Here is a 53,917-nt window from a genome sequence, read left to right as displayed (position 1 = left end):
CGCGAACACGTCGTTGGTGGAAATGTCGGCGGCGTTGATGAGGAACGCGACGAAAAACAGTACTGCGGCTGCTATACCCAGCATGGGAGTTACTCCTTCGAGTCGTGCCGTCCGTGTGCCCGGCATCGGGAAAGGTAAGCCTCGATGCGGAACAGCCCCGAGTGCCGGAGTCAGTCAACGAGGCCTGTGAACCGACCTGGTGCAGGTTGCCCGGCTTCCCTGAAATCGGGCCGGAAAACAACCGATTCCGTGGGCGTATGCCGGATGGTCCGGGGCACGAGACCGACTCAACGGTTACTGGGGAAAAGGGTGGATCGCCAGGACGGGAGCGAGAGAGCGAACCAGTCACGACGCCGCCCTGAATACGTTCATTCCTTATCCATACGAACGAAGGAATTTTCCATGAGCGAGAACCTGTGGGGCTACCAGCCGAATGTCGGCCACACCGCCGGTACCGATCTGATCGGCTACAAGGTCGAGGCGACGGACGGCGCCATCGGCAAGGTCGACAAGCACTCCGACGATGTCACGTCCTCGTATCTGGTGGTCGACACCGGCGTATGGATTTTCGGCAAGCACGTTCTGCTCCCGGCGGGCACGGTGAGCCGGATCGACAGCGACGAGAAGAAGGTCTACCTCGACCTCACCAAGGACCAGGTCAAGGACTCTCCGGAATTCGACAAGGACAAGCACGTAGGCGACACGGAATTCCACCGCACGACCGGCGAGTACTACGGCCGCCACCGCCGCGTCTGACACGCCGGTCAGCGAAACAGCGGGGGGGGGGGGGGGGGGGGGGGGGGCCGCCCCCCCCCCCCGGGGGGGGGGGGGGGGGGGGCCCACCCCCCCCCCCCCCCCCGGCCCCCCCCCCCCCCCCCCCCCGCCCCCCCCCCCCCCCCCCCCCCCCCCGGGGGGGGGGGGCGCCCCCCCCCCCCCCCCCCCCCCCCCCCGCTGTTTCGCCGGTACGCCACCGCACGGAAGTCCTCCGTGCGGTGCCCTGTGGGTTCGGGGCCCGGCCCTTCCCGGGCGCGCTTGCCCGCACCCACCGCGTCCGGACTCTTGACCGGGGCGGTGCGCCGGGGCTCGTATGTGGTCCATGGCAGAGCGGGCTACCCACCGGGACCGGCTCCGCGCCCTGGAGTTCGAGGCCTTCGTGGCGGGCGCGGGCGGACGTCTGCTGCACACGGCGACGCTGCTCACCGGCGAACCGTCGCAGCCGCCGGGCGCGTATGTGCGGGCCGAGCGACTGCTGCACGCGGCACTCGCCCGTACGTACGCCGGCTGGGACGGGCTGCGCGGCGGTGACCCCTACGACCTGGCCCGCCGGGAGCTGGCCCTCCGGTTCGCCCGGGAGGCCCGGCGCCACCAGCGGCCGCGCGGCGGTCCGCTGGACCGGCTGACCCCGATCGAGCGGCTCGTCCTCGTCCTGCGGCTGTACGAGGAGGTCGGCGAGGAGCAGACGGCGGCGCTGCTCGGGCTGCCGGGCGACCGGGTCCGCGCGGTGTGCGCCCGGGCGGTGGCGGCGCTGCGCGCGCCGAGGCGTGGCGCGGGTCCGGGGCCGGCGCCCGCGCACCGTGCGGCCGGACCGCGGCCGGACCCGGGCTCCCGGGCGACACCGTGAGCGGCGACCGCCGGGACCCGCGCGAGGAGCAGGTCCGCCGGATGCTGGACGGCCCGCACCCGGTCCTGCCGCCGGACCTGGCCATGCGGGCGGTCCGGCACGGCGGGCGGCGGCTGCGGTGGCGCCGGGCGGTGCGGCGGACGGTGGGCTGGGCACTGGCCGTGGCGCTCGTGGCGTTCCTCGTCTGGGCCGGGGTCGAGCAGCCGTGGGCGACCGAGCCCGCACAGGTCACTCCCCCGTTGGAGGGCTGGTGAGCCGTTGGGGTCCGGGGGCGACGCGCCTACGCTGGAGGGGTCGAGCGAGCCGAGGAGGCCGTGATGACCAGGAAGGTCGCGGACTGCCGCAACTATCCGAGCGAGACGAACTGCACCCTCGCCATCACCGGTGAGGAGGACGAGGTCGTCCGGGCCGCGAGCGAGCACGCCGCGTCGGTCCATGGGCACGAGGACGGCCCCGCACTCCGCGAGCAGGTCAGGGGCATGCTGGAGGACGAGAAGGCGGGCGTCTGACACCTGACGTCCGACATGTGAGGGGCGCCCGCCGGTTCCGGTGGGCGCCCCTCGTCGTTTCCGGCGGGTCAGCCCAGCGCCTGGGTGAGGTCGGCGATCAGGTCGTCGCCGTTCTCGATGCCGACGGAGAGCCGCACCAGGTCGGCCGGCACCTCCAGCGGGGAGCCGGCGGCGGAGGCGTGCGTCATCCGGCCGGGGTGCTCCAGGAGGGACTCCACACCGCCGAGGGACTCGCCGAGTGTGAAGAGCTTCGCCCGGTTGCAGACCTCGACCGCCGCCTCCTCGCCGCCCGCGACGCGGAAGGAGACCATGCCGCCGAAGGCCTTCATCTGCTTGGCGGCGACCTCGTGGCCGGGGTGTTCGGGCAGGCCCGGGTAGAGGACCTGGGAGACCTTGGGGTGCCGGGTCAGCAGGTCGGCGACCTTGGTGGCGTTCTCGGTGTGCCGGTCCATCCGGACGGCGAGGGTCTTGATGCCGCGCAGCACGAGCCAGGCGTCGAAGGGTCCGGCGACCGCGCCCATGGCGTTCTGGTGGTAGGCCAGTTCCTCGGCGAGTTCCGGGTCGCTGACGACGAGCGCGCCGCCTACGACGTCGGAGTGGCCGCCCATGTACTTCGTGGTGGAGTGCACGACGACGTCCGCGCCGAGCGCGAGGGGCTGCTGGAGGTAGGGCGAGGCGAAGGTGTTGTCGACGACGAGGCGGGCCCCGGCCTGCCGGGCGACCTGGGCCACGGCGGCGATGTCGGTGATGCCGAGCAGCGGGTTGGACGGGGTCTCCACCCAGATCGCCTTGGTCCGCGGGGTGAGCGCGGCCCGTACGGCGGCCACGTCCGAGGTGTCGGCCACCGAGAACTCCACGCCCCACCGCGAGGCGACCTTCGCGAACAGCCGGAACGTGCCGCCGTAGGCGTCGTTCGGGATGACCACGTGGTCGCCGGGGGTCAGCAGCGTACGCAGGAGGCAGTCCTCGGCGGCGAGGCCGGAGGCGAAGGCGAGGCCGCGGCGGCCGCCTTCGAGGGCCGCGAGGTTCTCCTCCAGCGCGGTGCGGGTCGGGTTGGCGCTGCGGCTGTACTCGTAGCCGCCGCGCAGTCCGCCGACGCCGTCCTGCTTGTACGTGGAGACCTGGTAGATCGGCGGAACCACCGCGCCGGTGAGGGGGTCGGCGGTGTTCCCCGCGTGGATGGCGAGGGTTTCGAAGCTGTGCTGGTCGCTCATGAGGCCCGAGCGTAGTTCGTGCGGAGGGCCCTTACCGGCCACTCGCCGCTCCGGGGACAATGGGGTCATGGAGATTCTGTTGTTCCTGCTCGCGATGTGCTTGTTCGCGGCGGTCATCGGCCCCTGGGTCATGCGCCGCCGGGGCGGTATCCGCCAGGTCGCCCCCGGTTCGCCGGACGCCGCCGACCCGGACACGTACGGCTTCGCCCGCCAGGAGGAGCTGGACGTCCGGATGCCGGGCCCCGACCAGGACCTCCTGGACGTGCTCGACGTCGTCCAGGGCACCCAGGACTGGCGGGCGGCCGCCCAGCTGCTCGCCGGTACGCCGAAGGAGGGCGAGGTGCGCTGGCAGCGGATCCAGGCCTTCGCGGGCGCGGCCTCGCTGGAGCTGGCGCAGCGGCCCGGGGCGGGCGGCGCGTGGCTGCGCAACTGGCGCGCGGAGTCCCCGAAGGACGCGGGCGGTGCGGCGGTGCACGCGGAGTTCCTGGTGCAGCAGGCGTGGCGGTCCTCGGCGGCGGGGAGCGACGACTTCCGGATCATCCTGGAGGAGGCCCGTACGGTCTGCGGCGAGGCGGCCCTCCTCGCGCCGGGCGACCCCGTTCCGTACATCGTGGAGCTGGCGGTGGCCCGGGGGCTCGGCTACACCCCCGAGCAGTTCGACCAGCTCTGGGCGAAGATCATCGACCGGGCTCCGGCCCACATGGGCGCGCACATCGCCGCGCTGCACTTCCACTCCGAGAGGTGGCACGGCTCGCGCAAGGACGCCGAGGCCTTCGCCACGGCCGCCGCCGCCCGCGCCCCGCAGGGTTCGCTGCTCGCCGCGCTGCCGCTGTTCGCGGTGTACGAGCACCTGCCGGAGGTCAACCTCGTCCAGGGCTTCTACCGGGGCCAGGTGGTCACCAGGGCGGTCGAGGGCGCGATGTTCGCGGTGCACGCGGCGCGGTCGGACGATCCGATGCTGGCCCATGTCCGCCACCTCCTGGTGCTGTTCCTGGTCCACATGGAGCGCTGGTCGGAGGCGATGCACCAGTTGATCCGGATCGACGGCCACGTGGGCGCGCTGCCGTGGACGGCGGACGCGGACCCGGCCGCGCAGTACACGGTCTACCGGGCGCTGGCGGTCGCCGGGTACGAGGCGAACGGCGGCAGTCCGGCGACGCTGCCGCACTGACCGCTTCCGTACGGCTGCACTGACCGCTTCCGCACGGCCGCGCTGACCGCTTCCGCACGGCCGCGCTGACCGCTTCCGTACGGGATCACGGCCCGGCGGGCGCGGGTGCGGGGGCTCTGCCGACCGCCGTGGTCACCAGCGCACCGGCCACGAGAGCCGCGCCGGTCCCCATGACCGCCGTGACGCCGATGCCGTCGGCGACCAGCCCGCCGGCCAGCGCCCCGAGCGCGATGGCGGCGTTGAACACCGCGACGAACAGCGAGGAGGCGGCCTCGCGGGCGTCGGGCGCAGCGAGCAGCACCCAGGTCTGGGTGGCCACCGAGACACCGCCGTAGCCGAGGCCCCAGACCGCCATCAGTACGGTCGCGAGGGCCGGGGAGCCGCCCAGCCACGGCAGAGCGGCCAGGGTGAGCGCCAGGACCGTGCCGATCACCAGCAGCGTCGTGCGCGGTGTGCGGGCGGCTCCGGCCCCGGCGAGGAAGTTCCCGGCCACGCCGGCGATCCCGTACACCAGGAGCAGGGCGCCGATCGTGCCCGCGCCGACGCCGGAGACGTCCTCCAGGACCGGCCTGACGTAGGTGTACGCGGCGAAGTGCCCGGTGACCAGGAAGCCGACGACGAGGAGACCGGTTCGCAGCCGGGGGTCCCGGGTCAGCCGCAGCACCCCGCCGAGCGGAACCGTCCGCTCGGCGGGCAGACGGGGCAGCAGGAGCGCCGCAGCGACCAGCACCACGGCCCCGAGCGCGGCGGCCGCCAGGAACGCGGCGCGCCAGCCCACGAGATCGCCGAGGTACGTTCCGGCGGGGACGCCCAGGACGGATGCCACGGCGATGCCGCTGAAGACCAGGGAGGTGGCGGCGCCGGCGGACTTCGCCGGGACCAGGCGCACCGCGAGCCCGGCGGCGACGGCCCAGACGCCGCCCATGCCGACGCCCACCAGGACGCGGGCGACGACCATGGTCGGGAAGTCCGGCGCCCAGGCCGCACCGAGGTTGCCGGCGACCAGCACCGCGACCAGCACGCACAGGGCCGTACGCCGGTCGGCGCGGCCGAGCAGCGGGACGAGGGCGGGGGCCGAGAGGGCCGCGACGAGACCGGTGATGGTGAGCGTCAGACCGGCCACGCCCTCCGGGACGCCGAGCGAGCGGCCCATCGGCGTGAGCAGCCCGACGGGCAGCATCTCGGACGTGACCACCGTGAACGTGGCGAGCGCGAGGGCCACCACCCCCGGCCAGCCGTGGGGCACGGGCGTCGGCCGGGCGGCCGGGGCGGTCGAGGGTTCGTGAGCCTGTGTCATGCCTCCAGCCAATCGGGGGCGGTGGACGGGAACAACGGCCGAACTCTCATCCTTCTATGAGCTGGACTCATCGATCCGGACCAGGGAGGCGGGGGACACGTGAGCAACCCGGAGATCCGGGAGCTGGAGGCCTTCCTCGCGCTGGCCGAGGAGCTCCACTTCGGCCGGGCCGGGGAGCGCCTCTACCTCTCGCAGAGCCGGATCAGCCAACTGCTGCGGGCCCTGGAGAGCCGGATCGGCGGCCGGCTGGTCGACCGCACGAGCCGCCGGGCCCGGCTCACCCCGCTCGGCGAACAGCTCCACGCGGGTCTGCGTCCCGCCTTCGACACGATCGTCACGACGATCGACGAGGTGCGGGAGGTGGCGCGGGGTCTGGGAGGCGTGTTCCGGATCGGTTTCCAGGGCACGGCGAACGATCCGTTCCTGCGGGCGGTCACGGCCTTCAGGGAGGGGCATCCCGACTGCGCCGCCGAGATCGTGGAGATCCCGCTGTCCGACCCGTTCGGCGCGGTGCACCGGGGCGAGCTGGACGCGGCGGTGGTGCTGATGCCGGTCCGGGACGACGCGCTGGTGATCGGTCCGGTCTTCTCGGCCCGGCCGCTGACCCTCGCCGTCTCCGACCGGCACCCGTACGCGCGCCGCCCCGGCATCGACGCGGAGGAGCTGGCGGGCTGCCCGCTCATCGGCGTCTCCGGGGCCGCCCCGGAGTACTGGCGGCTGGCCCAGGCCCCGGTCGTCACGCCCGGCGGCACCGCGATCCCGGCCGGGCCCGCGGTGAGCAGCCTCCAGGAGGGGTTGGCCCTGGTGCGGGCGGACCGGGGCGCGATGCTGCTGTGCGACCCGACGGCGGACTACTACGGCAGTCACGCGGTGGCCTTCGTCCCGGTGACCGGCCTCCCGGACTCCTCGCTCGCGCTGGTGTGGCACCGGAACCACGAGACGGCCAAGACGCGTGGGTTCGCACGGGCGCTGGCGGACGTCGCCGAGGACGCCGCGACGACCGGATGAACGACCGGATGAACGACGGGATGAACGACCGGGGCGGGGGCCCGGGACCAGCCACGGCGCCGCAGTCCCTGGCGCCCAGGCCCGGCGCCGCAGGCCCGGCGCCGCAGTGCCAGTGCCCGGCCCCCTCGCCCCGGACCCGGCCGCGCCCCGGAATCCCGGCGGCCGCTCCCGTGTTGTACGTACCGAACACCGACCCCCGGAGGAGCCCCCGCATGTTCCTGAACCACCGCACCCCCGAGCTCCCCACCCCGGAGCAGGCCCTGCGCGGCCGCCCCGTCCCCGAATTCACCGTCCCCTCCCGTCACACGGTCCTCGGCAACCCGCTGGTGGGCCCCTACCCGGAGGGCCTGGAGGTGGCGGACTTCGCGCTGGGCTGCTTCTGGGGTGCGGAGCGGAAGTTCTGGCAGACCGAAGGCGTCTGGACGACGCTCGTCGGCTACCAGGGCGGCTACACGGAGAACCCCTCGTACGAGGAGGCCTGCTCGGGCCTGACCGGGCACACGGAGGCGGTACGCGTGGTCTTCGACCCGGCCGTCGTCCCGTACACGGAGCTGCTGAAGCTCTTCTGGGAGTCGCACAACCCGACCCAGGGCTTCCGCCAGGGCAACGACGTGGGCACCCAGTACCGCTCCGCGATCTACACCCACTCCCCCGCCCAGGCCACGGCCGCCGACACCTCCCGTGAGGCGTACCAGAAGGTCCTGACGGCGTCGGGCCACAAGGAGATCACCACGGAGATCCTCCCGGCCGAGGGCCGCCCGTTCTGGCCGGCGGAGGCCTACCACCAGCAGTACCTGGACAAGAACCCGGGCGGCTACTGCGGCATCGGCGGCACGGGCGTCTCGTGCCCGATCGGTGTGGCCCCGGTCGAGGGCTGATCCCCGGGCCCGGGTCCTATGCCTCCCCCTCCCCCTCCCCCTCCCCCTGGCCGAGCATCGCCGGAAGCACCCGGCGCAGCAGCCTGACGAACAGGGCGTCCCGGTCGGCGAGGTCGGCCGTGGGCGGTGCGCCGGCCGCGGTGAGGGCGGCGAGCAGGTGCGGGTGGCTGCCCTCGGCGGCGACGGCGGCCAGGTGGGCCGCCTGGGCGGACCGGTCGCCGCCGCCCGTCGCGCCACTCCCGCGGCGGGCGAAGAGGACGGCCAGTCCGCCGAGGAGGCCGACGGCCTCCAGCTTCTGCCCGGCGGTGCCCGGCGCGGGGGCCAGGATCCCGAGCGCGTGGTCGAGGTAGTCGATCGCGTGCGGGCCCAGCACCTCGCCGCGCCGGTCGTTCAGATCGGCCAGCCACGGGTGCCGGACATGGGCGTCCCTGGACTGGAGGGCCAGGCCGACGAGATCGTCCAGCCAATCGCCGGTGGTCCCGCTGCCGCCCGTGGCCCCGCTGCCGCCGGTGGCCCCGGAGAGGTCCAGTTCGCCCGCGACCGCGTCCGCCATGAGGTCCAGCAGCTCGTCCCGGCTCCCGACGTAGCGGTAGAGCGAGGCAGGCCCCGTGCCCAGACGCTGCGCGAGCGCGCGCATCGACACCGCGGCCAGGCCCTCCTCGTCGGCGAGGGCGAGAGCGGCCGCCGTGATCTGGGTGCGGCTGCGTTCGGGTGCGGGGCCGCGCGCGCCCCGCTCGGGGCGTGACCAGACGGTCGTCGGCCCGGTCTCGCGATCGGCCACGGTCCGCCACCTTTCCTTCAGGTCCCCGTCCGGGGTCCGGAACTGGCTGTAGTCTAATACTGCGAACAACGTTCGCAGTATTAGTTCACAGCATGCGTTCGCAGCATTTTCGTCCACCCCGGAGGAGCCCGCCATGACCTGGACCGAACGCCGCTTCGCCCGCAACGGAGCGGTCGAGCTCGCCCACGACCGGCTCCAGGAGGGCGCGGACGGCGAACCGCTGCTGCTGGTGATGGGTCTTGCGGTCTCCCGGCACTGGTGGCCCGGGGAGCTGTGCGCCGCCTTCGCCGACGCCGGATTCGCCGTCGCCCGCTACGACCAGCGGGACGCGGGCGAGTCCACCCGGCTGCCGAAGCGCACCGCTCGGGGCAACCCCTTCGCCGCCCTGGCCGCCGGCCGCGGCGCCGCCTACACCGCCGAGGACATGGCCGACGACGCCGTCGCCGTCATGGACGCGCTCGGCTGGGAATCGGCCCACCTCTTCGGGCACTCGCTGGGCGGTGTCGTCGCCCAGCGCGTCGCTCTGCGCCACCCGGGCCGGGTGCGCACGCTCACCTCGTCCGCCGCGCTCCCCAGCGATGTCGGCGGGCTGGGAGCCTTCCGCCATCTGCGGCTCGGCACGCTCGCGAAGTTCGCCCGCGTCAAGCCCGCCCGGGACCGGGAGGAACGGATCGCGGCCGGGCTCGCGGTGGCCCGCCTCGTCGCGTCACCCGGCTACCCGTTCGACGAGGCGGAGGCCCTGGAGCGGATCACCGCCGACGTGGACACCGGCATCGCCGACCCGGACGCCCAGTCCCGCCAGATCGGGGCGCCCTGGACCGGCCCGTCCCTGGCCGAACTGCGCGTCCCCGCGCTGGTGCTGCACGGCACGGACGACCCGCTGCTCAAGCCCTCCGCGGGCCGGGCCACCGCCGCCGCGATCCGCGACGCCCGGCTCGTCCTCCAGCCGGGCGTCGGCCACGACATCCCGCGCGAACGGCACGCCGCCGTCGCCGCCGAGGTGCGGGCCCTCGCGGACCGGGGCGCCCGGGTGGACGGTCGCCCCTAGGGCCAGGTGACCGCGTAACGAGCCTCTCGGGTCAGGCGGCCAGCAGCACGCCGCCCATCGGGCCCGACGGGCGGATCGCACCGACCGAACCCGCCGGACCGGTCGACCGCACGGACCGCCGGCCGCCGGCCGCCCCCGTCGATCGCGACCGCGCGGCGGTGAGGCTGACCAGCCGCTCCCCCGCCAGCGCCAGGACGTCGGCAAGGCGCAGGCCGAGCGCCTGGGCCGCGGCGGCCAGCACCTCCGAGGAAGCCTCCTTGAGACCCCGCTCCACCTCGGAGAGATACGGCATGGAGATCCGGGCCGCCTCGGCGACGTCCTTCAACGTCCGCCCCTGGGACTGGCGTTCGCGGCGCAGCACCTCCCCGACGAGGTCGCGCCAGAGGGGCTCCCGGGGCAGGGCCGGGGAGGCCGCCGGGAGCGGGCGCAGAGGGATCACGTCGGCCTGGTTCGTCACTCGGATGCTCACCGTCCCCAGCCTAGGAGCGCGACGCCGCCCCGGCACGGGTCGGGCGTTGCGCTCCGGGCTGATCTGCTGATGGCGAAGTCGCGTGACGGACGGCCGGCCCGGGGACGGCCTGTTCGGGGCGACCGTACGTGCTCACCCGGCGACGGCGGCATCGCCATCGGCGGTGGCAGCGGCATCGGCATCGGCATCGGCGGTTCGGCGCCGGTAGTAGGCGACCGCGAGAACGACGGTGATGGGCCCCCAAGCGGCGATGGGGGTGACGCACACCGTCGCCAGCGCCTTCCAGGCGCCGTTGGCGTATGCGATGGATTCGACGACACCGAACAGGCCGAGATGGCGACCGCCGCCGATGGGGACGGCGGTGAACACGGCGGTGAGGACCAGGCCGCCGATCACGGCGGGGACGGCAGCCGCCATCGGCCGGACGCGTCTGCCCCCGATGACCGGTATCCAGGCAGGCGCCACCTCGCCCCAGCCCCGGACCAGCCCGATCGTCATGATCGCGGTCGCCTCCGTCAACACGCTGAGCCCGAGGACGTACGGAATGCTCACCCAGTAGGCAGGCATCCCGATCTCCTGGAGCTGCCCCATCTCGAAGTTCAGGGCGAAGGGCAGCCGCCACAGGCACGACGGCAGCAGAATCAGCGGAAGCGCGTAGGCCAGGCGCATCGCCCAGCGCGGAACGGGCCGCTCGGTGTCACTGACGGGCGGGGGCCGGTGCAGGATCTTCGTCGTCATGCATCCACCCTCGCGGAGCAGGCATGACGAGGAATCCCCCGAGCGAGCCAACCCGCTCCCCCGCTCGGGGGAGACCACTCCCGGCGGCCTCACCCGCGCGGGGTAGCGGTTGGTCGCGGCGACCACAGCGACGCCGGCGTGTCTGCCCGTACGGTCAGATCAGACCCTGCGCCAGCATCGCGTCCGCGACCAGCTCGAAGCCCGCGATGTTCGCGCCCACCACGTAGTTGCCGGGGCTGCCGTACCGCTCGGCGGTCGTGTAGCAGGAGTCGTGGATGTGCCGCATGATCTCGGCGAGCCGCTCCTCGGTGTGGGAGAAGGTCCACGAGTCCCGGGACGCGTTCTGCTGCATCTCCAGCGCGCTCGTCGCGACCCCGCCCGCGTTGGCCGCCTTGCCGGGAGCGAAGGCGACGCCCGCCTCCTGGAACACCCGGACCGCGTCCGGGGTGGTGGGCATGTTGGCGCCCTCCGCGACCGCCTTGACCCCGTTGCGCACGAGGGCCAGCGCGTCGGCCTCGTGGAGTTCGTTCTGCGTGGCGCAGGGCAGGGCCACGTCCACGGGGACCGCCCACACCCCCGTCCCGGGGACGAACCGGGCGTGTGCGCCGCGTCGTTCGGCGTACTCGGAGACCCGGCCCCGGCCGGCCTCCTTGATCTCCTTGAGGAGGGCGAGGTCGATGCCCTTCTCGTCGACGACATAACCGCTGGAGTCCGAGCAGGTCACCACGGTCGCGCCGAGCTGCTGGGCCTTCTCGACGGCATAGATGGCGACGTTGCCGGAGCCGGAGACCGCGACGGTCTGGCCTTCCAGCGACTCGCCCCGGCTGCGCAGCATCTCGGCGGTGAACAGGACCGTGCCGTAGCCGGTGGCCTCCGTGCGGGCCTGTGCGCCGCCCCAGCCGAGGCCCTTGCCGGTGAGGACGCCGGACTCGTAACGGTTGGTGATCCGCTTGTACTGGCCGAAGAGATAGCCGATCTCGCGGCCGCCCACGCCGATGTCGCCGGCCGGGACGTCGGTGTACTCCCCCAGGTGACGGTGGAGTTCGGTCATGAAGGACTGGCAGAACCGCATGATCTCGGCGTCGGACCGGCCCTTGGGGTCGAAGTCCGCGCCGCCCTTGCCGCCGCCGATGGGCATGCCGGTGAGGGCGTTCTTGAAGATCTGCTCGAAGCCGAGGAACTTCACGATGCCGAGGTTGACCGAGGGGTGGAAGCGCAGCCCGCCCTTGTAGGGGCCGAGCGAGCTGGAGAACTCCACCCGGAAGCCGCGGTTGACGTGGATGTCGCCGGAGTCGTCCGACCACGGCACCCGGAAGATCAGCTGGCGCTCGGGCTCGCATATGCGCTCGATGATGCGCGCGTCGACGAACTCCGGGCGCCGGGTCAGCACCGGCCCGAGCGTCTCCAGGACCTCGCGGACCGCCTGGTGGAACTCCTGCTCCCCCTGGTTGCGGCGCAGGATCTCGGCGTAGAGCGGCTCGATGACGCGGGCCGCGGCATCGTGCGTGCGGGTGGAGTCGGGCGAGTCGGGGATGACCGGCATCTGATTCTGACCTTCCGTGGTCGGCTCGTGCGCGTCGACGCCCCCGCCCCGGGGAGCGCCACCGGTCCGCCTCCCCCACCGGAGCCCCATGGACTCCCTCCCGGGAGGACCACGCGGCCGACGCCCGGCGGGGCGATGCGCAGGACCGTCGTACGGTCCGATTCTCCCGCGTGGCCCGATGATCTTCGAGGAGCATCCACATATTGACCAGGATCAGCCGCTTGATCAGCGCCCGGACCACCGCGCAGGGCCCCGTGCGCCCCCGATCGGCCGAGTCCCGCGGGCCCGCGGGACTCGGGTACGCTCGCGCGCCGCACCCCCTCCGGTGGCGAAGGTCACACCTCGGATCGGCCCTCACGTGAGCCTCGCAGCGCCCAGAGCCCGGCCCCGGAGGCGAGCACGACCACGCCCGAGGCGACACTCAGGACTATTTCGAGGCCGTTCCTGTCGACCGCGGAACTGAGGAAGACGTTGGCGACGAGCGCGCCGGACAGGACGAGCCAGAGCAGGGTTTTCATGACGGCGATGCCTCCGTGGTCGGTGATGCCTCCAGCCTGTCGGCCGGGCCGCGCCGCGAGGAGGGAGCGGGCCCCCGTATCGGGGTGGAGCAGGCTGCACCCCGCCCCGCGAGCGGCCGGGCGGCGGCGCGGAACCCCGGGGAGGCGGGGGCCATGAGCCGGGCCCCGGGGGCAGCTCGCGTGCGACCGGAGGCCGGAACCGTAAGGGTCCCGTGAAAACAACGCCGGGGCACCCGTGTTACCCGCCAGGAACAAGGACACCCCGCCTGACGATCAGTCATGATGCCCCCATGACGAAGCCTCGGGGGCGGCGGAGAGGGCAGCCTCCTGACGAATTACGGGCACTGTACGGCGTACGCCGGGCCGGGAGCGGCGACCCTGGGACCCGCCGGACCCAGCCTGCGACACCGGTCCGGCCGGCGTCCGGGGACGCGCTTCCCCGGGCGGCGTATCCCGCGTACGCCCGCTCCGCGTATCCCGTCCCGGCGCCGCGGGGAGAGCCGCGCGTCCCCAAGGGCACGGGCGACATGCGGCGCTATCTGGCGGTCGGCCTCGACAGCTACCTGTGCCTGCTGGCCGTCGGACTCCTGGTGCGGTCCTGCCTGAACTCCGGCGGGACGGGGCACGCGGTCGCCCTGCTGGTCGTCCAGTCGGTCGCGCTGTCGTTCGCCAACCAGGTGCTGCTGACGATGGCCGTCCGGGCGAGCGCCGGAAAGCTGATCATGGGGGTCCGGGTGATCCGGCTGCCCGACGCGGGGAGGCCGGGGTTCCGCCTGCTGGTGCTGCGCTGGCTGTACGGGCTCCTCTGGCTGCCGCGCCAGCCCTGGCGCCGGCTCCGCGGCACGCCGGCGGCCGGCGGCCCCGGCAGGGCCCCGGGCCGCCGTTCCGAGACGCCCGCGGACCTCGCGGGGGTGCGCCAGGTCCGGTGCAGCGACCTGCGGTCGTACCGGGCCGCGGTGCGGGGGCGTACGGGCTGAGCCTGCTCTCCGTAAAACCTTCAGGTGGGAAAGGGCCGATGTTCAGCGCCAGTCGCCGGCGATCCAGGCCACGAGGCGGGGGTGGGCGGTGTACGGGTCGCACTCGGCGATCACCCTGGTGGAGACGAAGTCCCGGGTGACGACCTGCCCGACATCACGCGCCACGCGGCTGAAGCCACCGCTGACGTCCCCGGGTTCCCCGATCGTCAACCGGCCGGAGGGGGCGGCTGTCGTCTCCTCTTCGCAGCCGACGTGAGGGAGGGGCTGGCCGAGGTACCAGCCGCAGACGAAGACGGCGTACAGGGCGGCGGCGGCGCCCATGCGGCGCGGGGTTATCCAGGTTATCCAGTGAGACACCCGCCGGAGTGTTCCACGGTCCGGGCTTCGAGGACGCGGCGATCAGACCCTGGCGGTACGCGGCCGATGGACGGCCAGCCATCCCTCGGCGTGGGCAACCGCTTCAGCCAGTCCGAACAAGCGGCCCACAGCACCGCCGACTTCTCCCCTGTCCACCGCGTTGTGCTTCTCGAAGGCCGCCCCCAGGTCATCGAAGCGGTCGTCGGAAATCGCGGTGTCGCGCACCGTCCTCCAACGGCGGCCCTTCGCGGTCATGACCGCGAAGGAGTTGTCGACCTCGTGCCCCGGAATGCGGTATTCGGCCAGGTGGAACGCCGTACACGACGCGAAGTCCGTGCCGAGGAGGAGGATCCGCGCTCCGCCCTCTTCGAGCCGCGCGAGGGGGCTGCGTTCACCGAGCCGGCAGTCGAGTGCGTGACCGTCCACGATGCCGGCGGCGCGTGGACCCACGGCGGCGAAGGACGTCTGCGGATGGCGGCTGCGCAGAGCGCCCGGCCAGGTCCGGACGGTCTCCGGGACGACACCGACGCCGAGGGTGGGCGTGGTGCGCGCGTCGAAGGGCGGCATCGCCGCGCGAATGTCCGCCCACCACGCCTCCGGGACGGGTCTGTTCCCCCAGTTCGCCGGATCCGAGTTGTTTCCCGAGTGCGTCGGAACGACCAGGGTCCCCTCGTCGCCCAGAACATCGAGCAGGGCCATGACGACGGCAACGGGACCGCCGCAGACCCAGCCGAGCGAGCTGAGGGAGGAGTGCGCCAGGACTGTTTCACCCGGCTTCAGGCCGAGCGCGCGCAGGTCCGAGGCGAGCGAATCACGCGTACACAGCGGGCCGGTCGAAGCTGTCGAATCTATGGGAGGCATGGTCGCTCAGTGTCCTGGTCACACGGCTGCCGCACCACAGGATTTCCGGGCCGTCGCCGCACGTCGCCGCACACGGAGTTGGACGGTCGCGGTCGGCCGAGGCCCGAACGCCTCACCACCGCCTTCCTACCGGATCCGCCTCGCGGACGGACCCGGATCGGCAAGCTGTCAGAGGGACGCAGCGGGGCAGCTCGTGCCCCGTGGTGGGACTGCCAGGTCCGTGAGGTAGCTGTCCACCGCGTCCTCCATGCACGGGCCGCTGGTCACGCTGCCGTGGCCGTGGCCCTCGTAGGTGAGGAGCACGCCGCCGCGGCCGAGCTGCCGGGCCACCGAGACCGCCCACGCGTAGCCGGTGGCGGGGTCGTGCAGCGCGTTGGACAGCAGGATCGGCGGTGCGCCGTGTACGCGCAGCCGGTGCTGCGGGTTGGCGGTCGGCGCGCCCAGGCACGCCGCCACCATGTGGATCGGCAGCAGGTGGGGCAGGTCGGGCGCGGTCCTGTTCATCGTGGAGACGAGTGAGGCGTACTCCCGGTAGTCGCGCACCGGCAGGCGCCAGTCGGAGCAGAAGACCGGGGTGGCGAGAGGCAGCGGCATGTTCGAGGTGGGCGACGCGGGCAGCGGCTCGCTCGCGTGCATGCGCGCGATCTCCGCGGCGAGGCCAGCGTAGTCGGCGGAGTAGAACTTCCGGAACGCGATCTTGTTGACCAGGTCCGAGGAGGACAGTGCGGTGCCCGGCTTCGCGGGGTTCTCCAACCGGCCCCGTCCGGCCCGGTCCAGCAGGCCCTGCCAGACGGCACGGACGTCGTGACCGCCCAGCGCGCAGGCGCCTGCGCCATCGCACCACTTCACGAACTCCCGGAATGAGTCCTGCGCCGTGGCCGCCTCGGACCGCAGGAAGTCACGGGTGGTCGGGATGCTGTGGTCCATGACGCTCTCCAGCACCATCGCGCGCACGCGGCGCGGGTAGGTCTCGGCGTACTGCGCCCCGAGCATCGTGCCGTACGAACTGCCGTGGAAGGTCAGCTTCCGCTCGCCGAGGGCGGCCCGGAGAGCGTCCAGGTCCCGGACCGTCTGGGCGGAGTCGAGGTGGTCGAAGACCGGGCCGGTGCGGGCCCGGCAATCGGCGCGGAGCCGCCTGTTGTACGCCATGGTGGCGTCGAAGTCCGCCTGACTCCTCAGCTCCGGTGACGGCCGCTCCGCCAGCAGGTCGCCGGAGCAGGCCACCGGGTTGCTGCCGCCCACCCCGCGCGGGTCGAAGCTGACGATGTCGAAGCTGCGGCGGACCTCGGGGCTGAACCGGCTGACGTTTCCGACCACCATCCCCACACCCGAGTCGCCCGGCCCGCCGGGGCCGAACACCATCGAGCCGACGCGTGCGCCGGGTTCGGTGGCCTGACGGCGGGCCACGGCCAGGTCGAGCCTCGGCCCGTCAGGGCGGGCCCAGTCGACCGGCACGGAAAGAGTGGCGCACTCGGCTCCCGGCTTCGACGCGGCGTCGCAAGGCGCCCATCGCAGCAACTCGGCGGCAGACGGCGACGCCTGAACCACGGGAGCGGCGGCAAGGCCGGTCGTGACGGCCATGACGGCTCCCGCGGCCATGGCCGTGCCCCGCGCGGCGACGCGCCGCAGGGTGGATCTCCCCCTGAACAGCATGGATTCTCCTCGTGAAGAGAGCGGTTGTTCCAGGCGTGCGGACCCGGCCGGGGGCACCCTGGTCACGCTAGGTGCGCCGACGCCGCTGTGGCGCCTCTGTCAGGGATCTCTCCGGGCCGGACAGGGGGCATCTCAGGGTCGACAGGGTCTCGTTCCATGACTGCCTCGGAGCCCACCATCGTCGCCACGTCGGGTGGACATCGTGCGGGTGGCCGAACGATGGTGATGTTCGATGCGTTGGTGCATCACGCGGTCGAACTCTCAGGAGCGCACGGACGCCGCCCCCGCATCATGTACGTCGGTACGGCCCTTGGCGACGCCGAGCACTCACGTCGCGTATGACCGAGGCCGCCCGGGTAGCCGGGTTCGACCTGACACCACTTCACCTCTTTCCGATGCCCGACCTCGATGACATCGAGGGCGCGGTGCTCGATCAGGATGTCGTGTGGGTCATGGGCGGCTCGGTGGCGAACCTGTTGGCCGTGTGGCGAGTCCACGGGCTGGACCGTGTCATGCGGCGGGCATGGGATGCCGGCGCCGTGCTCAGCGGGGTCAGCGCGGGGTCGAGCTGCTGGTTCCAGGGAGGTGCCACCGACTCCTTCGGACCTGCGCTCCAGCCGCTCACCAACGCCCTCGGCTTTCTGCCGTACGGCAACGGCGTGCACTACGACACCGACGAGAGCCGCCGTCCGATGATCCATGGACTCGTCGCCGAGGGCACCTTGCCGGAGACACACTGCACCGATGACGGCGTGGGCCTGGTCTACCGCGGCACCGAGCTGGCTGAAGCTGTCACAGAAGTACCCGGGAAAGGCGCCTACGTAGTCGTGCGCGAAGGGGACTCAGCTGTTGAGAACCGCATAGGGCCTCGCCGGTTACCGCCGCTGAGGTTCTGAACGCCTCGGGCGAGGTACTCGCCTTGTCGCTCCGACCTCGGCGTCCGACGGGGCGGGCGAGTGCCTCTGTGGGCATAGCGCACGCGCTCAGCAAGGCACGGCGGGCCGACACGGCGAAGCGCCCGGCCGGGACGACTGGCCGGGCACTCTTCGTGCGGCGTGCGGGGGCTCGTACTAAGACCGCACGAACTCTCCGCCCACGACGCCGCCTTCGAACGCGGACCACTCGCCGGAGGTGAAGACGAGTGCGGGGCCGTCGCCCTGGTCCTTCGTGTCGCGCATGGCTACGCGGCCGTCGCCGAGGAACGCGACCTCCACGCAGGTGGCGTTGTTCTGTGAGCGGCTGGACTTACGCCATACCGCGCCTGTCAGATCCGCGCTCATCATCGGGAAAACTCCTCTGCCGCTTGCCGAAGGATGTCCTGGGTGCCCTTGTGATCCAGAGCGGCATCCCAGATGGAAGTGAACGCCTGGTCGTACCGCTCGATCTCCTGCGGTTTGTCGAGGTACAGATCACCGGTGAAGCCCTCCATGTAGACGGTGGGCGGCTCCATCGGTTGTCCGTCGCCGTTGACGGGGAAGCGCAAGAGCGTGAACGGCCCCGATACGAGGCCGTAGTGCAGACCCGCCGCGAACGGTACGACCCGCAGTGAGACGTTCGGTAGATCCATCGTCTCCGCCAAGCGGTGCAACTGGCGAGCCATTACTTCGCCTCCGCCGACCGGTTGGCGGAGCACCGCTTCGCCAAGCGCCAGTTCCAGGGTGGGCGGGCTGGTCACCCTGGTCAGCAACTCCTGTCGCGCCATACGGACATGCACCCGTCGCTCGATCTCATCGCGCTCGACGTCATGGGTGCCCTCCTGGATCAGCGCTCTGGCGTAGTCCTCCGTCTGCACGAGACCCGGCACCAGGTCCTTGATGTACTGACGCAGGCTTGCCGCCGCCCCTTCCAGTCCGATGAAGAGGTCGAAGCCCTCTGGGATCACGTCACCGTAGGCGTGCCACCATCCCCGGTTCTTGGTCTCCTTGGCGAGCCCCATCAGACCCTTGGTCAACTCGGCGTCAGCGCCGTACGCACGACACATGGCCTCAACGTCCAAGCTGCGCATGGAGGTCTGGCCTGTCTCGATGCGCCAGATCTTCTGATCCGACCACTCCAGGGCCGTCGACGCAGCGCGCACGGTCAGGCGCGCGCGATTGCGCAGCTCACGCAGGTGTCGACCCAGTTGCCGGCGAGGCACTGTCGAACCGCTTGCCGCTTCCACCACTTGATGCGCCTCCGATCTGAAACCAGCTTACGTCCGAAATGGAAGCCTGAATATCTTCGCTATGGAATAGGGGATATGTGTTCGAGAAATTGAATCTCAGATTTCCAATCTGGAGTGTTGCATATTCGAATCATCCAATGCTTCACTCGGTGACCCAAAGGGCTTGCACGATCACAGCGTGTGATCGCAGGCGTGGCGAGGGAGCGAAGCGCGATGAACCCGCTGATGTTTGGCTACATGCGTGTGCCCGACGACATGAGCGACGAGGAGGCGAAGCAAAAACAGGACGACCTCGCCACGTACGCCGAGAGCAACGGCTTCCACCTGGCGACCGTGTTCCACGAGTACGTACCGGGAGCGCAGTCCGCGTTCACGGAGCTGGTGGAAGCGGTCAAGCGCGTCGAGGCCAAGCACGTGGTCGTGCCGTCCTACCGGGAGCTCGCGCTCAACCGGTCGCTCCAGGACGCCATGCTCACCCACCTCTCGTACGCCACCGGGGGCGCGGTAGTCATCAGCTTGGACGACTGCTCATGACGCGCCAAGAGGTGCCCTACCAGCCGGAGCACGTGCGCTTCGTCGACCAACTAGCCGTGACCGCCGCGCAGTCGGCCGTCTCGACCTCCCGTCACTTCCTGCGGTTCGCTCTCTCCAAGTGGCATGCGGCTCTCATCGAGGACGACGTCCTTCTCATCGCCTCGGAGCTGGTCACCAACGCCATCACCATCACCGGAGTGGTGGCCGAGAAGCCGACGTGGCGCGAGCTGGAGCGGCTCGACCTCGTCCACGTCCGTCTCGTCGGCCTGCGGGACAGCGTCGTCATCGAGGTGTGGGACGTATCGAGCGAGCCCCCCGCGCTCAAGCGTGCCGACGACGACGCCGAGGACGGGCGCGGGCTGTTCCTCGTACAGCGGCTTGCGCGGCGCTGGGGTTCCTTCCGCGCCGGGGGCGGAAAGGCGGTGTGGGCCGAGCTGGCGGTCCGCGCACCGCTGCCGCGACGCCGGGACGCCGCACTGCCCGGAGCCGGGTCTGCGGCGACAGGGCCCGATGCCGTGCTCCTCCGCCGCGTCCTCACGGGGCTGGACACGGCGTTATAGGGACCACCGGACACGCCGAAGGCGGCGGCCCCGGAGTCTGCCGGGACCGCCGCCTTCGGGCGGGGACGGGGGTGCCGATGAGGAACGGCGGGAAAAGGATCAGGCCTGGGAGCCGGCCGTCCACTCGGCCCAGCTCATGTTCCAGCCGTTGAGGCCGTTGTCCGGGGTGATGGTCTTGTCCGGGGAGTTCTTGACGATGACCACGTCGCCGACGAGGGAGTTGTCGTAGAACCAGGCGCCGGGCGCGCTGGAGTCGTTCGCGCCCTTCACGTCGGCGAGGCCCACGCAGCCGTGGCTGGTGTTGGCGTTGCCGAAGATGCCCTTGCCCCAGTAGTTGCCGTGGATGAAGGTCCCCGACGTGGACAGCCGCATCGCGTGCGGCACGTCCTTGATGTCGTACTCGCCCTTGCCGTCGTCATCGGTGAAGCCGACGGTGGCGCCGTTCATCCGGGTCTCCTTGTGCTTCTCGGAGATCACCATCTGACCGTTGTACGTGGGGTTCTCGGGCGAGCCCGCGGAGATCGGGATCGTCTTGATCGTCTTGCCGTCGCGGGTGATCGTCATCTGCTTGGTCTTCGCGTCGACGGTGGAGACCTGGTTGCGGCCGACCTTGAAGGTCACGGTCTTCTGCTGGACGCCGAAGACGCCGTCCGCGCCCTCGACGCCGTCGAGGGCCAGCTTCAGGGTGACGGTGGAGTCGCCCTGCCAGTAGTCCTCGGGGCGCAGGTCCAGGCGCTGGGAGTTGAACCAGTGGCCGACGACTTCCTGGCCGCTGCTGGAGGTCACGGTGATGCCGTCCTGGACGGCCTTCTTGTCCGTGATCGCCTTATTGAAGTTGATCGAGACGGGCATCCCGACACCGACCGTGGAGCCGTCCTCGGGGGTGAAGTTCCCGATGAAGCTGTTGTCGGGCGAGACGGTGGTGAAGGAGCTGTTCTCGTGGGCCTCGCGGCCCTTCGAGTCGGCCGCCGTGGCGTCGATCTTGTACGTGGTGGACCGCTCCAGCTGGCCCGCGGGCTTCCAGCTGGACCCGTCGGCCGCCAGCGTGCCCTCGACCGCGTCGCCGGCCGCCGTGGTCATGACGACCTTGGTCAGCTTGCCCTTGGCGACGGTGACCTGGGCCGCGTTGTTGATGCTGGCGTTGGTCGCGCCGTTCTTCGGCTTGATCGCTATCTGCGCCTCGGAGGCGTCCGCGGCTGCCGCCTTGTCCACCTCCTGCTGCGACGACTCCGAGCTCCCGGCGTTCGTCTTGCCGCCCTTGTCGCCGTCGTCGCTACAGGCCGAAAGCACCAGCACGCCGCCGAGCAGTGCGGACATGGCCACAAGGCCCCTGCGCCGCTTGCTGTCCGTCATCACACGCTTCTCCATCGTTGCCGATTCCCCAAAATCCCCGGACGGGGCCGCCAGGCCGCTATTCCCCGCCAATGTTCCAAGAACACCCGGAAAGGGTGGTCCGTTCCACATCCCTGACAGATGTGGGGAACACCACTCATCGACGCGGCCCCGGCAGCGGTGGTTCCCGCGGCCCGGCCCCGCTTTCCGCCGGCGCCCGGCGCGGCCCCGGTCCGCCGGTGAGCGGGGCCGGGGCCGGTGTTCTCACACGTCACACCCGCCGCGCGGGGTCACCGTCCTCGCCGTCCTTCTTCCCATTGTGCGCGACCGCGTCGCCGTACCCCTCCTCATCGCCCTCGTCCAGCGGCAGGAAGAGGTCCTCGTCGCCGTCCTCCGCGCCGTCCCAGCCCTCCGCGTCGGGGTCGTACTCGATGCTCTCGCTGCTCCACGAGGCCTGGGCCAGCTCGACCCCGGGCACCTCGCTGACCAGGTCGAAGGGATCGACCAGCGAGGCGAGGGCCTCTGCACCGTCTGCCCGGACCGTGGCCTCCGCATGCATCCGCTCCTCGGCGGTGTCGCTCCCGGCGACCGCCGCGACGGGCTCCCCGTACTCGGCGGCGATGGATTCGAGGGCGGTACCGGTCAGGGCGTCGAGGTCGGTGACCTCCAGCACCATCTCCACGCGAAGTCGAACAAACCTGGATGTCTCTTCTGTGCTCATAGGCCGGAGCGTAAGGCCCGGCGAGGCCGCGACTTTCCACCGACCCGCTGCTTTGCTTAGCATCGGCCCACGGGGCTAACTCACGGTTGTCGCAAGGGGATCGAATCTGTGTCCGTCGCTCGTCGCACACTGCTGACCACCACCGCCGCAGGCACGCTGCTGGCCGCTCTCTGGTTCGTCCCGTCGGCCAACGCGACCGGTGAGAACGGCGCCCAGGGCGCCCCGGCCGCCGCCTCCGACCGGATCGCCGAGGAGTCCGCCGGGCAGTCCGCCGGGAGCCCCGGCGACGGCTCCGGCGCGCTCCTCGCCGACACCGGGCCGGGCCCGGACACCACGCCGTATCTCATCGGCGGGACAGCCCTGTTGGGCCTCGGCGCGGGCTTCGTCACGTACTCGGTGCGCCGTTCCGGTGCCGGGACGCGCCCGGCGCTCTGAGCATTTCGTACGTACGCGAGAGGGCTCCCGCGACGATGGCGCGGGGGCCCTCTTCCGTGCGTACGTACGGGACCGGCTCCGTGCGTGCGTACGGGGACCGGCTCAGGCCAGCGGCCCCGTGACCGGCTCCACGGCCGCGACCAGGCGCCCCTCCCGTACGAACGTGTCGGCGGCGGCCAGGTCCGGCGCGAGGAAGCGGTCCGGGCCCGGGCCCTCGGCGCCGGCGGCCCGCAGCGCGTCGACGGCGGCCTGCGAGGCCGGGGCGGGGGCCAGGCCCTGGGCGGCGCGGATCTCGACGGCGCGGGTCGCGGCGTACAGCTCGACGGCGACGATCCGGGCCAGGTTGTCCACGGCCGTACGGAGTTTGCGCGCGGCGGACCAGCCCATGGAGACGTGGTCCTCCTGCATCGCGGAGGACGGGATGGAGTCGGCGGAGGCGGGGACCGCGAGCCGCTTCATCTCGCTGACCAGGGCGGCCTGGGTGTACTGGGCGATCATCAGGCCCGAGTCGACCCCGGCGTCGTCCGCGAGGAACGGCGGCAGGCCGTGCGAGCGGTTCTTGTCGAGCAGCCGGTCGGTGCGGCGCTCGCAGATCGAGCCGAGGTCGGCGGCGACGATCGCGAGGAAGTCCAGGACGTACGCGACGGGGGCGCCGTGGAAGTTGCCGTTGGACTCGACGCGGCCGTCGGGGAGGACCACCGGGTTGTCCACGGAGGAGGCCAGCTCGCGGCCCGCGACCACGGCCGCGTAGTCGAGGGTGTCCCGGCCCGCGCCGTTGACCTGGGGCGCGCAGCGCACCGAGTAGGCGTCCTGGACCCGGGGCGCGTCATCCTGGTGATGGCCCGTCAGGCCCGAACCGGCCAGCACCCGCAGCATGTTGTCCGCGCTGACGCCCTGGCCGGGGTGCGGGCGGATGGCGTGCAGCTCGGGGGCGAGGACCTTGTCCGTGCCGAGCAGCGCCTCCAGGGAGAGGGCTGCGGTGATGTCGGCCGAGGTGTAGAGGTTCTTCAGGTCGGCGAGGGCCATGACGAGCATGCCGAGCATGCCGTCGGTGCCGTTGAGGAGGGCCAGGCCCTCCTTCTCGCGGAGCTCGACCGGAGTGATGCCGTGGGCGGCGAGGAGCTCGCCGGCCGGGCGGACGGTGCCGTCGGGGCCCTCCGCGTCGCCCTCGCCCATCAGGGTGAGCGCGCAGTGCGAGAGCGGGGCGAGGTCACCGGAGCAGCCGAGCGAGCCGTATTCGTGGACGACGGGCGTGATGCCCGCGTTCAGCAGGTCGGCCATGGTCTGCGCGACCTCGGGGCGTACGCCGGTGTGGCCGGAGGCGACCGTCTTCAGCCGGAGGAACATCAGCGCTCGGACGACCTCGCGCTCGACACGGGGGCCCATGCCGGCCGCGTGCGAGCGGACGATGTTGCGCTGGAGCTGCGCCCGCAGTTCCGGGCTGATGTGGCGGCTGGCGAGGGCGCCGAAGCCGGTGGAGACGCCGTAGACCGGCTCGGGCTTGGCGGCGAGCGCGTCCACGATGAGACGGGCGGCGGCCAGGGCTTCCACGGCGGCGGCGGAGAGTTCGACCCGGGCACCGTGGCGGGCCACGGCGACGACGTCCTCGGCGGTGGTTCCGGACGTCCCCACCACGACAGTGTGCATATCCATATTCAGCAGCGTACGTAGTGAAACCCTCCATGTCACTAGCGGTGCCGCGCAGGGCCCCTTACGGAACGGGCACGAGTACGTATGCGTACGTGAGCGGCTTGCCCGCCGCGCACGCTGCCGGGAGGCTGCACGCATGCGTCGACTCCTCCTGCTCGCCCCGTTGCTGCTGTTCTCCGCCGCCGGCTGCGGAATGCTCCAGTCCTCCGAGGGCGAGGCCACCGACTCCGCGCGGGACGTCGCCAGGAAGGCGGGCGAGCGGCTCTACGGCCAGCGCCCGCGCACGGCGGAGGAGGTCGGGTACATCGCCTCCGGCGTCGAGGGGGTGGAGGTACTGCGGGTGAAGGGCACCTCGACCCGCGACGGGGACGGCATCGAGGTGGTCGTCCGCACGTCCGGCACGGCGTACGACCAGAAGTTCGACCCCGAGCCGGTCACCGTGCGGCGCTGTTTCGCGGTCCGGGTGTCGCCGAAGTCCCGGTGGCGCGAGGACCCGCGCGACGTGGACTGCCCGGACGGCCCCCGGCTGGGCTTCGCCCCGCCGCCCGAACCGCCCGCACTGCCGCACGAGGAACTGCGCGCGAAGCTTCCCCGGGTGCCGGAGGGCGGCCGGGTGGACGAGGCCGAGGTGCGCCGGGCGGTCGCCGCGCTGGACATGGACGAGGCGATCCGTATCGAGGTGAAGGCGGGCGCCGACCGGGTCGGCGTCCTCCTGTCGGTGGAGGGCAACGGCCACGACCCGCAGGACTGCCTCCTCGGCCGGGTCGGTCCGGGCGCCACCGAGGTGTGGGTGCCGTCCCGGATACAGCGGATGCGCGGAGAGGGCGGCTGCACCATCCAGAACGCCCTGGAGCGGATGCCGCCGCCGCACTGAGGCCCGAGCGGCAGCGCGCCGGCCGACGAGCCTGAACGTCGGCGCGCCCGCGCTCACCCGCCCGCGCTCACCCGCCCGCGTTCACGGCCTGTTGCCGCGCAGCCTTCGCCGGTCGTGCGCGGACTTCGGCGGGGAGTCCGCGAGCCGGATGACCTCGCCGTCCCGCCCGGCCACCACCGGGCCCGGCGAGCGCGCGGCCTTGGCCCGGTACTGGGCGGCGTCCGCGAGCCGGAACAGCCGGCGGGCCGAGCGGACCTGGCCGATCGGGTCGCCGGTGGAGGCGACCCCGCAGGCGACCCCGTCGCCCAGCTCGATCACCGCCGCCCGGTCGCACAGCTCGGTGGCGGCGCCGACCACCGCGTCGGCCGGGGGGCCCGCCGCGAGCAGACAGAACTCGTCGCCGCCCAGCCGGGCCGCCAGCGCCTCCGGCAGCATCGCCCCGCAGAGGGACAGCACCGAGCCGAAACGTTCCAGCAGGCGGTCGCCGACGGCATGGCCGTGGGTGTCGTTCACCGCCTTGAGGCCGTTCAGGTCGCAGACGACGAGGCTGACGACCGTGTCGTCGACGCGGTGCCGCTCGATGGCCTCGTCGAGCCGGATGTCGACCGCCCGGCGGTTCGCCAGACCGGTCAGCGGGTCGGTGAAGGCCAGTTTGCGGACCTCCTCCAGGCGCTCGGTCTGGGCGATCCCGGAGGCGACGACGGCGGCGAGCACGGTCGCGAAGTCCGCGTCGGCCCGGTCGAAGACGGGCCGCCCGGCCGGCCGCGCCACATACAGCTCGCCCCACGCCCGGCCGTGCAGCACGATCGGCGCGACCACGCAGCAGCCCCGGCCGCGCCGCCGGAGCGCCGCGACCCGCTGGTGGCAGTACGGGCGGGCTCCGCGCGCCGGACCGCCCGCGCCGGGCTGCCCGTCGGCGGTCTCCACCCAGGCGTCGGGCTCGCCGCCGCCAGCCCAGCGCTCGTGCAGGAACTCGGTGATCTCCGGGAACTCATGGACCGGGTAGGCCTCCTCCTCGGGGAACTCTTCCTCCCCCTCGGCCCGTTGGCCCGCGTTCACCAGCACCCGCAGCCTGCCCCGGTCCCGCTCCCACACGGAGAGCGCGGCGAAACTGCCGCCCAGCGCCTCGCAGGCGCCCAGCGCCGCTGCCCGCCACGACTCGCGCGGCGTGTAGGCCGCGGCCATGGTCTGCGCCAGCGAAACCACGGCCCGCAGCCGCTCATCGTCACCACCCATTGCCCCAGCTTATGTAGATTTGTCCCCTTTTGACCCTTTTGATCAGTTCGAAGCGTAACTAATTTCACCTATTTCCCGGCAGCGCGCTCACTCCGCGTCACGAACACCCCGGGTTCACTCACCGGGCCAGTCGGGGCGCCGCTTCTCGTTGAACGCGGCCACCCCCTCCGCCCGGTCCCCGGAGAAGGCCACCGACCGCCAGGCCGCGTCCTCCACCTCGAGGCCCGCCCGCAGGTCGAGCCCCTGCCCCAGCCGGAGCGCCTTCTTGGCCGCACGCAGCCCGACCGGCGAGTTGGCGGCGATCCGGCCGCCCAGCGCGAGGGCCTCCTCGCGGTCCCGGCCCGCCTCGACCAGCTCGTCGACCAGCCCCAGCTCGCGCGCCTCGGCGGCCTCGACCCGGCGGGCGCTGAACACCAGCTCGGCGGCGCGCGCCGCCCCCACCCGGCGCGGCAGCAGTTGCGTGCCGCCACCGCCCGGGATGACGCCCACGGACACCTCGGGCAGCCCGACCACGGCGGTGGCGTCGGCGACGATCACATCGCAGGCGAGGGCGAGTTCGAAGCCGCCACCGAGGGCGAAGCCGTGCACGGCGGCGATCACCGGCATCGGCAGCTCCAGGACCCCGGTGTAGGCGGCGCGGGCGGTGGGCCGCTGGCGCACGAGGTCGGCGTCGGTGAAGGAGTTGCGCTCCTTGAGGTCCGCGCCCACGCAGAAGGCCCGTTCGTGGCTGGAGGTCAGAACGGTGGCGCGAACGTCCCGGTCGGCGCCGAGCGCGTCGCAGGCGGCGGCGATGGAGCGGGCCATGTCGGTGGAGACGGCGTTCATGGCCTTGGGCCGGTCGAGGACCAGCTCGGCGACGTGGTCCTGCCCCTCGTGCCGTCGTACGACGACGAACTCCCCGTACCGCTGCTCGGACGTGACGGTCATGGCTGCTCCCCTGTCATGGACGGCCTGTTAACGGGCGTTACCGTCACGGATCCTAGACAGGGCGCCCCCGACCGCGACAGGGCGGGACGGGGGCGGGGGGCGTGACGACCGGGACAGAGGCATGACGACGGGGACGGCGAAGGCCCGACGGCCGGGGCGCGACAAGGGGGGCGGGCCGCGCTCAGGAACCGGTCTTCCCCCGCCGGGCCAGCAGCCACGGCTCCACCACGCCGAGCCCGCGCACCGGGCGCTGCCACATCGGCTGGAGCCCGAAGCGGTACGTGGGCAGCGGGGGTTCGTCGTCGGGCTCGCGGCCCTCCTTCTCGGCGACCCGGGCCCGCTCGGCGGCGGCCGCGACGGCCTCGGCGGCCTGTGCCTCGGACTCCGGCGCGTCGCCGTGCCGGACCAACTCCTTGGCGAACGCCCCGTCGACCAGGACGGCGTCCTTCGGCGCTATCGAGGTGAGCCGGCTGGCGAGGTTCACCGTGGTGCCGAAGACGTCGCCCATCCGGGTGGTGACCGTGCCGAAGGCGATGCCGACGCGCAGGGCGGGCATCGTCTCGTCCTGGGACATGGCCTCGATCAGCCGGAGCGCTATCTCGGCGGCGGTGCCCGCGTCGTCGGCGGCGAAGAGGACCTCGTCGCCGAGGGTCTTGATGAGCCGGCCGCCGTGCGCGGCGACCAGGTCGGCGGCGGTCGTCTCGAAGGACTCGACCAGCTCGCCGAGCTCCTCCTCCTCCAAGCGCCGGGTCAGCCGGGTGAAGCCGACCAGGTCCGCGAAGCCGACGGCGAGCCGCCGGTCGACCATCTCCTCGTCGTCCGCGGCCTGCACGACCCGGCCGGTGGCGGCGGCGAGCTGGCGGCGCCACACGTAGACGAGGAACTCCTGGAGCTCCGGGAGCAGCAGCTCGATCAGCGGATACGTGACCTCGGTGCGGGTCATGCCGGGCTCGGGCGGCTCGGTCAGCCCCTCCAGGAACGAGTCGATCTGCCACTCGGCCAGCCGGGCGGTGGTCTGCCCGGTGGAACGGGCGACCTGGATCGCCATCGGCTCGCTGAGCAGCCCCGCCTCGACGAGACCGGCGAGCCGCCGCAGGGCGAGCACGTCGGCCTCGGTGAGCGCCTTGGCCTGACCGATGTCGGCGAAGCCCATGGCCCGCCAGAACCGGGAGGCCAGGTCCATCGAGACCCCGGCGGTGCGGGCCGCCTGGAAGGGCGTGTAGCGCCGGTCGGCCCCCAGGATCAGCGCTTCGAGGCGGATGGCGAGGGGGTCGTCGGTCGGTTCCACCGTGTGGTCGACCTCGTGGTGGGGTGTGGCGTGGACCGAGGAGTCCGGCCCGGGCTCCTCACCCGCGCCGGACGTCGCGTCGCCGACGGTCACCAGCCGCCTCCTGCCCGTTCCCTGCGCACTGCCCTGCCGATCTGTCGCTGGATCGCCTCAACGATACGGCAGGTGTGCCCCAGCTCACGTCCTTGGTTGTCCGTCATCGGTGCGTCGCGCGTGACATCTCGGGCATACGCGGTTTCCACCGGTACGCCCGCCGGGGGCACACGGCCGATCAGGTCAGGCCGCCCGCCGCGCCCCGCAGGTGGACGATGTCCCCGGCCGACACCGGCCGCTGGAGCCCGTCCTCGGTGGAGAGGACCAGACGCCCGTCGCCGTCGATCGCGACCGCCTCGCCGACCAGGGACGTCCCCCCCGGCAGCTCCGCCCGCACGGTCCGGTCCAGCGTCGCGCAGCCCGCCGCGTAGGCGGCCTGGAGCCCGCTCGCGGCCGCGTCGCCGTCCGCCGCCCTCCACCGCCCGTACCAGTCCTCCAGCGAGCGCAGGACGGCGCGCAGCAGGGTCTCGCGGTCGGTGGAGACCGCTCCGGCGAGCGCCAGCGACCCGGCGGTGGGGGCGGGCAGCTCGTCGGCGCGGAGCGAGACGTTGATGCCGAGGCCGACGACGATGCCGTCCCCCGCGAACTCGCCGAGGATGCCGCCCGTCTTGCGCTCCTCCCCTTCCACCGCGACCAGCAGGTCGTTGGGCCACTTCAGCGAGATGTCGACACCCGCCGACTTGGCGAGCCCGGTCGCGGCGGCGACCCCGGCCAGCAGCGGCACCCACCCCCACCGCTCCACGGGGATGTCGCCGGGCTCCAGGTAGACCGAGAAGAACAGCCCGGAGCGGGGCGGTGCGGTCCAGGTCCGCTCCAGCCGTCCGCGCCCCGCGGTCTGCTCCTCGGCGACCAGCACCGTGCCCTCGCCCACCGTCCCGCCACGGGTCCGCCCGGCGAGGTCGGTGTTGGTGGATCCGGTGGACTCCACGACCTCCAGCGACGTCCACAGCGTGTCCGACCGCAGCAGCCCGCGCCGCAGCGCGGTCGCGTTGAGGGGCGGCCGGTCGAGGTCCGACCAGCGGTTGTGTGGCGCATCCGGTGGTGTCATGCAACCCAGCCTAGGTGTGGCAAAGGACGCACTGCCTTTCCGCAGGCGCGCCGATACCCTACGAGTCAGTAGCCAGAGCCGGACTGACGGCTGGCCGTCCCCCCGTGACCGGTGCCAGACGTCGTCCCCGTGACCAGGCAGGGAGCCGCCCCCCGATGTCCGAGCCGCTAAGCGACATCCACACCACCGCGGGCAAGCTCGCGGACCTGACGCGCCGCATCGACGAGGCGACGCACGCCGGTTCGGCCCGCGCGGTCGAGAAGCAGCACGCCAAGGGCAAGCTGACGGCCCGTGAGCGGGTCGATCTGCTGCTGGACGAGGGCTCCTTCGTGGAGCTCGACGAGTTCGCCCGGCACCGCTCCACCAACTTCGGCATCGAGAAGAACCGCCCGTACGGGGACGGTGTCGTCACCGGTTACGGCACGGTCGACGGCCGCCCGGTCTGCGTGTACTCGCAGGACTTCACCATCTTCGGCGGTTCGCTCGGCGAGGTCTACGGCGAGAAGATCGTCAAGGTCATGGACTTCGCGCTGAAGACCGGCTGCCCGGTCATCGGCATCAACGACGGCGGCGGCGCGCGGATCCAGGAGGGCGTCGTCGCGCTCGGCCTGTTCGCCGAGATCTTCCGCCGCAACGTGCACGCCTCCGGGGTCATCCCGCAGATCTCGCTGATCGTCGGCCCGTGCGCGGGCGGTGCGGTCTACTCCCCCGCGATCACCGACTTCACGGTGATGGTCGACCAGACCTCGCACATGTTCATCACCGGCCCCGACGTCATCAAGACGGTCACCGGCGAGGACGTCGGCTTCGAGGAGCTGGGCGGCGCCCGTACGCACAACACCACCTCCGGGGTGGCGCACCACATGGCGGGCGACGAGAAGGACGCCATCGAGTACGTCAAGTCGCTGCTGTCCTATCTCCCGTCGAACAACCTCTCCGAGGCCCCGGTCTTCCCGGAGGAGGCGGACCTCGCCACCACCGACGAGGACCGCGGGCTGGACACGCTCATCCCGGACTCGGCGAACCAGCCGTACGACATGCACACCGCGATCGAGCACGTGCTGGACGACGGCGAGTTCCTGGAGACCCAGGCCCTGTTCGCACCGAACATCATCACCGGCTTCGGCCGGGTCGAGGGCCACCCGGTCGGCATCGTCGCCAACCAGCCGATGCAGTTCGCGGGCTGCCTGGACATCAACGCCAGCGAGAAGGCGGCGCGCTTCGTCCGCACCTGCGACGCGTTCAACGTCCCCGTCATCACCTTCGTGGACGTGCCGGGCTTCCTGCCGGGCGTGGACCAGGAGTACGGCGGCATCATCCGGCGCGGCGCGAAGCTGATCTACGCGTACGCGGAGGCCACGGTCCCGCTGATCACCGTCATCACCCGCAAGGCCTTCGGCGGCGCGTACGACGTGATGGGCTCCAAGCACCTGGGGGCCGACCTGAACGTCGCCTGGCCGACCGCGCAGATCGCGGTGATGGGGGCGCAGGGCGCGGTGAACATCCTGCACCGGCGCGCCATCGCCGCCGCCGAGGACCCGGACGCGACGCGCGCCGAGCTGATGACGGCCTACGAGGACGCGCTGCTCAACCCGTACGTGGCGGCCGAGCGCGGCTACGTCGACGCGGTCATCATGCCGTCCGACACCCGGGCCCATATCGTCAAGGGGCTGCGTCAGCTGCGTACGAAGCGGGAATCCCTGCCTCCGAAGAAGCACGGCAACATCCCGCTCTGACCGGCCCCATCAGCCGCTCGCAGAAAGGTCCGCCCATGATCAAGGTCGTACGGGGCAATCCCACCCCGGAGGAGCTGGCCGCCGCACTGGCGGTGGTCCGGGCGCGCGCAGCGGCGGCGTCCGCCGTGTCGTCCGGCGCGCCGCTGCCGCCCGAGCAGTGGTCGGACCCGGGGCGCATCGCCCGGGGCGGCCGCCCGCGGCCGGGCCCCCGGGCCTGGGCGCGGACGTACTGGCCGGCCTGAGCCGCGAAGCCGCCCCCGTCCGCACGGGGGCGGCTTTGAGTACCCGTACTCAGGCGCGGCGGCGGGCGGCGCAGCAGGATCGGGAGCATGCTGTGGTCCGACCCCGAGAACAAGCCGCCGAAGGAACTGCGCGACGCCCAGGCCATGATGCGCAGAGCCGGCGTCCTGCTGGCGCTGGCGATGCTGGTGGCGATGTTCGCCCTCGGCATCCGCTGAGAGCCGGGCCCGCCGCTCTCCGGGGAGCCGGGCCCGCGGCCTTCCGGCCCTCGCGCGCCCTTCTACGATGGCCCGCATGACTGATCAGCGCCGTCTCGTGCTCGCCTCCGCCTCCCCTGCCCGTCTCGGTCTGCTGCGCCAGGCCGGATTCGCCCCCGAGGTGATCGTCAGCGGGGTGGACGAGGACGCCATCGACGCACCGACCCCCGCCGAGCTCGCGCTCGTCCTGGCCCGGGCCAAGGCGGCGGCCGTCGCGGAGCGCCCCGAGGCCGCGGGCGCCCTGGTCATCGGCTGCGACTCGGTGCTGGAGCTGGACGGCGGGGCCCTGGGCAAGCCGGCCGACGCCGAGGAGGCCACCGCCCGCTGGAAGTCGATGCGCGGCCGGTCGGGCGTCCTGCGGACCGGGCACAGCGTGATCGACACCGCCTCGGGCCGTACGGCCTCGGCGACGGCGTCCACGGTCGTACGGTTCGGCGAGCCGAGCGACGCCGAGGTCGCCGCCTACGTGGCCTCGGGCGAACCGCTCCATGTCGCGGGGGCGTTCACGCTGGACGGCCGCTCGGCGCCGTTCGTCGACTCCATCGAGGGCGACCACGGCAATGTCATCGGACTCTCGCTGCCGCTGCTGCGCCGACTGCTGGGCGAGCTGGACGTCTCCGTGACGGAGCTGTGGGTCTGAGACCCGAGGCGGGCGGCTCCGGCGCGCGTCTGCTAGGCGGTCCGCGGCGCCGGGGCCGCCTCGTCGCTCACGCCGTCCTCGGCCCGGGGCTCGGGCCCGTACACCAGCAGGGTGAGCACCAGCAGGGCCAGCACGAGCATCATGAACGCGAAGGCGCCCCAGCCCACCAGGCCGACGGTGACCGCGCCGAGGACGCCGTGCACGACCGCGCAGCCGGTCAGGGCGATGCGCCCGAAGCGCCCCGGGGCACGGTCGCGAGCCCCGGCCAGCAGGGCGATCAGCCCGCACAGGACCAGCAGCAGCCCGAAGACGCCGCCCATCACCCAGGTGCCGGCGGACATGGCGTCCGGGTCCAGGCCGGCGAGCGACATGTTCTGGTTCTCGGCGATCGTGGCCAGGACGGCGTTGATGAGCACGATGCCCACCGCCTCCCCGAACAGTACGAGCGCGGTCATGATCGCCACCGGTCTGCGCATGACCGATCCACCCCCTGTTACTTGCGGTACGTGCGTAGCGCGGACCTTACTCACGGGTATTCCTCCGTACAAGGGGTCGGACAGGTCCGTACGCCGAGCAAAGAATCCGTCGACCGTTCGTAGGGACCCGACAAAGAAACGCCGTAAGGCGTTGAGCTTAAAGACAGAGACCTGAACCACACCGGCTGGTTACTGTGCGGTTGAGGATCGCGGCGTACCGTGGTGCCACAAGGGATTTCACTACTGGGGCAAGCCTCGGATCACACTCCGTGTGGGCAAGCTCACCATTGGGGACGGGTCGTACGGCCGTGTCGGTAGTCCCTAAACTCAGCTTGTTTCGAGGAGGGAGTCATCGTGCGCAAGGTGCTCATCGCCAACCGTGGCGAAATCGCTGTCCGCGTTGCTCGGGCGTGCCGGGACGCGGGGATCGCGAGCGTCGCGGTCTACGCCGAGCCGGACCGGGACGCGCTGCATGTCCGGGCCGCAGACGAGGCGTTCGCCCTGGGCGGTGACACCCCGGCCGCCAGCTATCTGGACATGGCCAAGGTGCTGCAGGCCGCCAAGGACTCCGGGGCGGACGCGATCCACCCCGGCTACGGATTCCTGTCGGAGAACGCGGAGTTCGCCCAGGCCGTCCTGGACGCCGGACTGACCTGGATCGGCCCGCCGCCGCAGGCCATCCGCGACCTCGGCGACAAGGTCGCCGCCCGGCACATCGCCCAGCGCGCGGGCGCCCCGCTGGTGGCCGGCACCCCGGACCCGGTCTCCGGGCCCGACGAGGTCGTCGCGTTCGCCGAGCAGAACGGACTGCCGATCGCGATCAAGGCCGCCTTCGGCGGCGGCGGTCGCGGCCTGAAGGTGGCCCGCACCCTGGAGGAGATCCCGGAGTTGTACGACTCCGCGGTCCGCGAGGCCGTCGCGGCGTTCGGCCGGGGCGAGTGCTTCGTCGAGCGCTACCTCGACAAGCCGCGCCACGTGGAGACCCAGTGCCTGGCCGACACCCACGGCAACGTGGTCGTCGTCTCCACCCGCGACTGCTCGCTCCAGCGCCGCCACCAGAAGCTCGTGGAGGAGGCCCCGGCCCCGTTCCTGAGCCAGGCGCAGAACGAGGAGCTGTACGCCGCGTCGAAGGCGATCCTGAAGGAAGCCGGCTACGTCGGCGCGGGCACCGTCGAGTTCCTCGTCGGCGTCGACGGCACGATCTCCTTCCTGGAGGTCAACACCCGCCTCCAGGTCGAGCACCCCGTCACCGAAGAGGTCACGGGCATCGACCTCGTACGCGAGATGTTCCGCATCGCCGACGGCGAGGAGCTGGGCTACGACGACCCCGCCCTGCGCGGTCACTCCTTCGAGTTCCGTATCAACGGCGAGGACCCGGGCCGCGGCTTCCTGCCCGCCCCCGGCACCGTCACCACCTTCGCCCCGCCCACCGGCCCCGGCGTCCGCCTGGACGCGGGCGTCGAGTCCGGCTCGGTCATCGGCCCGGCCTGGGACTCGCTGCTCGCCAAGCTCATCGTGACCGGCGCGACCCGGGAACAGGCGCTCCAGCGCGCCGCCCGCGCGCTCGCCGAGTTCACCGTCGAGGGCATGGCCACCGCCATCCCCTTCCACCGGGCCGTCGTCGCGGACCCCGCCTTCACCGCGAACCCGTTCACCGTCCACACCCGGTGGATCGAGACGGAGTTCGTCAACGAGATCAAGCCCTTCGCCGCACCCGCCGACGCGGACACGGACGACGAGGCCGGACGGGAGACCGTCGTCGTCGAGGTCGGCGGCAAGCGCCTGGAGGTGTCGCTGCCGTCCTCGCTGGGCATGTCGCTGGCCCGCACCGGCCTCGCCGCCGGCGCGAAGCCCAAGCGCCGCGCCGCGAAGAAGGCCGGCTCCGCCGCCTCGGGCGACAGCCTCGCCTCGCCCATGCAGGGCACCATCGTCAAGATCGCGGTGGAGGAGGGCCAAGAGGTCCAGGAGGGCGACCTCGTCGTCGTCCTGGAAGCCATGAAGATGGAGCAGCCGCTCAACGCGCACCGCTCCGGCACCGTCAAGGGCCTCACCGCCGAGGTCGGCGCGTCCATCACCTCCGGTGCCCTGATCTGCGAGATCAAGGGCTGACCGCCCGGCGCACTTCGAAGGGGCCCGGTCCACGTCGTGATGACGCGGACCGGGCCCCTTCGTCGCAGTGGCATCCTGGAACCCACAGAGGGTCCAAGGACCGAGGGAGGGGCAGAAGCCATGGCAGGGGCGATCCCGATGGAGACGAGCACGGCACAACCGCCGGCCCGGCCGATGCGAGCGGACGCACGCCGGAACCACGACCGGCTGGTGGGCGAGGCCCGCAGGTCCTTCGCCGAGCACGGCACGGACGCGTCGCTGGAGGACATCGCCCGGCGGGCGGGCGTGGGCATCGGCACCCTCTACCGGCACTTCCCGAACCGGGACGCCCTGATGAACGCGGTCTTCCAGGACGCCCTGGGCTCACTCCTGGACCGCTCCCGGGAGCTGGCGGCGGCGGAGGCCCCGTGCCGGGCGCTGGTGGACTGGCTGGGCGCGATCGTCACTCATGCGGGTGAGTACCGCGGGCTGGCCCACGGCCTGATGTCCGCATCGCGCGACGGGAGCTCGGCACTCGCGCAGTGCCATCTGCCCCTTCGGGAGGCGGGCGCGGGGCTGCTGCGCCGGGCCCAGGAGAGCGGGTCGGTGCGGGCCGACGTCTCGATCGACGATCTGCTCCAGCTCACCAACGCGATCGCGCTGGCGGCCGAGCAGTCGCCCGACGACCCGGAGTTGGCGGAGCGGCTGCTGCGGCTGACGCTGCGCGGGCTGAAGTAGCGGGGCGTTCCGGGGCTCCGCCCCTGCGCCCGGCGTGGTCGGCCGCAGCGCGGGGCTTCGCCCCGCCCCTTCCCGTAACCGGGGCTCCGCCCGGGCCCGCTCCTCAAACGCCGGAGGGGCTGAGAGACGCGCCCCCGACGCGGGCCTACCGCCGCCGCAGGTCCGCCACCCGGGCCCGCTGCTGCTCCCCCGGCACGTCCGCCAGCGCGGAGGCACTGCGGAGCTGCGGCCCGAGACCGCCGTTCTGCGTGCGCCGCTGGCCGGGAAGCGGCATGTCGCGGCGGGGCTGACGCCCCGGTGAGGGGCCGTCCGGTCCGGACGCGTCCGCGCCCGGACCGGCCACCGTGATCTCCACGCCCTGGTCCGCCAGGGACTGGAGCTCGGCGGCGGCCCGCTCGTCGTGGAGCGGGGGCTCGTCGGTCACCAGGCGGGTGATCAGCTCGGTGGGCACCGTCTGGAACATGGTGTCCGAGCCGAGCTTGGTGTGGTCCGCCAGGACGACCACCTCAGCGGCGGCCTGCACGAGAGCCCGGTCGACGCTGGCCGAGAGCATGTTGGAGGTGGACAGGCCACGCTCCGCGGTGAGACCGCTCCCGGAGAGGAAGGCCCGGGAGACCCGCAGTCCCTGGAGGGACTGCTCGGCCCCGCTGCCCACCAGCGCGTAGTTGCTCCCGCGCAGGGTGCCACCGGTCATGACGACTTCGACCCGGTTGGCATGGGCCAACGCCTGGGCCACCAGCAGGGAGTTGGTGACGACGGTCAGACCGGGGACCCGCGCGAGCCGGCGGGCCAGCTCCTGCGTGGTCGTGCCGGCGCCGACCACGATGGCCTCGCCCTCTCCGACGAGGCCTGCGGCCAGGTCGGCGATGGCAGTCTTCTCCGCGGTGGAGAGATGGGATTTCTGCGGAAAGCCGGACTCCCGCGTAAAACCGCCCGGCAAGACCGCACCGCCGTGCCGGCGGTCGAGGAGTCCTTCTGCCTCCAGTGCCCGCACGTCCCGCCGTACGGTCACTTCGGAGGTCTGGACGACGCGGGCGAGCTCACGGAGCGATACCGCCCCGTTGGCACGCACCATTTCGAGGATCAACTGACGACGTTCTGCAGCGAACACGGAACTGACAGTAACCTGACCTCAGGTGAGTTTTCAGCAGTTTGCGCCGAATAACAGAAGTTGTACTTCAAAGGGGCCTCCAAGTGGTATAGGAGGCCCCTTTGTTGTTCGGCGGTGATCGTCAGGCGGTCGCCGTGCTGCCCGGACTGCCGTCCAGTTGCGACGATATGCCGGAAATACCGTGTTTGACGGGCTCTCAGCCCTCGCCCGTGAGCTTGCGGGTGTGCAACTGCCGGGCCACTTCGGCGATCGATCCGGACAGGGACGGGTACACGGTGAATGCGTTTGCGATCTGTTCCACCGTCAGGTTGTTGTCGACCGCGATCGAGATGGGGTGAATCAGCTCGCTGGCGCGCGGCGCGACCACGCACCCGCCGACCACGATGCCCGTACCGGGGCGGCAGAAGATCTTGACGAAGCCGTCGCGGATGCCCTGCATCTTGGCGCGCGGGTTGCGCAGCAGCGGCAGCTTCACCACCCGGGCCTCGATCTTGCCCGCGTCCACCTCGGCCTGGCTGTAGCCGACGGTGGCGATCTCCGGGTCGGTGAAGACGTTGGCGGAGACGGCCTTGAGGTTCAGCGGTGCGACCGCGTCGCCCAGGAAGTGGTACATCGCGATGCGGCCCTGCATCGCGGCGACCGAGGCCAGCGCGAAGATCCCGGTGACGTCGCCGGCCGCGTAGACGCCGGGAGCGCTGGTGCGCGAGACGCGGTCGGTGAGGACGTGCCCGGAGTCCTTGAGCCGTACGCCGGCCTCCTCCAGCCCCATGCCCGCGGTGTTCGGGATCGCGCCGACCGCCATCAGGCAGTGCGAGCCGGTGATGACCCGGCCGTCGGCCAGCGTCACCTCGACCCGGTCGCCGACGCGCTTGGCGGACTGGGCGCGGGAGCGGGCCATGACGTTCATCCCGCGGCGGCGGAAGACGTCCTCCAGGACGGCGGCGGCGTCCGGGTCCTCGCCGGGCAGCACCCGGTCGCGGGAGGAGACGAGGGTGACGCGCGAGCCGAGCGCCTGGTAGGCCCCGGCGAACTCGGCACCGGTGACACCGGATCCGACGACGATGAGCTCCTCGGGAAGCTCGTCGAGGTCGTAGACCTGGGTCCAGTTCAGGATGCGCTCGCCGTCGGGCTGCGCGTCCGGGATCTCCCGGGGGTGGCCGCCGGTCGCTATCAGCACGGCGTCGGCGGTCAGCCGCTCCTCGGTGCCGTCCGCGGCGGTGACGACGACCTGGCGGGACCCGTCGGCGGCCTGGAGCCCGTCGAGCCGGCCCCGGCCGCGCATCACACGGGCGCCGGCCCGGGTGACGGAGGCGGTGATGTCGTGGGACTGGGCGAGTGCGAGGCGCTTGACCCGGCGGTTGACCTTCCCGAGGTCCACGCCGACGACCCGGGCGGCCTGCTCCACGTGCGGGGTGTCGTCGGCGACGATGATGCCCAACTCCTCGTACGAGGAGTCGAAGGTGGTCATCACCTCGGCCGTGGCGATCAGGGTCTTCGAGGGCACGCAGTCGGTGAGGACCGAGGCCCCGCCGAGACCGTCGCAGTCGACGACGGTCACCTCCGCACCGAGCTGGGCGCCCACCAGGGCTGCCTCGTAGCCGCCGGGGCCGCCGCCGATGATCACGATCCGGGTCACGAAAAGTCCGCCTCGCGTTGGGTTACCCCGCGGCCGCCCTGCCGCCCCGGCCGGGGGTCCGGGGGATCGCCCCGGGGGAATGCAGTACGTACTCCATTGTCCCGCACGCGCCAAGGTGCTTCGCCCCGGGGCCCTCCATACGGGAAAGAGGGCGTCCGCCGCACGGGAACGAGCGGCCCGCACGCCGAGGCGCGCGCCGCCCCGCACTCCTCCGACCGGGGCCTTCGTCACAGGAACCGCCGCTCCCGCGCCCACCTCCCGTACCCTCGGTCCCATGTCGCTCTACGCCGCGTACGCCGGCAACCTCGACGCGCGGCTGATGACCCGCCGCGCTCCGCATTCCCCGATGCGCAGCACCGGCTGGCTCAACGGCTGGCGGCTGACCTTCGGCGGGGAGCAGATGGGCTGGGAAGGGGCGCTGGCCACCGTGGTGGAGGCGCCGCGCTCCCAGGTCTTCGTCGCGCTGTACGACCTGGCGCCGATGGACGAGGACTCGATGGACCGCTGGGAGGGTGTCGGACTCGACATCTACCGGCGGATGCGGGTGCGGGTGCACACCCTGGACGGCGAGGAGCCGGCCTGGATGTACGTGCTGAACGGCTACGAGGGCGGACTGCCCTCGGCGCGCTATCTCGGCGAGATCGCGGACGCCGCGGAGTCGGCCGGCGCACCGCACGACTATGTGATGGAACTGCGCAAGCGCCCCTGCTGACCAGGGCGGACCGGACCCGGTCACGCCGTCTTCGTGCAAAAGCACAAAGACCTGCGGCGCGTCTTTGCGCCAGGACATCTACGCGCGTAGGGATTCAGCGGTTACCCTCGTCCGCGTGAACGCATCTGTTATTCCGGACAACATCCAGGGCGACCCGCGGGCCGCCGCCGCCGGGGCCGCCGCCCGCCTGCGCGAGCTGACCGGCACCGAGACCCATGACGTCGCCCTGGTCATGGGCTCCGGCTGGGCGCCCGCGGGCGACGCACTCGGCGTCCCGGAGGCCGAGTTCCCCGTGACCGACCTGCCCGGCTTCCCGGCGCCCGCCGTCGAGGGCCACGGCGGCACGGTCCGCTCGTACCGGATCGGCGAGAAGCGCGTGCTGGTCTTCCTCGGCCGTACGCACTTCTACGAGGGCCGGGGCGTCGCCGCCGTCGCCCACGGGGTCCGTACGGCGGTGGCCGCGGGCTGCGGAACCGTCATCCTGACGAACGGCTGCGGCGGTCTGCGCGAGGGCATGCGCCCGGGGCAGCCGGTCCTGATCAGCGACCACATCAACCTGACGGCGGCCTCCCCGATCATCGGCGCCAACTTCGTCGACCTGACCGACCTGTACTCGCCGCGCCTGCGCGCGCTGTGCAAGGAGATCGACGGGACCCTCGAAGAGGGCGTCTACGTCCAGTTCCCCGGCCCGCACTACGAGACCCCGGCCGAGATCAATATGGTCCGGGTCATGGGCGGCGACCTGGTGGGCATGTCCACGGTCCTGGAGGCCATCGCGGCCCGGGAGGCGGGCGCGGAGGTGCTCGGTCTCTCCCTCGTCACCAACCTGGCGGCGGGCCTGTCCGGAGAGCCCCTCAACCACGAGGAGGTCCTCCAGGCCGGCCGCGACTCGGCGACCCGGATGGGCGCGCTGCTGTCGAGGGTGCTGGAGCGCGTCTAGGGCGTGTTTCGAAAGTAGCGCCGTCCGCCCGGAGGGCGGGCGCGGCGGCGTCCGGTACGTGCGATCGCAAGGCGGAGGGCCGCCCCGATACTGGATGTACCGGGGTGATCCCGGCAACGCGGCGAGGGATGGGGCCTCCCCTGCTCGAGCGAAGCCGAGAGCTTGGGAAAGTGCCAGACGCCGCCGAGCAGGCGGGACTTTCGAAACGCGCCCCAGGGGCCTGCCGCAGCCGATCAGGCTGTGTTTCAGCCCGCCCGGCTGCGCTTCCGGCCCGCACCGGCCCCGTTTTCAGCCCGTCCCGGCGCTTCCTTTTCAGCCCGTCCGGCGTTCGAGGAGCGGGGTCCGGGGCGAAGCCCCGGTTTCGGGAAGGGGCGGGGAGGGGAACAGCCCGCGCAGCGCCCACCCCACCCCACCCGCACCCCCGCCCCTCACCCGCACCCCACCCCGTACCCCCTTCCACACACCCCCGAAAGGCGGCCCCCGTGCAGCACGACCTCATCGCGCAGGCCAGGACCTGGCTGGCCGAGGACCCCGACCCCGACACGCGCGCGGAGCTGGGCGCGATCATCGAGGCGGGTGACACCGCCGAGCTGGCCGCCCGGTTCGCGGGCACGCTCCAGTTCGGCACCGCCGGGCTGCGCGGGGAGCTGGGAGCCGGGCCCATGCGGATGAACCGGTCCGTGGTGATCCGGGCGGCGGCGGGCCTCGCCGCCTACCTCAAGGCGCGGGGCGAGGAGGGCGGCCTCGTCGTCATCGGCTACGACGCCCGCTACAAGTCGGAGGACTTCGCGCGTGACACCGCGGCCGTGATGACGGGGGCCGGACTGCGCGCCGCCGTGCTGCCCCGCCCGCTCCCCACCCCTGTACTGGCGTTCGCCATAAGGCATCTGGGCGCGGTCGCCGGGGTCGAGGTCACCGCCAGCCACAACCCGCCGCGCGACAACGGCTACAAGGTCTACCTCGGCGACGGCTCGCAGATCGTGCCTCCGGCCGACGGCGAGATCGCCGCCGCCATCGACGCGGTCGGCCCACTGGCCGGCGTGGAGCGCCCCGAGGACGGCTGGGAGACCCTCGGCGAGGAGGTCCTGGCCGCCTACCTCGCCCGTACGGACGCGGTCCTGGCCCCCGGCAGCCCCCGTACGGCACGCACCGTCCACACCGCGCTGCACGGCGTCGGGACCTCCGTGCTGACCGCCGCCTTCGAGCGCGCCGGGTTCCCTGCACCGGTCCTCGTCGCCGAGCAGGCCGAGCCGGACCCCGCGTTCCCCACCGTGGCCTTCCCCAACCCGGAGGAGCCCGGCGCGATGGATCTCGCCTTCGCCACCGCGCGCCGGGCGGCGCCGGACCTGATCATCGCCAACGACCCGGACGCGGACCGCTGCGCCGTCGCCGTGCCCGACACCGCCACGGAGGGCGGCTGGCGGATGCTGCGCGGCGACGAGGTGGGCGCGCTGCTCGCCGCGCACCTGGTGGAGCGGGGCGTGAGCGGCGTGTTCGCCGAGTCGATCGTGTCGTCGTCGCTGCTCGGCCGGATCGCGGAGGAGGCGGGCCTCGGATACGAGGAGACGCTGACGGGCTTCAAGTGGATCGCCCGGGTGGACGGCCTGCGGTACGGGTACGAGGAGGCGCTCGGCTACTGCGTGGACCCCGAGGGCGTCCGCGACAAGGACGGCATCACCGCCGCCCTGCTCGTCGCCGAGCTGGCCTCCGTACTCAAGGAGCGGGGCCGCACTCTCCTGGACCTGCTGGACGACCTGGCCCTCGCGCACGGCCTGCACGCCACCGACCAGCTCTCGGTGCGGGTGGAGGACCTCTCCGTCATCGCGGACGCCATGGCCCGGCTCCGCGAGCAGCCGCCGACCGCGCTGGCCGGCCTCGCCGTCATCTCGGCCGAGGACCTGTCGCGGGGCACGGACAGGCTGCCGCCCACCGACGGGCTGCGCTACCACCTGGAGGGCGCCCGGGTGATCGTCCGCCCGAGCGGCACCGAGCCGAAGCTGAAGTGCTACCTGGAGGTCGTCGTCCCGGTGGCGGACGCGGCCGGGCTGCCCGCCGCGCGGGCCCGGGGCGCCGAACTGCTCGCCGGGATCAAGCGGGACCTCGCGGCGGCCGCGGGGATCTGACGCGCCGTTCCCACGCCGAAGGGCCGGCACCCCTCTCCGGGGTGCCGGCCCTTCGGCGTCCGTTGGCGTCGGCCTCAGCCGGTCGCCCCCACCACCACGAGCAGGACGGCCCCCGCGACGGCCGGGGCGATCACCTCGTACGCCCAGCGCACGGAGCCCCGGTCCGCGCCCTCGGCCGTCGTGCCGCCGGAGCGCTCGGCCAGGTCCCGCAGATCGCGCACGGTCTGGTCGGCGGAGGCGGTGCGCGCGGCGGTGTCGCGGACGTCGGCGCTGACCGACGTACGGCCGTAGGGGTCGTCGTGCGCCGCGCGGGCCGCGCTGCGCGCCGCGCGCTTGCGGGCGCGCAGGGAGACCGGGATGGCCCACAGCTGGTACTTCGTGCCGTCCTGGGCGAGCAGCTCGGAGGAGTACGAGGCCCGTACGTCGGCGACCTCGGTCCAGGGCAGCTGGATCGTCCGGAACGGGTTGCGGATCCGGATGCGCTCGTCGTCCGCGAAGACGGCGGGCCGCAGGGTGAAGGCCACGACCAGCGGCACCACCAGGAGCAGCGCGGCCGCCGCCAGCCAGGGCACCCGCCCCTCGCCCCGGATCATGGCGTCCCCGGCCATCCAGGCGACCAGCAGGAGCAGCAGCGACCCGCAGACCAGTGCGGCGACGGAACGGTAGGTCCGTGTCGCGGGGTGCGGCTCTGCGGGAGGTGTGGGGCTCGTCATGGGGCCGATTCTGCCTGACGGGCGCGGAGGGCGGCGGAGCGGCCGCACCGCACGGCCGCCCGGCCGTGACGCCCGGAGGAGTGGGGCGCGCGCGGGGCAGGGTGCGGGACGCACGGACGGCCCGGCCCCCTGTACAGGTCGCTACGCGCGTAGATATGCTCCTCTGGTGACCATGCCCACCACTGCTCCCGCATTTTCCGACGCGACGGCGTCCGACAGTGCGCTGCGCCGCTTCCTGTTCGGGCTGCCCGGCGTCGACGCCGTCGGCCTCGAAGCGCGCGCCGCCTCCCTCGGAACCCGTTCGATCAAGACGACGGCCAAGGCGTACGCCATCGATCTCGCCATCTCGATGATCGACCTGACGACGCTGGAAGGCGCGGACACCCCGGGCAAGGTCCGGGCTCTCGCCACCAAGGCCGTCAACCCCGACCCCACCGACCGCACGACGCCCCGCACCGCCGCGGTCTGCGTCTATCCCGACATGGCGGCCACCGCCGCCGCCGCGCTGGCCGGGTCCGGCGTGAAGGTGGCGTCCGTGGCGACCGCCTTCCCGGCGGGCCGTGCCGCGCTGGACGTCAAGCTCGCGGACGTCCGCGACGCCGTGGCGGCCGGGGCCGACGAGATCGACATGGTGATCGACCGGGGGGCGTTCCTCTCCGGCCGGTTCCTGAAGGTGTACGAGGAGATCCTCGCCGTGAAGGCGGAGTGCGGGACCGCCCGCCTCAAGGTGATCTTCGAGACCGGCGAGCTGTCCACGTACGACAACATCCGCCGGGCCTCCTGGATCGGGATGCTGGCGGGCGCGGACTTCATCAAGACCTCGACCGGCAAGGTGGCCGTCAACGCCACCCCCGCCAACACCCTCCTCATGCTGGAGGCCGTCCGCGACTTCCGGGCGCAGACCGGCACGCAGATCGGCGTGAAGCCGGCCGGCGGCATCCGCACCACCAAGGACGCGGTGAAGTTCCTGGTGCTGGTGAACGAGACCGCGGGCGAGGACTGGCTGGACCCGCACTGGTTCCGGTTCGGCGCTTCCAGCCTGCTCAACGACCTGCTGATGCAGCGCCAGAAGCTCAGCACCGGCCGTTACTCCGGCCCCGATTACGTGACGGTGGACTGATAGCCATGGCATCCGCATTCGAGTACGCACCGGCGCCGGAGTCCCGCTCCGTCGTCGACATCGCCCCGTCCTACGGGCTCTTCATCGACGGGGAGTTCACCGAGGCCGCCGACGGCAAGGTCTTCAAGACCGTCTCGCCGAGCAGCGAGGAAGTCCTCTCCGAGGTCGCGCGGGCCGGCGCGGCGGACGTGGACCGGGCCGTGAAGGCGGCCCGCAAGGCGTTCGAGAAGTGGTCGGCGCTGCCCGGCTCCGAGCGCGCCAAGTACCTGTTCCGGATCGCCCGGATCATCCAGGAGCGCAGCCGCGAGCTGGCCGTCCTCGAAACCCTCGACAACGGCAAGCCGATCAAGGAGACCCGCGACGCGGACCTGCCGCTGGTCGCGGCGCACTTCTTCTACTACGCGGGCTGGGCCGACAAGCTGGACCACGCGGGGTACGGGGCGAACCCCCGTCCGCTGGGCGTGGCGGGACAGGTCATCCCGTGGAACTTCCCGCTGCTGATGCTCGCGTGGAAGATCGCCCCGGCGCTCGCCACGGGCAACACGGTGGTCCTCAAGCCCGCCGAGACGACCCCGCTCAGCGCGCTGTTCTTCGCGGACATCTGCCGCCAGGCGGGACTCCCCAGGGGCGTCGTCAACATCCTCACCGGTTACGGGGACGCGGGCGAGGCCCTCGTCACGCACCCGGACGTGAACAAGGTCGCCTTCACCGGTTCGACCGCCGTCGGCAAGGCCATCGCGCGCTCCGTCGCGGGCACGGACAAGAAGGTCACGCTGGAGCTGGGCGGCAAGGGCGCGAACATCGTGTTCGACGACGCGCCGATCGACCAGGCCGTCGAGGGCATCGTCACCGGGATCTTCTTCAACCAGGGCCAGGTCTGCTGCGCCGGTTCCCGGCTGCTGGTCCAGGAGTCGGTCCAGGAGGAGGTGCTGGACGCCCTGAAGCGCCGGCTGTCCACGCTGCGCCTGGGCGACCCGCTGGACAAGAACACCGACATCGGCGCGATCAACTCCGCCGAGCAGCTCGCGCGGATCACCGCCCTGGTGGAGACCGGCGAGGCGGAGGGCGCGGAGCGCTGGAGCGCCCCCTGCGAACTGCCGTCGTCGGGTTACTGGTTCGCCCCGACGCTCTTCACGAACGTCACCCAGGCGCACACGGTGGCCCGTGACGAGATCTTCGGCCCGGTGCTCTCCGTCCTCTCCTTCCGCACCCCGGACGAGGCGGTCGCCAAGGCGAACAACAGTCAGTACGGCCTCTCGGCCGGCATCTGGACGGAGAAGGGCTCCCGCATCCTCGCGGTGGCGAACAAGCTCCGCGCGGGCGTCGTCTGGGCCAACACGTTCAACAAGTTCGACCCGACGTCGCCGTTCGGCGGCTACAAGGAGTCGGGCTACGGCCGCGAGGGCGGCCGCCACGGCCTGGAGGCGTACCTCGATGTCCGATAACAACCGACTTGGCGTCTTCAAGACCTACAAGCTGTACGTCGGGGGCAAGTTCCCCCGCTCCGAGAGCGGCCGGGTGTACGAGGTGAGCGACTCCAAGGGCCAGTGGCTGGCGAACGCGCCGCAGTCCTCCCGCAAGGACGCGCGCGACGCGGTCGTGGCCGCGCGCAAGGCGTTCGGCGGCTGGTCGGGCGCGACCGCGTACAACCGCGGCCAGGTCCTCTACCGCGTCGCGGAGATGCTGGAGGGCCGCAAGGACCAGTTCGTCCGTGAGGTGGCCGCCTCCGAGGGGCTGTCGAAGTCCAAGGCGGCGGCCGTCGTGGACGCGGCGATCGACCGCTGGGTCTGGTACGCGGGCTGGACCGACAAGATCGGGCAGATCTCCGGCGGGGCGAACCCGGTCGCGGGCCCCTTCTTCAACCTCTCCACCCCCGAGCCGACCGGCGTCGTCGCGGTCCTCGCACCGCGGAAGTCGTCGTTCCTCGGCCTGGTCTCGGTGATCGCCCCGGTCATCGCGACCGGCAACACGGCGGTCGTCGTCGCCTCTGCCGACGCCCCGCTGCCCGCGCTGTCGCTGGGCGAGGTGCTGGCCACCTCCGACGTCCCCGGCGGCGTGGTCAACATCCTGTCGGGCGTCACGGCGGAGCTGGCGGCCCCGCTCGCCGCCCACCAGGACGTCAACGCGATCGACCTCACCGGTGCGGACACCGCCCTGGCGAAGGAGCTGGAGATCGCGGCCGCGGACAACCTGAAGCGCGTCCTGCGCCCGGGCCTCCTCGACGCGGACGGCGCGGCGGACGCCTCGGACTGGACGCTCTCCCCCGGCACGCACCGCCTGACGGCGTTCCTGGAGACCAAGACGGTGTGGCACCCGACGGGCGCCCTGGGAGCCGCCGGCTCCTCGTACTGACGCACACCCGATGCCCGGACGGGGCCGCCCTCCCACCCCGGGGCGGCCCCGTCCGCCGTCTCTCCGCGCCGCGGGCGTCAGCCGGTGACGAGCCCGGTGACCGCCCCCACCACCGGCAGGTCGCCCAGCGAGCCGCCGCTGGTGATCGGGTCCGTGAGGACGGCCGTGGTCAGCGGCTTGAAGTCCCCGATCTGGGTGCCCACGGCGTTGTCCAGCGGGTCCACCCCGGTGTTGGCCAGCGGGTCCAGCTGGAGGTCGGTGATCGGGGCGACGCTGCTGGCCAGCGAGGTCCCGAGCGCGCTGGTCACCGCCGGCCCGGCCGTCTCGCCGACCGCCTGGAGGGCCGAGGCGCCCTGGTCCGGGATCTCCGCGACCGGGGGCAGCTGGACGGCCCCCGCGGAGCCCGCACCGGCCCCCAGGGCGGCCCCCAGCGCGGTGATGGTCAGACCCGCGCGCAGCAGGACGCGACGTTCGGGCTTACGTGCATGAAGTGCCATGTTTTCCACCTGATCGAACCTGGTCGGGTAATCGTCTGTGCGCGCAGAGTAGTTGAGGTGTGATGCTGGATACCAACAGGAGGCCCGAGGGGTCCCCTGCGCGGGTCAATGCCTCACACTTCTGTTCTGTGAGTTCCCAACCGATCCCGACCCGCGTCGTGCTGCTCGCGGGCCCCTCCGGCTCCGGCAAGTCCGTCCTGGCCGCCCGCACCGGCCTGCCGGTGCTGCGCCTGGACGACTTCTACAAGGAGCACGACGACCCGACGCTGCCCCGGGTCCCCGGCTCCACGGACATCGACTGGGACTCCGCCCGGTCCTGGGACGCGGACGCGGCGGTGGCCGCCATCGCCGAGCTGTGCCGGCGCGGCCGTACGGACGTTCCGGTGTACGACATCGCCACCAGCTCCCGTACGGACCACGAGGCCTTCCACATCGAGCGGTCACCGCTGTTCGTGGCGGAGGGCATCTTCGCGGCGGACATCGTCGAACGCTGCCAGGACCTGGGGCTGCTGGCGGACGCGCTGTGCCTGCGCGGCCGCCCGTCCACCACGTTCCGGCGGCGGCTGGTGCGGGATCTGCGCGAGGGCCGCAAGTCGGTGCCGTTCCTGCTGCGGCGGGGCTGGCGGCTGATGCGGGCCGAACGCCGCATCGTGGCCCGCCAGACGGCCCTGGGGGCGTACCCCTGCGGCAAGGAAGAGGCGCTGGGGCGGTTCGCCGCCGCGGCGGCCGGGCGGTGCCGCAGAGCGGGCGTGGGGGCGCCGGTCCCGGAGTAGGGACGGGCACCCCGCTCGCGCTCAGCCGGTGGGGGCCGCGCAGCCGAAGGTCTTGGCGGCGGCCTTCTCGAAGGGCTCGACGTAGGCGCCCCGCTGGGGAAGGTCCGCGTGGAGCTTGCTCGCTTCCAGGTACTGCTGTCCCGAGTCCACCGCCAGGTAGAGGGGGTCGCCCTCCGCGCAGCGCAGGATGAATCCAGCACCCTTGTCCACGATTTCCGCCTCCCGGCCGCCCCGCGCCGCGCCGGTGACCGTGCCCGGAAACTTCCGCATGGCGGCGATGAGCAGCGGGTCCCGGGAGGCCGTGTACTTCATGAAGCCGTCCGCACGGACATAGCCGCGCGTCTCGTCGTCCAGGGTCAGCTTGCAGGTCCACAGGTCGGTGGGGGCCTTCTGCCCCTCGTCGAGGACCTTCACCCCTGCCGGCACCTGGCCCGCCACGGTCAGGCCGTCCAGGCCGCACACCTGTCCCGCGGAGACCGGGCGGGCGGCGTCGGAGCGCGGAGGCACGAGCGTTCCGGGCTTCCCGGGGAGGTCACCGCATCCGGTCCGGGCCGCGATGGTCCGTACGGTGTCGGTGGCCAGGGCGGCGAAGGCGGCACGGTCGGCAGCCGGTTCGGTGATGTTGAACTCGGCGACCACGGGCCGGTCCGTCCAGCACTTCTCGGGCAGCATGACCCACGCCTTGTGAGCGTCGACCCCGCCGGTCACCTCGCCGCTGAAGAACGAAGTGCCCGTCGGGTAGGGCTGACTCTCGAACGTCAGCGGATCGTAGCCCCGTACTCCCCAGAGCCGAACAGTCAGCCGGCTCTCGCCCGAGCCGAGGACGACGGACGACTTCTCGACTCCGCACGTCGTATCCGTCAGGTCGTCGTCATCCAGACCGTCCCCTTCGGCGTCCAGACGCCCGGACCCCGGAAGGACCGCGTCCGCCTTCTCCGCCGAGACCAGGTCCCCACAGAGCCGGTCCGCCGTCGTCACGTTGGTGTTGCGCCAGGCGTGCAACAGCCCCGCGATCACCACGACCACGGCGGCCACGACCGCCCAGACCTTCCACGCCGGACGCGTACGGCCCACTGCTCTGCTCACTTGTTCACTTCCTGGTTCGCGGGGGCCGCGGGCAACGGCGCCGACCACACCGTAACGGTCGGGGCGCGCGGAGAAGCGGGGCCGTACAGGACCCCCCGGCCCGTACGACCCCGCTGTGTCTCCCCCGTGACCCGCGCCTCCCCCGAAGCGACGGGCCGTTCCCCCGCGGTGGTTCCCCCGAACCCCCTCGTTCCCCGTTTGTTACTGCTCCCCCGTGCCCCCGTACTTCCCCCGTGGCCCCGCCTCCCCCGAGACGGAGGGCCCAGCCTCAGGCCACCAACTCGCCGAAGGACTCCTGCTCGTCACGTCCGAAGCTGAGGACCTCGTCCTCGCGCAGCCGGCGCAGGGAGCGCCAGATGCTGGACTTCACCGTGCCGACACTGATGTCGAGGATCGACGCGATCTCCGGGTCGGTGCGGCCCTCGTAGTACCGCAGGACCAGCATCGTGCGCTGGAGTTCGGGCAGCCGGGCGAGTGCCTGCCACAGCACCGCCCGCAGCTCCGTGCCGCGCATCGCGTCCGTGTCGCCCACCGTCTCCGGCAGCTCCTCGGTCGGGTATTCGTTGAGCTTGCGCCTGCGCCAGGCGCTGATGTGCAGATTGGTCATGGTGCGGCGCAGATAGCCGCCGACCGCCGCCTTGTCGCTGATCCGGTGCCACGCCCGGTACGTCGAGAAGAGGGCGCTCTGCAGCAGGTCCTCGGCCTCGAACCGGTCACCGGTCAGGTGGTAGGCGGTCGCGTACAGGGAGGCCCGTCGCTCCTGGACGTAGGCCGTGAACGCCGCTTCGGCGTCCGCGTCTCCCGCCCGGGCCGTGCGGTCCCCCGTGGCCTCCCCGTACGCGCCCGCCGCCCTCCTGGGCGCGTCAACCACCGTCATGTACGGCATGCGCACCTGCTCCGCCGCCGTCTGGTGCTGACGCCCGGCGCTCCGAACACACCCCCGCATGTTCATCGCACCGGACTTCTCCGTGCTCCGCCCGACGTCGTGGAGACGCGTGACTACTGCGCTTGAGCTGGTGCTGTGCAGTGCGTTCATCTCGCGCCCCCTATCGGTGGAGTTCGTTCGTTCCCTGCTGTCGAAGAGCTTGCCGGGGCAGTTTCATGGCGCTGTCCCCCGACTGTCACAGGCCTGTCACAGGGGTGGTCGGGGCCGTGCCCTGACAATCGAACCGGGCCACAGGTCGAACTGAAGCGCCACCATGGGCCAGAATGACGTTCGTGCCTTTCCTGTTGCTGATCGAGGACGACGACGCCATCCGCACGGCCCTCGAACTCTCGTTGTCACGCCAGGGCCACCGTGTGGCCACCGCGGCGACGGGAGAGGACGGCCTGGAGCTGCTGCGCGAGCAGCGGCCCGACCTGGTCGTGCTGGATGTGATGCTGCCCGGGATCGACGGTTTCGAGGTGTGCCGGCGTATCCGCCGCACCGACCAGCTGCCGATCATTCTGCTGACCGCGCGCAGCGACGACATCGACGTCGTGGTGGGACTGGAGTCCGGCGCGGACGACTATGTGGTGAAACCCGTCCAGGGCCGGGTGCTGGACGCCCGGATCCGGGCGGTGCTGCGCCGCGGGGAGCGCGAGTCGACCGACTCGGCGACCTTCGGCAACGTGGTGATCGACCGCTCCGCCATGACCGTCACCAAGGACGGCGAGGACCTCCAGCTCACGCCGACCGAGCTGCGGCTCCTGCTGGAGCTGAGCCGCCGTCCCGGCCAGGCCCTGTCCCGGCAGCAGTTGCTGCGCCTGGTGTGGGAGCACGACTACCTGGGCGACTCCCGTCTGGTGGACGCCTGTGTGCAGCGGCTGCGCGCGAAGGTGGAGGACGTGCCGTCCTCGCCGACCCTGATCCGTACGGTGCGGGGCGTGGGCTACCGGCTGGACTCGCCTCAGTGACCGAAACCGCCAAGCGGTCCCTGCGCGCCGGTCTGCGCTGGACCAGTCTGCGGCTGCGCCTGGTCGTGGTGTTCGCGCTGGTGGCGCTGACGGCCGCGGTGTCCGCTTCGGGGATCGCGTACTGGCTCAACCGCGAGGCCGTGCTGACCCGTACCCAGGACACCGCGCTCGACGACTTCCGGCGGCAGATGCAGGAGACCGCGGCGGGGCTGCCGACGCGTCCCACCAAGGACGACCTCCAGCGGGCCGCCGGGGAGATGGCGTCCAGCGGTCCGGGCTACAGCGTGCTGCTGGAGGCCGAACGCGAGCGCGGCAAGCCGATCGTGGGCTACTCCGACCTGGACACCTTCACCCGGGCCGATGTGCCGGACTCGTTGCAGGAGCAGGTGGCCCGCAAGCAGCCGCTGACGTCGAGCAACGAGCACGAATACCACCTGTTCTGGCAGCGGACGAGCATAGCGGGCACGCCGTACCTGGTCGCCGGTACGCGGATCATCGGCGGCGGCCCGACCGGTTACATGCTCAAGTCCCTCGACCAGGAACGGCAGGACCTCAACTCGCTGGCCTGGTCGCTGGGGATCGCCACCGCTCTCGCGCTGGTCGGCTCGGCGCTGCTCGCGCAGGCCGCCGCGACGACCGTGCTGCGTCCGGTGCAGCGGCTCGGCGACGCGGCCCGCAAGCTCGGCGAGGGCAAGCTCGACACCCGGCTGGAGGTGTCCGGCACGGACGAACTCGCCGAACTCTCCCGTACGTTCAACAGAACGGCCGGTTCGCTGGAGAAGAAGGTCGCGGACATGAGCGCGCGGGAGGAGGCGAGCCGCCGGTTCGTCGCCGACATGTCGCACGAGCTGCGCACCCCGCTGACCGCGATCACCGCGGTGGCCGAGGTGCTGGAGGACGAGGCGGACACCCTCGACCCGATGATCGCGCCCGCGGTGCATCTGGTGGTCAGCGAGACCCGGCGGCTGAACGACCTGGTGGAGAACCTGATGGAGGTGACCCGCTTCGACGCGGGCACGGCCCGGCTGGTGCTGGACACGGTCGACGTGGCCGACCAGGTGACCGCGTGCATCGACGCGCGGGCCTGGCTGGACGCGGTGGACCTGGACGCGGAGCGCGGCATGATGGTCCGGCTCGATCCGCGCCGGCTGGACGTGATCCTGGCCAATCTGATCGGCAACGCCCTCAAGCACGGGGGTTCGCCGGTGGGCGTGCGGGTGCGGACCGAGGGCGAGGAACTGGTCATCGAGGTACGGGACCACGGTCCGGGCATCCCCGAGGACGTGCTGCCGCACGTCTTCGACCGGTTCTACAAGGCCAGCGCCTCCCGGCCGCGGTCGGAGGGCAGCGGGCTCGGCCTCTCCATCGCCATGGAGAACGCGCACATCCACGGCGGTGACATCACCGCGGCGAACTCGCCGGACGGCGGCGCCGTCTTCGAACTGCGGCTGCCGCGCGACGCCGAGAAGCTCGCGCACCACGACGAACCGGGGGCCAACGCCCCGGACGAGAACGGGGCGACGTGAAGCGCGGCGAGGTCACGTACCGGCGAGGACCGCTCCGGCGGCGTACGGCGGCCTCGTTGGCGGCCGTACTGGCGGCCGCCGCGCTGGCCTCCGGGTGCGGGATCCGTACGACCTCGGTGCCGGTGGACGCGGGGGCCGCGCCCTCCCGGGTGCCGTGCCGGCTGTCGTCGTCGGACGTCGCCACCCGGTCGCCGGGCGGCGTGAGCGCCACGGTGTATCTCGTGTGCACCTCGCAGCTGGTCACCGTGGACCGCCCGGTGGCGGCGGACGCGACCGGCACCGACCCCCTGGTGGTCGCCCGGGCGCTGCTGGAGGAGGTCCAGCAGGCGCCGCCCGCGAACGAGCGGCGGGCCGGGTTCACCACCGCGGTTCCGGCGGGGCTGCGGGTGACTCCGGTCCGGGACGGCGACCCGGCGGGCGCCGTGCGCCTCAGCAGCCAGCCGGAGGACCTGTCGGCGGAGGCGCTGGCCCAGCTGGTGTGCACGTACGCGGAGAGCGAGACGCTGGTCCGGGACGGGTCCGTGGTGCTCGGCGGGCCCGGGGACTACCCGCCGCGCGGTTATCTGTGCACCTCGCAGACGAAGTCCCGGCCGGGCGACCTGGCCACGCCGGACGGCGTCCGGCTGGACTGACGCGGGTCCCGCGCGGCCGGGCGGCTCTCCCGGTCCGGGGCCTCCCGGCAGAGCCACCCGGGAGGCGGGCGGCGACGGCGCGGAACCGATCCTGCCGGTCGCGGCGTCTTGGTGGACGTGCGTCACAGTTCGGACGGCCAGACCGTCATCCACTTCCGCGCGGCGGGGGTCACTCTCCTTGTCGCGCATCTGCTGTTCGTCGGGTGGCTGACGCTGCGCCCGCTGGACGTTCCCTGGATCACGGCGGCGAATTTCGAGCCGCTCGCCGGGATCAGGGCCGACCTCGCGCTGGGACCGGCCGAGGCGGCCCGCCGGATCGGCGGGGCGCTGTCGCTGCTGGCCCCGCTGGGGGTGCTGCTGCCGATGGCCGGCGGGCGGATCTTCGTCTCCCCCTGGGTCTCACTGCTGCGTACGGTCGCCGCCGGGGCGCTGATCTCGATGGCCATCGAGCTGGGCCAGACCGGGGTGCCCGGTCAGATCGTCGACATCGACTCGCTGCTGCTGAACACCACCGGGGTGGTGCTGGCCCATCTGCTGGTCGTCCCGGTCTTCCGGGCGCGGCTGCGCCGCCGGGGACTGCCGGGGGTGCGGGACCTGCCCTGCTACCGGCAGGAGACCCGTCTCAGGGACGAGGCCCCTGGGGGGTCGACCCCGACGATTACCGGGGTGGGCCTCGCCCCGTAGAGCGATGCTTTGTCCCCCTTCGCGGCGCACCATGGATACATCGGGGAGCGCACAAGGCCGCTCCTCACGCAACGGTTCGCGAAGGAGCCCACCATGGCCGCACTTGTCCGCCCCCGCGAAGGCCGCATGATCGGCGGAGTGTGCGCGGGCCTCGCCCGGCGCTTCGGTATCTCCGCCGGCACGATGCGCGTCATCTTCGTCGTCTCCTGTCTGCTGCCCGGCCCGCAGTTCCTGCTCTACCTGGCGCTGTGGGCGCTGCTGCCGTCGGAGAAGTCAGCCTCCTCCGCGACGGCCTGGTGACGCGCCGCATCACGGGGAGCGGAAAACGCGCGGTGGGGGGGCCCCCCCCGGGGCGGGGGGGGGGCCCCCCCGGCGGGGGGGGGGGGGCCCGGGGGCCCGCGCGCGGGGCCGGGGGGGCCCCCCCCCCCCCCCCCCC

General features: G+C 72.4%; 58 protein-coding genes and 1 pseudogene (1 of these 59 only partly in view). 32 read left to right on the top strand and 27 right to left on the bottom strand.

The features are described 5' to 3' along the window. Positions 1 to 84, bottom strand: partial view of a hypothetical protein gene (locus ACIRJT_RS03310; RefSeq protein WP_403903772.1) — the beginning only. Its footprint begins 96 nt before the window's first position; the window shows 84 of its 180 coding nt (coding positions 1-84); its start codon is at positions 82 to 84; the stop codon falls past the left edge of the window. 318 nt (positions 85 to 402) lie between these two features. Here ACIRJT_RS03310 and ACIRJT_RS03305 point away from each other — a divergent pair, with 318 nt between their 5' ends. From ACIRJT_RS03305 to ACIRJT_RS03290, 4 genes are all read left to right on the top strand, one after another. Further along, positions 403 to 756: a PRC-barrel domain-containing protein gene (locus tag ACIRJT_RS03305; RefSeq protein WP_403903769.1), complete on the top strand. Its 354-nt coding sequence runs from the start codon at positions 403 to 405 to the stop codon at positions 754 to 756. Between the two features lie 340 nt (positions 757 to 1,096). Beyond that, positions 1,097 to 1,621, top strand: coding sequence for a sigma factor-like helix-turn-helix DNA-binding protein (locus ACIRJT_RS03300; RefSeq protein ID WP_403903766.1), 525 nt, complete (start codon positions 1,097 to 1,099; stop codon positions 1,619 to 1,621). After that, complete coding sequence (locus ACIRJT_RS03295; RefSeq protein WP_403903764.1) at positions 1,618 to 1,875, top strand: hypothetical protein; 258 nt, start codon at positions 1,618 to 1,620, stop codon at positions 1,873 to 1,875. The genes ACIRJT_RS03300 and ACIRJT_RS03295 overlap by 4 nt, the downstream gene beginning before the upstream one ends. A 63-nt stretch (positions 1,876 to 1,938) precedes the next feature. Beyond that, positions 1,939 to 2,130 (top strand): DUF1059 domain-containing protein, encoded by a 192-nt coding sequence (locus tag ACIRJT_RS03290; RefSeq protein WP_403903760.1) that lies wholly within the window; start codon positions 1,939 to 1,941, stop codon positions 2,128 to 2,130. Between the two features lie 68 nt (positions 2,131 to 2,198). On the opposite strand, the gene ACIRJT_RS03285 is transcribed toward ACIRJT_RS03290, so the two are convergent. After that, a complete protein-coding gene (locus ACIRJT_RS03285) occupies positions 2,199 to 3,344 on the bottom strand; it encodes a cystathionine gamma-synthase (protein WP_047178470.1) in 1,146 nt (381 codons plus the stop codon). Between the two features lie 67 nt (positions 3,345 to 3,411). On the opposite strand from ACIRJT_RS03285, the gene ACIRJT_RS03280 reads away from it, so the two are divergent. Next, positions 3,412 to 4,515 (top strand): hypothetical protein, encoded by a 1,104-nt coding sequence (locus ACIRJT_RS03280; protein WP_403903756.1) that lies wholly within the window; start codon positions 3,412 to 3,414, stop codon positions 4,513 to 4,515. Between the two features lie 85 nt (positions 4,516 to 4,600). Here ACIRJT_RS03280 and ACIRJT_RS03275 read toward each other — a convergent pair whose 3' ends face one another. After that, complete coding sequence (locus ACIRJT_RS03275) at positions 4,601 to 5,812, bottom strand: MFS transporter (protein WP_403903753.1); 1,212 nt, start codon at positions 5,810 to 5,812, stop codon at positions 4,601 to 4,603. A gap of 99 nt (positions 5,813 to 5,911) precedes the next feature. Here ACIRJT_RS03275 and ACIRJT_RS03270 point away from each other — a divergent pair, with 99 nt between their 5' ends. Together ACIRJT_RS03270 and msrA are read left to right on the top strand one after the other, a co-directional pair. Then, positions 5,912 to 6,820 carry a LysR family transcriptional regulator gene (locus tag ACIRJT_RS03270; protein WP_403903751.1) on the top strand — a complete coding sequence of 303 codons (909 nt, stop codon included), beginning with the start codon at positions 5,912 to 5,914 and terminating at the stop codon, positions 6,818 to 6,820. A 212-nt stretch (positions 6,821 to 7,032) separates the two neighbouring features. After that, on the top strand, positions 7,033 to 7,698 hold the full coding sequence (gene msrA, locus ACIRJT_RS03265; protein ID WP_403903748.1) for a peptide-methionine (S)-S-oxide reductase MsrA: 666 nt from the start codon (positions 7,033 to 7,035) through the stop codon (positions 7,696 to 7,698). 16 nt (positions 7,699 to 7,714) lie between these two features. Here the strand turns inward: msrA and ACIRJT_RS03260 are convergent, their stop codons facing one another. Beyond that, positions 7,715 to 8,479 (bottom strand): TetR/AcrR family transcriptional regulator, encoded by a 765-nt coding sequence (locus ACIRJT_RS03260; RefSeq protein ID WP_403904456.1) that lies wholly within the window; start codon positions 8,477 to 8,479, stop codon positions 7,715 to 7,717. A gap of 133 nt (positions 8,480 to 8,612) precedes the next feature. Between ACIRJT_RS03260 and ACIRJT_RS03255 the strand changes: the two genes are divergently transcribed. Beyond that, positions 8,613 to 9,527: an alpha/beta fold hydrolase gene (locus ACIRJT_RS03255; RefSeq protein WP_403903746.1), complete on the top strand. Its 915-nt coding sequence runs from the start codon at positions 8,613 to 8,615 to the stop codon at positions 9,525 to 9,527. Positions 9,528 to 9,558: 31 nt separating this feature from the next. On the opposite strand, the gene ACIRJT_RS03250 is transcribed toward ACIRJT_RS03255, so the two are convergent. The 4 genes from ACIRJT_RS03250 to ACIRJT_RS03235 form a co-directional block, all read right to left on the bottom strand. Next, positions 9,559 to 9,996, bottom strand: coding sequence for a helix-turn-helix domain-containing protein (locus ACIRJT_RS03250; protein ID WP_403903744.1), 438 nt, complete (start codon positions 9,994 to 9,996; stop codon positions 9,559 to 9,561). A 132-nt stretch (positions 9,997 to 10,128) separates the two neighbouring features. Further along, positions 10,129 to 10,734, bottom strand: a complete 606-nt coding sequence (locus tag ACIRJT_RS03245; protein WP_403903742.1) for a hypothetical protein — start codon at positions 10,732 to 10,734, stop codon at positions 10,129 to 10,131. 154 nt (positions 10,735 to 10,888) lie between these two features. Next, positions 10,889 to 12,277, bottom strand: coding sequence for an NADP-specific glutamate dehydrogenase (gdhA, locus tag ACIRJT_RS03240; protein WP_403903740.1), 1,389 nt, complete (start codon positions 12,275 to 12,277; stop codon positions 10,889 to 10,891). Between the two features lie 335 nt (positions 12,278 to 12,612). Further along, complete coding sequence (locus tag ACIRJT_RS03235) at positions 12,613 to 12,795, bottom strand: hypothetical protein (protein WP_403903738.1); 183 nt, start codon at positions 12,793 to 12,795, stop codon at positions 12,613 to 12,615. A 527-nt stretch (positions 12,796 to 13,322) separates the two neighbouring features. Here ACIRJT_RS03235 and ACIRJT_RS03230 point away from each other — a divergent pair. Further along, positions 13,323 to 13,772 carry an RDD family protein gene (locus tag ACIRJT_RS03230; RefSeq protein WP_403903735.1) on the top strand — a complete coding sequence of 150 codons (450 nt, stop codon included), beginning with the start codon at positions 13,323 to 13,325 and terminating at the stop codon, positions 13,770 to 13,772. Between the two features lie 42 nt (positions 13,773 to 13,814). On the opposite strand, the gene ACIRJT_RS03225 is transcribed toward ACIRJT_RS03230, so the two are convergent. The 3 genes from ACIRJT_RS03225 to ACIRJT_RS03215 form a co-directional block, all read right to left on the bottom strand. Further along, positions 13,815 to 14,129 (bottom strand): hypothetical protein, encoded by a 315-nt coding sequence (locus ACIRJT_RS03225; RefSeq protein WP_403903733.1) that lies wholly within the window; start codon positions 14,127 to 14,129, stop codon positions 13,815 to 13,817. A gap of 42 nt (positions 14,130 to 14,171) precedes the next feature. Continuing rightward, on the bottom strand, positions 14,172 to 14,990 hold the full coding sequence (locus ACIRJT_RS03220; protein ID WP_403903731.1) for an aminoglycoside N(3)-acetyltransferase: 819 nt from the start codon (positions 14,988 to 14,990) through the stop codon (positions 14,172 to 14,174). Positions 14,991 to 15,158: 168 nt separating this feature from the next. Next, positions 15,159 to 16,643, bottom strand: coding sequence for an alpha/beta hydrolase (locus ACIRJT_RS03215; protein WP_403903728.1), 1,485 nt, complete (start codon positions 16,641 to 16,643; stop codon positions 15,159 to 15,161). 156 nt (positions 16,644 to 16,799) lie between these two features. Here ACIRJT_RS03215 and ACIRJT_RS03210 point away from each other — a divergent pair. Further along, positions 16,800 to 17,539: pseudogene (locus tag ACIRJT_RS03210) on the top strand (Type 1 glutamine amidotransferase-like domain-containing protein). Positions 17,540 to 17,713: 174 nt separating this feature from the next. Here the strand turns inward: ACIRJT_RS03210 and ACIRJT_RS03205 are convergent. Continuing rightward, positions 17,714 to 17,926 (bottom strand): DUF397 domain-containing protein, encoded by a 213-nt coding sequence (locus ACIRJT_RS03205; RefSeq protein ID WP_403903725.1) that lies wholly within the window; start codon positions 17,924 to 17,926, stop codon positions 17,714 to 17,716. After that, positions 17,923 to 18,807 (bottom strand): helix-turn-helix domain-containing protein, encoded by an 885-nt coding sequence (locus tag ACIRJT_RS03200; protein WP_403903722.1) that lies wholly within the window; start codon positions 18,805 to 18,807, stop codon positions 17,923 to 17,925. The genes ACIRJT_RS03205 and ACIRJT_RS03200 overlap by 4 nt, the downstream gene beginning before the upstream one ends. A 237-nt stretch (positions 18,808 to 19,044) precedes the next feature. Between ACIRJT_RS03200 and ACIRJT_RS03195 the strand changes: the two genes are divergently transcribed. After that, positions 19,045 to 19,341 carry a recombinase family protein gene (locus ACIRJT_RS03195; RefSeq protein WP_403903719.1) on the top strand — a complete coding sequence of 99 codons (297 nt, stop codon included), beginning with the start codon at positions 19,045 to 19,047 and terminating at the stop codon, positions 19,339 to 19,341. Further along, complete coding sequence (locus ACIRJT_RS03190) at positions 19,338 to 19,901, top strand: ATP-binding protein (RefSeq protein ID WP_403903716.1); 564 nt, start codon at positions 19,338 to 19,340, stop codon at positions 19,899 to 19,901. Before ACIRJT_RS03195 ends, ACIRJT_RS03190 begins: the two co-directional genes overlap by 4 nt. 99 nt (positions 19,902 to 20,000) lie before the next feature. Here the strand turns inward: ACIRJT_RS03190 and ACIRJT_RS03185 are convergent, their stop codons facing one another. Continuing rightward, positions 20,001 to 21,269, bottom strand: coding sequence for an Ig-like domain-containing protein (locus tag ACIRJT_RS03185; RefSeq protein WP_403903714.1), 1,269 nt, complete (start codon positions 21,267 to 21,269; stop codon positions 20,001 to 20,003). 235 nt (positions 21,270 to 21,504) lie between these two features. After that, complete coding sequence (locus ACIRJT_RS03180) at positions 21,505 to 21,954, bottom strand: hypothetical protein (protein WP_403903711.1); 450 nt, start codon at positions 21,952 to 21,954, stop codon at positions 21,505 to 21,507. 108 nt (positions 21,955 to 22,062) lie between these two features. Here ACIRJT_RS03180 and ACIRJT_RS03175 point away from each other — a divergent pair, with 108 nt between their 5' ends. Next, complete coding sequence (locus ACIRJT_RS03175; protein WP_403903709.1) at positions 22,063 to 22,389, top strand: hypothetical protein; 327 nt, start codon at positions 22,063 to 22,065, stop codon at positions 22,387 to 22,389. A gap of 102 nt (positions 22,390 to 22,491) precedes the next feature. Here ACIRJT_RS03175 and hutH read toward each other — a convergent pair whose 3' ends face one another. Next, entirely contained in the window at positions 22,492 to 24,042 is a 1,551-nt protein-coding gene (gene hutH, locus ACIRJT_RS03170) for a histidine ammonia-lyase (protein ID WP_381928183.1), read from the bottom strand. A gap of 133 nt (positions 24,043 to 24,175) precedes the next feature. Between hutH and ACIRJT_RS03165 the strand changes: the two genes are divergently transcribed. Next, on the top strand, positions 24,176 to 24,913 hold the full coding sequence (locus ACIRJT_RS03165) for a translation initiation factor IF-2 (RefSeq protein WP_403903706.1): 738 nt from the start codon (positions 24,176 to 24,178) through the stop codon (positions 24,911 to 24,913). 81 nt (positions 24,914 to 24,994) lie between these two features. On the opposite strand, the gene ACIRJT_RS03160 is transcribed toward ACIRJT_RS03165, so the two are convergent. The 4 genes from ACIRJT_RS03160 to ACIRJT_RS03145 all read right to left on the bottom strand — a co-directional run bounded on the left by ACIRJT_RS03160 (position 24,995) and on the right by ACIRJT_RS03145 (position 29,505). Then, a complete protein-coding gene (locus ACIRJT_RS03160) occupies positions 24,995 to 26,149 on the bottom strand; it encodes a diguanylate cyclase domain-containing protein (RefSeq protein ID WP_403903703.1) in 1,155 nt (384 codons plus the stop codon). Between the two features lie 114 nt (positions 26,150 to 26,263). Continuing rightward, positions 26,264 to 27,076: an enoyl-CoA hydratase/isomerase family protein gene (locus ACIRJT_RS03155; protein ID WP_007458812.1), complete on the bottom strand. Its 813-nt coding sequence runs from the start codon at positions 27,074 to 27,076 to the stop codon at positions 26,264 to 26,266. 181 nt (positions 27,077 to 27,257) lie between these two features. Continuing rightward, on the bottom strand, positions 27,258 to 28,457 hold the full coding sequence (locus ACIRJT_RS03150) for an adenylate/guanylate cyclase domain-containing protein (protein ID WP_403903700.1): 1,200 nt from the start codon (positions 28,455 to 28,457) through the stop codon (positions 27,258 to 27,260). 178 nt (positions 28,458 to 28,635) lie between these two features. Then, on the bottom strand, positions 28,636 to 29,505 hold the full coding sequence (locus ACIRJT_RS03145; RefSeq protein WP_403903698.1) for a biotin--[acetyl-CoA-carboxylase] ligase: 870 nt from the start codon (positions 29,503 to 29,505) through the stop codon (positions 28,636 to 28,638). 155 nt (positions 29,506 to 29,660) lie between these two features. Here ACIRJT_RS03145 and ACIRJT_RS03140 point away from each other — a divergent pair, with 155 nt between their 5' ends. The 4 genes from ACIRJT_RS03140 (at position 29,661) to ACIRJT_RS03125 (ending at position 32,378) form a co-directional block, all read left to right on the top strand. After that, positions 29,661 to 31,241 carry an acyl-CoA carboxylase subunit beta gene (locus ACIRJT_RS03140; RefSeq protein WP_403903696.1) on the top strand — a complete coding sequence of 527 codons (1,581 nt, stop codon included), beginning with the start codon at positions 29,661 to 29,663 and terminating at the stop codon, positions 31,239 to 31,241. Positions 31,242 to 31,276: 35 nt separating this feature from the next. After that, positions 31,277 to 31,483, top strand: a complete 207-nt coding sequence (locus tag ACIRJT_RS03135) for an acyl-CoA carboxylase epsilon subunit (RefSeq protein WP_403903693.1) — start codon at positions 31,277 to 31,279, stop codon at positions 31,481 to 31,483. 87 nt (positions 31,484 to 31,570) lie between these two features. After that, complete coding sequence (gene mmpB, locus ACIRJT_RS03130; protein ID WP_371625533.1) at positions 31,571 to 31,699, top strand: morphogenic membrane protein MmpB; 129 nt, start codon at positions 31,571 to 31,573, stop codon at positions 31,697 to 31,699. Positions 31,700 to 31,766: 67 nt separating this feature from the next. Further along, positions 31,767 to 32,378: a nucleoside triphosphate pyrophosphatase gene (locus ACIRJT_RS03125; protein WP_403903690.1), complete on the top strand. Its 612-nt coding sequence runs from the start codon at positions 31,767 to 31,769 to the stop codon at positions 32,376 to 32,378. 32 nt (positions 32,379 to 32,410) lie between these two features. On the opposite strand, the gene ACIRJT_RS03120 is transcribed toward ACIRJT_RS03125, so the two are convergent. After that, entirely contained in the window at positions 32,411 to 32,854 is a 444-nt protein-coding gene (locus tag ACIRJT_RS03120) for a hypothetical protein (RefSeq protein ID WP_403903687.1), read from the bottom strand. A 354-nt stretch (positions 32,855 to 33,208) separates the two neighbouring features. Between ACIRJT_RS03120 and ACIRJT_RS03115 the strand changes: the two genes are divergently transcribed. Both ACIRJT_RS03115 and ACIRJT_RS03110 read left to right on the top strand, forming a co-directional pair. Continuing rightward, on the top strand, positions 33,209 to 34,963 hold the full coding sequence (locus ACIRJT_RS03115; protein ID WP_403903684.1) for an acetyl/propionyl/methylcrotonyl-CoA carboxylase subunit alpha: 1,755 nt from the start codon (positions 33,209 to 33,211) through the stop codon (positions 34,961 to 34,963). A 120-nt stretch (positions 34,964 to 35,083) separates the two neighbouring features. Beyond that, positions 35,084 to 35,680, top strand: a complete 597-nt coding sequence (locus ACIRJT_RS03110) for a TetR/AcrR family transcriptional regulator (RefSeq protein WP_403903682.1) — start codon at positions 35,084 to 35,086, stop codon at positions 35,678 to 35,680. A 145-nt stretch (positions 35,681 to 35,825) separates the two neighbouring features. Here the strand turns inward: ACIRJT_RS03110 and ACIRJT_RS03105 are convergent, their stop codons facing one another. Both ACIRJT_RS03105 and ACIRJT_RS03100 read right to left on the bottom strand, forming a co-directional pair. Next, entirely contained in the window at positions 35,826 to 36,791 is a 966-nt protein-coding gene (locus tag ACIRJT_RS03105; RefSeq protein ID WP_403903680.1) for a DeoR/GlpR family DNA-binding transcription regulator, read from the bottom strand. A gap of 196 nt (positions 36,792 to 36,987) precedes the next feature. Then, entirely contained in the window at positions 36,988 to 38,427 is a 1,440-nt protein-coding gene (locus tag ACIRJT_RS03100; RefSeq protein WP_007458836.1) for an NAD(P)H-quinone dehydrogenase, read from the bottom strand. Positions 38,428 to 38,701: 274 nt separating this feature from the next. On the opposite strand from ACIRJT_RS03100, the gene ACIRJT_RS03095 reads away from it, so the two are divergent. The 3 genes from ACIRJT_RS03095 (at position 38,702) to ACIRJT_RS03085 (ending at position 42,202) form a co-directional block, all read left to right on the top strand. Next, positions 38,702 to 39,139, top strand: a complete 438-nt coding sequence (locus ACIRJT_RS03095; RefSeq protein ID WP_007458837.1) for a gamma-glutamylcyclotransferase — start codon at positions 38,702 to 38,704, stop codon at positions 39,137 to 39,139. Between the two features lie 115 nt (positions 39,140 to 39,254). Continuing rightward, positions 39,255 to 40,079, top strand: coding sequence for a purine-nucleoside phosphorylase (locus tag ACIRJT_RS03090; protein ID WP_403903676.1), 825 nt, complete (start codon positions 39,255 to 39,257; stop codon positions 40,077 to 40,079). A gap of 482 nt (positions 40,080 to 40,561) precedes the next feature. Next, a complete protein-coding gene (locus ACIRJT_RS03085) occupies positions 40,562 to 42,202 on the top strand; it encodes a phospho-sugar mutase (protein ID WP_403903673.1) in 1,641 nt (546 codons plus the stop codon). A gap of 74 nt (positions 42,203 to 42,276) precedes the next feature. Here the strand turns inward: ACIRJT_RS03085 and ACIRJT_RS03080 are convergent, their stop codons facing one another. Then, on the bottom strand, positions 42,277 to 42,915 hold the full coding sequence (locus ACIRJT_RS03080) for a PH domain-containing protein (RefSeq protein ID WP_403903670.1): 639 nt from the start codon (positions 42,913 to 42,915) through the stop codon (positions 42,277 to 42,279). Positions 42,916 to 43,087: 172 nt separating this feature from the next. Between ACIRJT_RS03080 and deoC the strand changes: the two genes are divergently transcribed. The 3 genes from deoC to ACIRJT_RS03065 are packed head-to-tail and all read left to right on the top strand — an operon-like array spanning position 43,088 to position 46,387. Next, entirely contained in the window at positions 43,088 to 44,035 is a 948-nt protein-coding gene (gene deoC, locus ACIRJT_RS03075; protein WP_403904453.1) for a deoxyribose-phosphate aldolase, read from the top strand. 5 nt (positions 44,036 to 44,040) lie between these two features. Further along, positions 44,041 to 45,480, top strand: a complete 1,440-nt coding sequence (locus ACIRJT_RS03070; protein WP_403903668.1) for an aldehyde dehydrogenase family protein — start codon at positions 44,041 to 44,043, stop codon at positions 45,478 to 45,480. Beyond that, on the top strand, positions 45,470 to 46,387 hold the full coding sequence (locus ACIRJT_RS03065) for an aldehyde dehydrogenase family protein (protein WP_403903666.1): 918 nt from the start codon (positions 45,470 to 45,472) through the stop codon (positions 46,385 to 46,387). Before ACIRJT_RS03070 ends, ACIRJT_RS03065 begins: the two co-directional genes overlap by 11 nt. A 77-nt stretch (positions 46,388 to 46,464) precedes the next feature. Here the strand turns inward: ACIRJT_RS03065 and ACIRJT_RS03060 are convergent, their stop codons facing one another. Then, positions 46,465 to 46,884: a hypothetical protein gene (locus ACIRJT_RS03060; protein ID WP_403903664.1), complete on the bottom strand. Its 420-nt coding sequence runs from the start codon at positions 46,882 to 46,884 to the stop codon at positions 46,465 to 46,467. 62 nt (positions 46,885 to 46,946) lie between these two features. Between ACIRJT_RS03060 and ACIRJT_RS03055 the strand changes: the two genes are divergently transcribed. After that, positions 46,947 to 47,657 (top strand): uridine kinase, encoded by a 711-nt coding sequence (locus ACIRJT_RS03055; protein WP_403903661.1) that lies wholly within the window; start codon positions 46,947 to 46,949, stop codon positions 47,655 to 47,657. A 21-nt stretch (positions 47,658 to 47,678) separates the two neighbouring features. Here the strand turns inward: ACIRJT_RS03055 and ACIRJT_RS03050 are convergent, their stop codons facing one another. Continuing rightward, positions 47,679 to 48,692 (bottom strand): hypothetical protein, encoded by a 1,014-nt coding sequence (locus tag ACIRJT_RS03050; RefSeq protein WP_403904451.1) that lies wholly within the window; start codon positions 48,690 to 48,692, stop codon positions 47,679 to 47,681. A 319-nt stretch (positions 48,693 to 49,011) separates the two neighbouring features. Further along, a complete protein-coding gene (locus ACIRJT_RS03045; protein ID WP_403903659.1) occupies positions 49,012 to 49,779 on the bottom strand; it encodes a SigE family RNA polymerase sigma factor in 768 nt (255 codons plus the stop codon). 182 nt (positions 49,780 to 49,961) lie between these two features. Here ACIRJT_RS03045 and afsQ1 point away from each other — a divergent pair, with 182 nt between their 5' ends. The 5 genes from afsQ1 to ACIRJT_RS03020 all read left to right on the top strand — a co-directional run bounded on the left by afsQ1 (position 49,962) and on the right by ACIRJT_RS03020 (position 53,781). Next, the gene (gene afsQ1 / locus ACIRJT_RS03040) at positions 49,962 to 50,639 is read left to right on the top strand and encodes a two-component system response regulator AfsQ1 (protein WP_006127084.1); all 678 of its coding nucleotides are present in this window, start codon (positions 49,962 to 49,964) and stop codon (positions 50,637 to 50,639) included. Next, entirely contained in the window at positions 50,636 to 52,165 is a 1,530-nt protein-coding gene (locus ACIRJT_RS03035; RefSeq protein ID WP_403903657.1) for an ATP-binding protein, read from the top strand. The genes afsQ1 and ACIRJT_RS03035 overlap by 4 nt, the downstream gene beginning before the upstream one ends. Beyond that, on the top strand, positions 52,162 to 52,797 hold the full coding sequence (locus ACIRJT_RS03030) for a hypothetical protein (RefSeq protein ID WP_403903654.1): 636 nt from the start codon (positions 52,162 to 52,164) through the stop codon (positions 52,795 to 52,797). Before ACIRJT_RS03035 ends, ACIRJT_RS03030 begins: the two co-directional genes overlap by 4 nt. A 111-nt stretch (positions 52,798 to 52,908) precedes the next feature. Further along, positions 52,909 to 53,481 (top strand): VanZ family protein, encoded by a 573-nt coding sequence (locus ACIRJT_RS03025; protein WP_403903651.1) that lies wholly within the window; start codon positions 52,909 to 52,911, stop codon positions 53,479 to 53,481. Positions 53,482 to 53,574: 93 nt separating this feature from the next. Next, complete coding sequence (locus ACIRJT_RS03020) at positions 53,575 to 53,781, top strand: PspC domain-containing protein (RefSeq protein ID WP_398355793.1); 207 nt, start codon at positions 53,575 to 53,577, stop codon at positions 53,779 to 53,781. Positions 53,782 to 53,917 lie beyond the last annotated feature (136 nt).

The sequence above is a fragment of the Streptomyces sp. NPDC102283 genome, assembly GCF_044766265.1.
In the GTDB taxonomy this organism is placed as follows: Bacteria; Actinomycetota; Actinomycetes; order Streptomycetales; family Streptomycetaceae; genus Streptomyces.
This window is presented reverse-complemented; position numbering and strand designations above follow the sequence as displayed.

What these genes read in the sequence shown, in the direction of transcription:
- ACIRJT_RS03235 (WP_403903738.1), bottom strand. Translation starts at nt 12,795, where the DNA reads ATGAAAACCCTGCTCTGGCTCGTCCTGTCCGGCGCGCTCGTCGCCAAC.
- ACIRJT_RS03055 (WP_403903661.1), top strand. Translation starts at nt 46,947, where the DNA reads ATGCTGGATACCAACAGGAGGCCCGAGGGGTCCCCTGCGCGGGTCAAT.
- ACIRJT_RS03110 (WP_403903682.1), top strand. Translation starts at nt 35,084, where the DNA reads ATGGCAGGGGCGATCCCGATGGAGACGAGCACGGCACAACCGCCGGCC.
- ACIRJT_RS03070 (WP_403903668.1), top strand. Translation starts at nt 44,041, where the DNA reads ATGGCATCCGCATTCGAGTACGCACCGGCGCCGGAGTCCCGCTCCGTC.
- ACIRJT_RS03195 (WP_403903719.1), top strand. Translation starts at nt 19,045, where the DNA reads ATGCGTGTGCCCGACGACATGAGCGACGAGGAGGCGAAGCAAAAACAG.
- ACIRJT_RS03215 (WP_403903728.1), bottom strand. Translation starts at nt 16,643, where the DNA reads ATGCTGTTCAGGGGGAGATCCACCCTGCGGCGCGTCGCCGCGCGGGGC.
- ACIRJT_RS03125 (WP_403903690.1), top strand. Translation starts at nt 31,767, where the DNA reads ATGGCCCGCATGACTGATCAGCGCCGTCTCGTGCTCGCCTCCGCCTCC.
- ACIRJT_RS03135 (WP_403903693.1), top strand. Translation starts at nt 31,277, where the DNA reads ATGATCAAGGTCGTACGGGGCAATCCCACCCCGGAGGAGCTGGCCGCC.
- ACIRJT_RS03095 (WP_007458837.1), top strand. Translation starts at nt 38,702, where the DNA reads ATGTCGCTCTACGCCGCGTACGCCGGCAACCTCGACGCGCGGCTGATG.
- ACIRJT_RS03180 (WP_403903711.1), bottom strand. Translation starts at nt 21,954, where the DNA reads ATGAGCACAGAAGAGACATCCAGGTTTGTTCGACTTCGCGTGGAGATG.
- ACIRJT_RS03305 (WP_403903769.1), top strand. Translation starts at nt 403, where the DNA reads ATGAGCGAGAACCTGTGGGGCTACCAGCCGAATGTCGGCCACACCGCC.
- deoC (WP_403904453.1), top strand. Translation starts at nt 43,088, where the DNA reads ATGCCCACCACTGCTCCCGCATTTTCCGACGCGACGGCGTCCGACAGT.
- ACIRJT_RS03290 (WP_403903760.1), top strand. Translation starts at nt 1,939, where the DNA reads ATGACCAGGAAGGTCGCGGACTGCCGCAACTATCCGAGCGAGACGAAC.
- ACIRJT_RS03120 (WP_403903687.1), bottom strand. Translation starts at nt 32,854, where the DNA reads ATGCGCAGACCGGTGGCGATCATGACCGCGCTCGTACTGTTCGGGGAG.
- ACIRJT_RS03060 (WP_403903664.1), bottom strand. Translation starts at nt 46,884, where the DNA reads ATGGCACTTCATGCACGTAAGCCCGAACGTCGCGTCCTGCTGCGCGCG.
- hutH (WP_381928183.1), bottom strand. Translation starts at nt 24,042, where the DNA reads ATGGATATGCACACTGTCGTGGTGGGGACGTCCGGAACCACCGCCGAG.
- ACIRJT_RS03020 (WP_398355793.1), top strand. Translation starts at nt 53,575, where the DNA reads ATGGCCGCACTTGTCCGCCCCCGCGAAGGCCGCATGATCGGCGGAGTG.
- ACIRJT_RS03220 (WP_403903731.1), bottom strand. Translation starts at nt 14,990, where the DNA reads ATGCCTCCCATAGATTCGACAGCTTCGACCGGCCCGCTGTGTACGCGT.
- ACIRJT_RS03065 (WP_403903666.1), top strand. Translation starts at nt 45,470, where the DNA reads ATGTCCGATAACAACCGACTTGGCGTCTTCAAGACCTACAAGCTGTAC.
- ACIRJT_RS03155 (WP_007458812.1), bottom strand. Translation starts at nt 27,076, where the DNA reads ATGACCGTCACGTCCGAGCAGCGGTACGGGGAGTTCGTCGTCGTACGA.
- ACIRJT_RS03275 (WP_403903753.1), bottom strand. Translation starts at nt 5,812, where the DNA reads ATGACACAGGCTCACGAACCCTCGACCGCCCCGGCCGCCCGGCCGACG.
- ACIRJT_RS03205 (WP_403903725.1), bottom strand. Translation starts at nt 17,926, where the DNA reads ATGATGAGCGCGGATCTGACAGGCGCGGTATGGCGTAAGTCCAGCCGC.
- ACIRJT_RS03255 (WP_403903746.1), top strand. Translation starts at nt 8,613, where the DNA reads ATGACCTGGACCGAACGCCGCTTCGCCCGCAACGGAGCGGTCGAGCTC.
- gdhA (WP_403903740.1), bottom strand. Translation starts at nt 12,277, where the DNA reads ATGCCGGTCATCCCCGACTCGCCCGACTCCACCCGCACGCACGATGCC.
- ACIRJT_RS03285 (WP_047178470.1), bottom strand. Translation starts at nt 3,344, where the DNA reads ATGAGCGACCAGCACAGCTTCGAAACCCTCGCCATCCACGCGGGGAAC.
- ACIRJT_RS03230 (WP_403903735.1), top strand. Translation starts at nt 13,323, where the DNA reads ATGCGGCGCTATCTGGCGGTCGGCCTCGACAGCTACCTGTGCCTGCTG.
- ACIRJT_RS03145 (WP_403903698.1), bottom strand. Translation starts at nt 29,505, where the DNA reads ATGACACCACCGGATGCGCCACACAACCGCTGGTCGGACCTCGACCGG.
- ACIRJT_RS03245 (WP_403903742.1), bottom strand. Translation starts at nt 10,734, where the DNA reads ATGACGACGAAGATCCTGCACCGGCCCCCGCCCGTCAGTGACACCGAG.
- mmpB (WP_371625533.1), top strand. Translation starts at nt 31,571, where the DNA reads ATGCTGTGGTCCGACCCCGAGAACAAGCCGCCGAAGGAACTGCGCGAC.
- ACIRJT_RS03160 (WP_403903703.1), bottom strand. Translation starts at nt 26,149, where the DNA reads ATGGGTGGTGACGATGAGCGGCTGCGGGCCGTGGTTTCGCTGGCGCAG.
- ACIRJT_RS03045 (WP_403903659.1), bottom strand. Translation starts at nt 49,779, where the DNA reads ATGAACGCACTGCACAGCACCAGCTCAAGCGCAGTAGTCACGCGTCTC.
- ACIRJT_RS03140 (WP_403903696.1), top strand. Translation starts at nt 29,661, where the DNA reads ATGTCCGAGCCGCTAAGCGACATCCACACCACCGCGGGCAAGCTCGCG.
- ACIRJT_RS03280 (WP_403903756.1), top strand. Translation starts at nt 3,412, where the DNA reads ATGGAGATTCTGTTGTTCCTGCTCGCGATGTGCTTGTTCGCGGCGGTC.
- msrA (WP_403903748.1), top strand. Translation starts at nt 7,033, where the DNA reads ATGTTCCTGAACCACCGCACCCCCGAGCTCCCCACCCCGGAGCAGGCC.
- ACIRJT_RS03185 (WP_403903714.1), bottom strand. Translation starts at nt 21,269, where the DNA reads ATGGAGAAGCGTGTGATGACGGACAGCAAGCGGCGCAGGGGCCTTGTG.
- ACIRJT_RS03300 (WP_403903766.1), top strand. Translation starts at nt 1,097, where the DNA reads ATGGCAGAGCGGGCTACCCACCGGGACCGGCTCCGCGCCCTGGAGTTC.
- ACIRJT_RS03080 (WP_403903670.1), bottom strand. Translation starts at nt 42,915, where the DNA reads ATGACGAGCCCCACACCTCCCGCAGAGCCGCACCCCGCGACACGGACC.
- ACIRJT_RS03190 (WP_403903716.1), top strand. Translation starts at nt 19,338, where the DNA reads ATGACGCGCCAAGAGGTGCCCTACCAGCCGGAGCACGTGCGCTTCGTC.
- ACIRJT_RS03165 (WP_403903706.1), top strand. Translation starts at nt 24,176, where the DNA reads ATGCGTCGACTCCTCCTGCTCGCCCCGTTGCTGCTGTTCTCCGCCGCC.